This is a genomic window from Georgenia sp. (genome assembly GCF_054605595.1).
Window position 1 is genome coordinate 1 of the sequence record NZ_JBTSDU010000009.1, and the last position, 48,830, is coordinate 48,830.

41 protein-coding genes and 2 pseudogenes are annotated in these 48,830 nt (G+C 70.5%); 18 read left to right on the forward strand and 25 right to left on the reverse strand.

Annotation, left to right across the window (positions count from 1 at the left end; genetic code table 11):
- Nucleotides 1–820 precede the first annotated feature (820 nt).
- Nucleotides 821–2,266 (forward strand): mercury(II) reductase, encoded by a 1,446-nt coding sequence (gene merA / locus ACYC1Z_RS02250; RefSeq protein ID WP_461407934.1) that lies wholly within the window; start codon nucleotides 821–823, stop codon nucleotides 2,264–2,266.
- A 49-nt stretch (nucleotides 2,267–2,315) separates the two neighbouring features.
- On the opposite strand, the gene ACYC1Z_RS02255 is transcribed toward merA, so the two are convergent.
- Complete coding sequence (locus tag ACYC1Z_RS02255; RefSeq protein ID WP_461407935.1) at nucleotides 2,316–3,293, reverse strand: LysR family transcriptional regulator; 978 nt, start codon at nucleotides 3,291–3,293, stop codon at nucleotides 2,316–2,318.
- Between the two features lie 237 nt (nucleotides 3,294–3,530).
- Between ACYC1Z_RS02255 and ACYC1Z_RS02260 the strand changes: the two genes are divergently transcribed.
- The 10 genes and pseudogenes from ACYC1Z_RS02260 (at nucleotide 3,531) to ACYC1Z_RS02305 (ending at nucleotide 17,145) form a co-directional block, all read left to right on the forward strand.
- A complete protein-coding gene (locus ACYC1Z_RS02260; protein ID WP_461407973.1) occupies nucleotides 3,531–4,556 on the forward strand; it encodes a YeiH family protein in 1,026 nt (341 codons plus the stop codon).
- A gap of 82 nt (nucleotides 4,557–4,638) precedes the next feature.
- Nucleotides 4,639–4,998, forward strand: a complete 360-nt coding sequence (gene cmtR, locus ACYC1Z_RS02265) for a Cd(II)/Pb(II)-sensing metalloregulatory transcriptional regulator CmtR (protein ID WP_461407936.1) — start codon at nucleotides 4,639–4,641, stop codon at nucleotides 4,996–4,998.
- Nucleotides 4,995–6,968: a heavy metal translocating P-type ATPase gene (locus ACYC1Z_RS02270; protein ID WP_461407937.1), complete on the forward strand. Its 1,974-nt coding sequence runs from the start codon at nucleotides 4,995–4,997 to the stop codon at nucleotides 6,966–6,968. The genes cmtR and ACYC1Z_RS02270 overlap by 4 nt, the downstream gene beginning before the upstream one ends.
- Nucleotides 6,969–7,142: 174 nt before the next feature.
- A complete protein-coding gene (locus ACYC1Z_RS02275; RefSeq protein WP_461407938.1) occupies nucleotides 7,143–8,147 on the forward strand; it encodes a LacI family DNA-binding transcriptional regulator in 1,005 nt (334 codons plus the stop codon).
- Nucleotides 8,148–8,220: 73 nt separating this feature from the next.
- The gene (gene yicI / locus ACYC1Z_RS02280) at nucleotides 8,221–10,542 is read left to right on the forward strand and encodes an alpha-xylosidase (RefSeq protein WP_461407939.1); all 2,322 of its coding nucleotides are present in this window, start codon (nucleotides 8,221–8,223) and stop codon (nucleotides 10,540–10,542) included.
- Nucleotides 10,543–10,575: 33 nt separating this feature from the next.
- Nucleotides 10,576–11,820, forward strand: coding sequence for a sugar ABC transporter substrate-binding protein (locus ACYC1Z_RS02285; protein WP_461407940.1), 1,245 nt, complete (start codon nucleotides 10,576–10,578; stop codon nucleotides 11,818–11,820).
- 1 nt (nucleotide 11,821) lies between these two features.
- On the forward strand, nucleotides 11,822–12,763 hold the full coding sequence (locus ACYC1Z_RS02290) for a carbohydrate ABC transporter permease (RefSeq protein WP_461407941.1): 942 nt from the start codon (nucleotides 11,822–11,824) through the stop codon (nucleotides 12,761–12,763).
- The gene (locus ACYC1Z_RS02295) at nucleotides 12,760–13,644 is read left to right on the forward strand and encodes a carbohydrate ABC transporter permease (protein ID WP_461407942.1); all 885 of its coding nucleotides are present in this window, start codon (nucleotides 12,760–12,762) and stop codon (nucleotides 13,642–13,644) included. The genes ACYC1Z_RS02290 and ACYC1Z_RS02295 overlap by 4 nt, the downstream gene beginning before the upstream one ends.
- A gap of 909 nt (nucleotides 13,645–14,553) precedes the next feature.
- Nucleotides 14,554–14,664 (forward strand): annotated as a pseudogene (locus tag ACYC1Z_RS02300) (excisionase family DNA-binding protein); the annotation flags it as partial.
- Nucleotides 14,665–15,174: 510 nt separating this feature from the next.
- Entirely contained in the window at nucleotides 15,175–17,145 is a 1,971-nt protein-coding gene (locus ACYC1Z_RS02305) for a right-handed parallel beta-helix repeat-containing protein (RefSeq protein WP_461407943.1), read from the forward strand.
- 259 nt (nucleotides 17,146–17,404) lie between these two features.
- Here ACYC1Z_RS02305 and ACYC1Z_RS02310 read toward each other — a convergent pair whose 3' ends face one another.
- Entirely contained in the window at nucleotides 17,405–18,454 is a 1,050-nt protein-coding gene (locus tag ACYC1Z_RS02310) for a LacI family DNA-binding transcriptional regulator (protein WP_461407944.1), read from the reverse strand.
- Nucleotides 18,455–18,807: 353 nt separating this feature from the next.
- On the opposite strand from ACYC1Z_RS02310, the gene ACYC1Z_RS02315 reads away from it, so the two are divergent.
- From ACYC1Z_RS02315 to ACYC1Z_RS02330, 4 genes are read left to right on the forward strand one after another with little or no spacing between them, the layout of a single operon-like run.
- Nucleotides 18,808–19,986, forward strand: coding sequence for an extracellular solute-binding protein (locus tag ACYC1Z_RS02315; RefSeq protein ID WP_461407945.1), 1,179 nt, complete (start codon nucleotides 18,808–18,810; stop codon nucleotides 19,984–19,986).
- Nucleotides 19,983–20,912, forward strand: a complete 930-nt coding sequence (locus ACYC1Z_RS02320) for a carbohydrate ABC transporter permease (RefSeq protein WP_461407946.1) — start codon at nucleotides 19,983–19,985, stop codon at nucleotides 20,910–20,912. Before ACYC1Z_RS02315 ends, ACYC1Z_RS02320 begins: the two co-directional genes overlap by 4 nt.
- Entirely contained in the window at nucleotides 20,912–21,742 is an 831-nt protein-coding gene (locus tag ACYC1Z_RS02325) for a carbohydrate ABC transporter permease (RefSeq protein WP_461407947.1), read from the forward strand. The genes ACYC1Z_RS02320 and ACYC1Z_RS02325 overlap by 1 nt, the downstream gene beginning before the upstream one ends.
- A gap of 46 nt (nucleotides 21,743–21,788) precedes the next feature.
- The gene (locus ACYC1Z_RS02330) at nucleotides 21,789–22,967 is read left to right on the forward strand and encodes a MalY/PatB family protein (RefSeq protein WP_461407948.1); all 1,179 of its coding nucleotides are present in this window, start codon (nucleotides 21,789–21,791) and stop codon (nucleotides 22,965–22,967) included.
- Between the two features lie 701 nt (nucleotides 22,968–23,668).
- Here the strand turns inward: ACYC1Z_RS02330 and ACYC1Z_RS02335 are convergent.
- The 9 genes and pseudogenes from ACYC1Z_RS02335 to ACYC1Z_RS02375 all read right to left on the reverse strand — a co-directional run.
- A pseudogene (locus ACYC1Z_RS02335) lies at nucleotides 23,669–24,091 on the reverse strand (tyrosine-type recombinase/integrase); the annotation flags it as partial.
- A 230-nt stretch (nucleotides 24,092–24,321) separates the two neighbouring features.
- A complete protein-coding gene (locus ACYC1Z_RS02340; RefSeq protein ID WP_461407949.1) occupies nucleotides 24,322–24,666 on the reverse strand; it encodes a metal-sulfur cluster assembly factor in 345 nt (114 codons plus the stop codon).
- The gene (gene sufU, locus ACYC1Z_RS02345) at nucleotides 24,663–25,157 is read right to left on the reverse strand and encodes a Fe-S cluster assembly sulfur transfer protein SufU (protein WP_461407950.1); all 495 of its coding nucleotides are present in this window, start codon (nucleotides 25,155–25,157) and stop codon (nucleotides 24,663–24,665) included. Before sufU ends, ACYC1Z_RS02340 begins: the two co-directional genes overlap by 4 nt.
- On the reverse strand, nucleotides 25,150–26,490 hold the full coding sequence (locus tag ACYC1Z_RS02350) for a cysteine desulfurase (protein ID WP_461407951.1): 1,341 nt from the start codon (nucleotides 26,488–26,490) through the stop codon (nucleotides 25,150–25,152). The genes sufU and ACYC1Z_RS02350 overlap by 8 nt, the downstream gene beginning before the upstream one ends.
- A gap of 14 nt (nucleotides 26,491–26,504) precedes the next feature.
- Nucleotides 26,505–27,263, reverse strand: coding sequence for a Fe-S cluster assembly ATPase SufC (sufC, locus tag ACYC1Z_RS02355; RefSeq protein WP_461407952.1), 759 nt, complete (start codon nucleotides 27,261–27,263; stop codon nucleotides 26,505–26,507).
- A gap of 42 nt (nucleotides 27,264–27,305) precedes the next feature.
- Entirely contained in the window at nucleotides 27,306–27,653 is a 348-nt protein-coding gene (locus ACYC1Z_RS02360; RefSeq protein WP_461407953.1) for a non-heme iron oxygenase ferredoxin subunit, read from the reverse strand.
- Nucleotides 27,654–27,655: 2 nt separating this feature from the next.
- Nucleotides 27,656–28,855 carry a Fe-S cluster assembly protein SufD gene (gene sufD / locus ACYC1Z_RS02365; RefSeq protein WP_461407954.1) on the reverse strand — a complete coding sequence of 400 codons (1,200 nt, stop codon included), beginning with the start codon at nucleotides 28,853–28,855 and terminating at the stop codon, nucleotides 27,656–27,658.
- Entirely contained in the window at nucleotides 28,855–30,306 is a 1,452-nt protein-coding gene (gene sufB, locus ACYC1Z_RS02370; RefSeq protein ID WP_461407955.1) for a Fe-S cluster assembly protein SufB, read from the reverse strand. The genes sufD and sufB overlap by 1 nt, the downstream gene beginning before the upstream one ends.
- Nucleotides 30,306–31,070 carry a helix-turn-helix transcriptional regulator gene (locus ACYC1Z_RS02375; protein WP_461407956.1) on the reverse strand — a complete coding sequence of 255 codons (765 nt, stop codon included), beginning with the start codon at nucleotides 31,068–31,070 and terminating at the stop codon, nucleotides 30,306–30,308. The genes sufB and ACYC1Z_RS02375 overlap by 1 nt, the downstream gene beginning before the upstream one ends.
- Before the next feature lie 225 nt (nucleotides 31,071–31,295).
- Between ACYC1Z_RS02375 and ACYC1Z_RS02380 the strand changes: the two genes are divergently transcribed.
- Genes ACYC1Z_RS02380 through ACYC1Z_RS02390 form a run of 3 tightly spaced genes read left to right on the forward strand, consistent with a single transcriptional unit; the run spans nucleotide 31,296 to nucleotide 34,052 of the window.
- Nucleotides 31,296–32,240, forward strand: coding sequence for an ABC transporter ATP-binding protein (locus tag ACYC1Z_RS02380; protein WP_461407974.1), 945 nt, complete (start codon nucleotides 31,296–31,298; stop codon nucleotides 32,238–32,240).
- Nucleotides 32,237–33,037, forward strand: a complete 801-nt coding sequence (locus tag ACYC1Z_RS02385) for an ABC transporter permease (RefSeq protein ID WP_461407957.1) — start codon at nucleotides 32,237–32,239, stop codon at nucleotides 33,035–33,037. Before ACYC1Z_RS02380 ends, ACYC1Z_RS02385 begins: the two co-directional genes overlap by 4 nt.
- 16 nt (nucleotides 33,038–33,053) lie before the next feature.
- Nucleotides 33,054–34,052, forward strand: coding sequence for a COX15/CtaA family protein (locus tag ACYC1Z_RS02390; RefSeq protein ID WP_461407958.1), 999 nt, complete (start codon nucleotides 33,054–33,056; stop codon nucleotides 34,050–34,052).
- A gap of 60 nt (nucleotides 34,053–34,112) precedes the next feature.
- Here the strand turns inward: ACYC1Z_RS02390 and ACYC1Z_RS02395 are convergent, their stop codons facing one another.
- The 14 genes from ACYC1Z_RS02395 to ACYC1Z_RS02460 all read right to left on the reverse strand — a co-directional run bounded on the left by ACYC1Z_RS02395 (nucleotide 34,113) and on the right by ACYC1Z_RS02460 (nucleotide 48,385).
- Nucleotides 34,113–34,448, reverse strand: coding sequence for a NifB/NifX family molybdenum-iron cluster-binding protein (locus ACYC1Z_RS02395; protein ID WP_461407959.1), 336 nt, complete (start codon nucleotides 34,446–34,448; stop codon nucleotides 34,113–34,115).
- Entirely contained in the window at nucleotides 34,445–35,086 is a 642-nt protein-coding gene (locus ACYC1Z_RS02400) for an NUDIX domain-containing protein (RefSeq protein ID WP_461407960.1), read from the reverse strand. The genes ACYC1Z_RS02395 and ACYC1Z_RS02400 overlap by 4 nt, the downstream gene beginning before the upstream one ends.
- The gene (locus ACYC1Z_RS02405) at nucleotides 35,083–36,855 is read right to left on the reverse strand and encodes a CTP synthase (RefSeq protein WP_461407961.1); all 1,773 of its coding nucleotides are present in this window, start codon (nucleotides 36,853–36,855) and stop codon (nucleotides 35,083–35,085) included. The genes ACYC1Z_RS02400 and ACYC1Z_RS02405 overlap by 4 nt, the downstream gene beginning before the upstream one ends.
- A 130-nt stretch (nucleotides 36,856–36,985) precedes the next feature.
- Nucleotides 36,986–38,152 (reverse strand): glycosyltransferase family 4 protein, encoded by a 1,167-nt coding sequence (locus ACYC1Z_RS02410; protein ID WP_461407962.1) that lies wholly within the window; start codon nucleotides 38,150–38,152, stop codon nucleotides 36,986–36,988.
- The gene (murJ, locus tag ACYC1Z_RS02415; RefSeq protein WP_461407963.1) at nucleotides 38,136–39,788 is read right to left on the reverse strand and encodes a murein biosynthesis integral membrane protein MurJ; all 1,653 of its coding nucleotides are present in this window, start codon (nucleotides 39,786–39,788) and stop codon (nucleotides 38,136–38,138) included. Before murJ ends, ACYC1Z_RS02410 begins: the two co-directional genes overlap by 17 nt.
- A 2-nt stretch (nucleotides 39,789–39,790) precedes the next feature.
- A complete protein-coding gene (locus tag ACYC1Z_RS02420) occupies nucleotides 39,791–40,702 on the reverse strand; it encodes a hypothetical protein (protein ID WP_461407964.1) in 912 nt (303 codons plus the stop codon).
- Nucleotides 40,699–41,790 (reverse strand): copper transporter, encoded by a 1,092-nt coding sequence (locus tag ACYC1Z_RS02425; RefSeq protein WP_461407965.1) that lies wholly within the window; start codon nucleotides 41,788–41,790, stop codon nucleotides 40,699–40,701. Before ACYC1Z_RS02425 ends, ACYC1Z_RS02420 begins: the two co-directional genes overlap by 4 nt.
- Before the next feature lie 19 nt (nucleotides 41,791–41,809).
- Complete coding sequence (steA, locus tag ACYC1Z_RS02430; protein WP_461407966.1) at nucleotides 41,810–43,012, reverse strand: putative cytokinetic ring protein SteA; 1,203 nt, start codon at nucleotides 43,010–43,012, stop codon at nucleotides 41,810–41,812.
- Nucleotides 43,013–43,016: 4 nt separating this feature from the next.
- Nucleotides 43,017–44,744, reverse strand: coding sequence for a DNA repair protein RecN (gene recN / locus ACYC1Z_RS02435; protein WP_461407967.1), 1,728 nt, complete (start codon nucleotides 44,742–44,744; stop codon nucleotides 43,017–43,019).
- Complete coding sequence (locus tag ACYC1Z_RS02440; RefSeq protein ID WP_461407968.1) at nucleotides 44,741–45,580, reverse strand: NAD kinase; 840 nt, start codon at nucleotides 45,578–45,580, stop codon at nucleotides 44,741–44,743. Before ACYC1Z_RS02440 ends, recN begins: the two co-directional genes overlap by 4 nt.
- Nucleotides 45,577–46,434, reverse strand: coding sequence for a TlyA family RNA methyltransferase (locus ACYC1Z_RS02445; RefSeq protein WP_461407969.1), 858 nt, complete (start codon nucleotides 46,432–46,434; stop codon nucleotides 45,577–45,579). Before ACYC1Z_RS02445 ends, ACYC1Z_RS02440 begins: the two co-directional genes overlap by 4 nt.
- Nucleotide 46,435: 1 nt before the next feature.
- Nucleotides 46,436–46,600: a hypothetical protein gene (locus tag ACYC1Z_RS02450; protein WP_461407970.1), complete on the reverse strand. Its 165-nt coding sequence runs from the start codon at nucleotides 46,598–46,600 to the stop codon at nucleotides 46,436–46,438.
- Between the two features lie 41 nt (nucleotides 46,601–46,641).
- Nucleotides 46,642–47,718 (reverse strand): HAD-IIA family hydrolase, encoded by a 1,077-nt coding sequence (locus ACYC1Z_RS02455; RefSeq protein ID WP_461407971.1) that lies wholly within the window; start codon nucleotides 47,716–47,718, stop codon nucleotides 46,642–46,644.
- A gap of 4 nt (nucleotides 47,719–47,722) precedes the next feature.
- Nucleotides 47,723–48,385 carry a hypothetical protein gene (locus ACYC1Z_RS02460; protein WP_461407972.1) on the reverse strand — a complete coding sequence of 221 codons (663 nt, stop codon included), beginning with the start codon at nucleotides 48,383–48,385 and terminating at the stop codon, nucleotides 47,723–47,725.
- Between the last annotated feature and the right edge of the window lie 445 nt (nucleotides 48,386–48,830).

A 48,830-nucleotide genomic window follows, 5' to 3' on the forward strand; every position in this document is an offset into this window, starting at 1 on the left:
AGTACCAGGCATCGAACTCCTTCGTTCGGTACTTCCTTTAGTCGCAAAGTAACAGCGATTGAGCGCCACAGTCAAGCTCCCCTCGGTACTCGTGCGCGGGAACTATCCCGATGGACGGTGTAGGTGGCTCGAGACACCGACTGACTAGCTGGCAGGGAGGAGTCACTGGTGACCGAAACACTGACGGGCGTATGCCCACGGACACTGAGGTCCTGCTCGACGGGTCGTCCGTGCGGACATTGGCTGCTGCGGGGAGAGCTACGACGGCGGCGAGCGCAGGGAGCAGCCAGGTCCAGCCGGTTATGGGCACGGGGGCGTTCGCGTAGGCCGAGAACGCCCAACTGAGTGCCAGGCCGAGTAGCGTTCCCGCCGCAGTCGAGGGAACGGTGACGCGGGTGCCGCGCGCGAGGAGGACCGCGATGAGCTCGCCCCGCGCCATGCCTGTTGAGGTCCGACTCGAGGCCAGGGGCAGGGCCCGGGTCTTGCCGAGGACGGTGGCGGTCGTCCTCGACCGTGCTCACCGCGGTGCCGCCGCGACCACCTACCTCGTCACCGAATCCATCGCGGTCATGCTCACCGGACGCGGCCGCCAACACCTTCCACGCGCTACACGCACCGAACACATAGGCAACCGCTGCATCGTTTCCTGGAATCCGTCCTGGCACCCTCAGTCAGCTGCCGATGACCACGCCCGGGCGGTATCCGCCCGGCCCGTCCCCTTGACCTTGCCCTGTAGGTCAAGGTGCAGGGTAGGGCTGGACACATGCCACAGGCGGTTCCACGGCTCCGTGGAACCGCTCGTCAGATTGAGGAAGGTCCCATGACTGAAGCAGCAGCGTTCGATTATGATCTGGCCGTCATCGGATCCGGCGGCGGGGCGTTCTCCGCGGCGATCCGGGCGACCAACCTGGGCAAGCGGGTGCTCATGGTGGAACGTTCCACCGTCGGCGGGACGTGCGTGAACACCGGCTGCGTTCCTTCCAAGGCGCTGTTGGCGGCGGCCGAGGCCAGGCATGTTGCCCTGGACGCTTCCGGCCGCTTCCCCGGCATCAGCACCTCGGCCGCTCCGGTGGACATGGGGGCGCTCATCGGCGGGAAGCGTTCCCTGGTGGAGACGATGCGCTCGGAGAAGTACGTGGACCTGATCGCGGATTACGGATGGGATCTGCGCCAGGGCAATGCCGTTTTCGCCGGCACATCGGAAGAACCGGTCCTCGAGGTCACGGCAGCGGACGGCGCCCGCGAAGTCGTCACGGCCGCGCACTACCTGGTGGCCACCGGGTCCGCCCCGTGGGCGCCCCCCATCGACGGCCTCTCGGACACGGAGTATCTGACCTCGACCACGGCCATGGAACTGGAAGCGGTGCCGGAATCCCTGCTGGTGTTCGGCGGCGGTTACGTGGCACTTGAACAGGCTCTGCTCTTCGCCCGGCTCGGCTCGAAGGTGACCATGCTGGTCCGCTCCCGCCTGGCTTCGGCCGAGGAACCGGAGGCTTCCCGCACCCTGATGGGGGTGTTCGCCGACGAGGGCATCCGCGTCGTCCGCCGTGCCACCGTGTCCACCGTGCGGACCGATCCGGCCACCGGCGGGATCGTCGCGACCGCCGCGGTCTCGGGCGGGCAGGAGGAATTCCGGGCCGCAAGACTGCTTGTCGCCATGGGCCGGCGCCCCGTCACCGACGGGCTGAACCTGGACACCGTCGGCGTCAAGACCGGGGACCGGGACGAGATCCTCGTCCAGAAGACCCTGGCCAGCACCAATGACCGGATCTGGGCCGCCGGGGACGTGACCGGACACAGCGAATTCGTCTACGTCGCAGCCTCCCACGGCACCCTGATGGTGGAGAACGCCTTCAACGGCGCCGGCCGCGAGGTCGACTACCGCCACCTGCCCAGGGTGACCTTCACCAGCCCCGCCCTGGCTGCGGTCGGCATGACCGACCGGCAGGCCAACAAGGCCGGTATCCGGTGCGAATGCCGCGTCCTGCCCCTGGAGTACGTCCCCCGCGCCCTGGTGAACCGCGACACGCGCGGCTTCATCAAGATCGTCGCCGCCGCCGACACCCGGCGGATCGTGGGAATCACCGCCGTCGCCAAGGACGCCGGTGACCTGGCCGCGGCCGGGGTCTACATCCTGGAGGCCGGGATGACCGTGGAGCAGGTCGCGAACATGTGGAGCCCCTACCTGACCATGGCCGAGGGGATCAAGATCGCCGCCCAGTCCTACACCACGGACATCTCCAAGCTCTCCTGCTGCGCCTCCTGACGCGACGATTCACCCAGCCATTGGCCGGTGAGTAGGTACGAGGTCGACGTCATAGCCCGTCTGTCGGCGCCGGCGCTGGTCCGCGTGCGGCCTGCCGGGGTTCGGTAGGCTCCCGGGTCGGTGTCGGGCCGGCATTGGGTCGGGCGGTGAGCAAGAAGTGGCTGGCGGCGGCACGCAGTCGGGTTCCGCGCCGCCACACGGCGTCCAGCGACCTGCTCAGGTCGACGTCGCGGAGTGGGACCTCGACGAGCCGGCCGTCGCGCAGCTCGCCGGCGACGGCGAGCTCGCTGATCACCGCCGGGTAGCTGCCCGAACTGACCAGGACCTTGACGGCGGCGTTGGAGTCGAGCTCGACGGCGGGCGCCGCCATGGCCTGCCCGACCGCCACCTGCAGGGTGTCGCGGGTACCAGAGCCGTCCTCCCGGGTGGCCAGCGACATCACGGCCAGTTCGTCGCGGGAGACCGGTTCGTGGCGACGTGCCAGCCGATGGTCGGGTGAGACGACGAGCACGAGGCGGTCGGTGGCGACCTGACGGCTGAGCAGGTCGGTCGGGATGGTCGGCGTCTCGACGAAGCCGAGCTCGATCTCGCGGGACCGCAGTGCCGCGATCACGCCTTGCGAGTTGGCCACCCGGAGCTGGACGGAGGGCTCGCCGCCCCGTCGACGGAACTCTCCGAGCCAGGATGGGGCCAGGTACTCGGCGATCGTCTGACTTGCGCCGATGCTCAGCCGCTCGGCGGCCCGGGCCGACAAAGCCTGGCTGCCGGTCACCAAGGAGTCCGTGGCGTCGACGACGGCGCGGCACCATCCGGTGACCAGGCGGCCGTGGTCGGTGAGCGTCGCGCCGCGGGTGCGCCGGTCGAGGAGCTCCAGCCCCAGCTGGCGCTCAAGGCCCTGGATGCGCTTGCTTGCCGACGGCTGACTGATCTGCTCGGCGCGGGCCGCGGCCGAGATGCTGCCGAGGTCCGCCACCAGGGTGAGCACCCGCAGCGCGTCAAGGTCCAGGCTCGGCCGGTGGGCGACCATCTGCGATCCTTTCCATCGAGGGGACAGCATCACGTCTGCCTTCAGACCCATGAGACACCCGCATGGGTATAGGCATACGTTATGACCTTATCGCGCTTCGGGGGCTACCGGTCCGGGGCATCCAGGACGAGTGTTCTCCTCGTGAGCAACCACCAAGAGGCCCAGGAATCGGCGTCGACCATCCAGGCGGCGCGCAAGGTCGCCGGGAACCCGTCCGTCCACGATCGATGGGCGCGCCTGACCGTGCCGGCGCCCGGCCTTTCGCTCGCAGTCGCGATCGCCGTGGTCGCGACCGTCGTGGGCCGGCAGTTCCCGCTCGTCGGTGGTCCGGTCACCGGCATCGTCATCGGGGTCGTGCTCGCCACGCTGATCGCCCCCGGTGCCCGGCTCCGCCCAGGGATCGCCATCGCCAGCAAGACCGTCCTGCAGGCGTCGGTCGTCGTGCTCGGGTCCCAACTGTCCTTGATGCAGATCGTGCGAGTGGGCGTCGGGTCGCTGCCCGTGATGCTCGGCACGCTCACAGCCGTCCTGGTGTCCGCCTACTGGATCGGACGGTGGCTGGGCGTCACCGGCAACCTCCGCACGCTGATCGGGGTCGGAACCGGGATCTGCGGGGGCTCAGCCATCGCCGCCGTCACACCGGTGATCGGCGCCGTCGGGGCGGAAGTCACCTACGCGATCTCGACGATCTTCCTGTTCAACATCTCGGCAGTCCTCGTTTTCCCCGCCATCGGCCATGTCCTCGGCATGAGCCAGCACGCGTTCGGGCTGTTCGCGGGGACAGCCGTCAACGACATGTCATCGGTCGTGGCCACCGCCACCACCTACGGCCAGGCGGCCACCAACTACGCCGTCGTCGTCAAGCTCACCAGGACCCTGCTGATCATCCCGATCAGTTTCGGGCTCGCCGCGCTGACGGCCCGCCACGAACGCCGCAGCGCGGCGCGGGTCCCTGGACAAGACGATGTCGAGGCCGTCCGCCGTCCGCGCGTGCGGGCCTGGCGACTGGTCCCCCGGTTCCTGATCGGGTTCCTGATCGTGGCCGCCGCGAACTCCCTGGGCCTGATACCCAGCGCGCTGCACCCCGCACTGAGCCAGGTGTCGGTGTTCCTGATCACGGTTGCCCTCTCAGCCGTCGGGCTCTCCACCGATCTTGCCGGGCTGCGGCGAGCCGGCCACCGCCCATTGGTCCTCGGCGCGTCGCTGTGGGTCGTGGTCTCCCTCACCAGCCTCGGCCTCCAACGCCTGACCGGGACGTTCTGAGGCGTGGGCCCGTGAGTTCGTGCGACGACCGACGCGCAGAGCCGGCTTCCGCTCATGACAGTCCTCGCTGTATCGTCAGTGCGTGCTGACTATTGCTTCTCGGTTGGACGTGATGAACCGACTGGGCCGGGCGATGGCGGACCCGACGCGTTCGCGGATTCTGCTGACGCTGCTGGAGGGCCCGAGCTATCCGACGGTGTTGTCCCGGGAGTTGGGGTTGACGCGCTCGAACGTGTCGAACCACCTGACGTGCTTGCGGGGCTGCGGGATCGTGGTGGCTGAGCCCGAGGGCCGGCAGACGCGGTATCAGATCACTGACCCGCATCTGTCCGTGGCGCTGAACGCGCTGGTCGAGGTCACGCTCGCGGTCGACGAGAACGCGCCGTGCGTCGACCCTGCCTGCTCGGTCGCCGGCTGCTGTGAGACGGGAGCGGAGGCATGAGCGCGGTCACCGGATCGCAGGTGGACGAGGTCGACATCGACGATGGCGATCACGATGGGCCGTGGTGGCGGGACCGTGAGGTGCTTGTGCCGGTGTTCTCCGGCATCGCGTTCCTCGCGGGTCTGATCTGGGCGTGGTCCGGCGCGGAGATTCCCGCGCTGGTGCTGTTCTGGGTCGGTCTGCTGCTCGGCGCGACGACGTTCACGCCCGGCGCGATCCGGAAGCTGTTCGAGGGCAGGCTCGGCATCAGCCTGCTGATGACGATCAGCGCGGTCGGCTCGGTGATCCTCGGCTACGTCGAGGAAGCGGCTGCGCTGGCGTTCCTGTACTCCATCGCCGAGGCGTTGGAGGACAAGGCGATGGACCGCGCCCGTGGGGGGCTGCGGGCGTTGCTGAAGCTGGTGCCGGAGACAGCGACCGTGCTCACCGACGGTGCTTCGACGCAGATCGCGGCGCAACACCTGGAGGCGGGCCAGGTGATGCTGGTGCGTCCTGGTGAGCGGATCGCGACCGATGGGGTCGTGCGCTCCGGGCGCAGCAGCCTGGATACGTCCGCGATCACCGGCGAGTCGATCCCGGTCGAGGTCGAACCCGGCGATGCCGTCTCCGCCGGCGCGATCAACACCGCCGGCGTCTTGGAGGTCGAGGCGACCACGGCGGGGACCGACAACTCGCTGACCACGATCGTGGAGCTGGTCGAGCAGGCCCAGGCCGAGAAGGGTGACCGGGCCAGGCTGGCGGATCGGATCGCGCGCCCGCTCGTACCTGGCGTGGTGATCCTCGCTGTCCTGGTCGCACTGATCGGATCGCTGTTCGGGGACCCGGAGCTGTGGATCACGCGCGCCCTGGTGGTGTTGGTGGCCGCCTCGCCGTGTGCGCTGGCGATCTCGGTGCCGATCACGGTCGTCGCCGCGATCGGCGCTGCCAGCAAGTTCGGCGTGATCATCAAGTCCGGCGCGATCTTCGAACGCTTCGGCGGGGTCCGCCACGTCGCCGTCGACAAGACCGGCACCCTGACGCGCAACGAGCCCACCGTCACCGAGGTAGTGACCGCGGATGGCATCGCTGAGGCCGACGTGCGCGGGTGGGCGGCCGCGCTGGAGCGGTACAGCACGCACCCTCTTGCCGCGGCGATCATCGCCGCCGCCCCCGATGCTCCCGCGGCGGCGCAGGTGACCGAGCTGGCTGGGCACGGCATCCAGGGCGTCATCGAGGGCGCCAAGGTCACGGTCGGCAGTCCGCGCTGGATTGATCCTGGCGACCTGACCGCCCAGGTCGCGGACTTGGAGGGCCAGGGCATGACGGTGGTGATCGTGCACCGTGACGGCACGCCGGTCGGCGCGATCGGGGTGCGCGACGAACTGCGGCCCGAGGTACCCGAGGTTGTGCGCACCCTGCGTGGTCAGGGCATCGGGGTGGTCATGCTCACCGGTGACAACGCCCGCACGGCCCACGCACTCGCCGACCAGGCCGGGATCACTGATGTGCGGGCCGAGCTTCGCCCCGAGGGCAAGGCCGCCGCGATCGCCGAGTTCACCCACTCGGCTCCCATCGCGATGATCGGGGACGGCATCAACGACGCTCCCGCGTTGGCAGCCGCGGACATCGGCATCGCGATGGGTGCGACCGGCTCGGATGTGGCGATCGAGTCCGCCGACGTCGCCTTCACCGGCCACGATCTGCGTCTGATCCCACGCGCGTTCGACCACGCCCGCCGCGGACGACGCATCATCAACCAGAACATCATCCTGTCCCTGCTGATCATCGTCGTGTTGCTACCGCTGGCCCTCGTCGGCGTCCTCGGGCTGGCCGCGGTTGTCCTCGTCCATGAGATCGCCGAGGTCATCGTCATCCTCAACGGCCTCCGTGCCGCACGCACCCGCACCACGGCCACCATGTCGGAGTCTGCACGACCCGCGGACCCGGTAGCCTCCGGCGTACCCGTCGCAGGATCGAGGGTGCGGGCGTAGCGCGTGGCGGACTCGGGGCGACATCACGGCTTTCGTCCACGGAGGTTCTTCTCTCGTCGTCATGGAGGTCGGGCGGCGGCGCCGACGTGTCCCGCGCACCCTCTTGACGCACTTTGTATCGGCATGTAACTTTCTCGTCATCGAACCGATTCGATGGCGAGAGGTGGTCAGGTGGTGAACATCGGCGATGTCGCCCGTCACCTTGGCGTCTCCCGGTCGACGGTCTCGTATGCACTGAGCGGCAAGCGTCCGGTCTCCGCCGAGACGCGCGAGCGCGTCGAGCAGGCAGTCCGCGAGCTGGACTTCTGGCCCTCGGCCACCGGCCGCGCGCTGGCTACGTCCCGTTCCGAGACCCTCGCCCTGTTCGCCCCCATGGGGGCGAACGCCAGCCCCGCCGTCGCGCTGCAGTTCGTCGACGGCATCGCCCGCGCCTCCCGTGCGGCCGGTTACGACATACTCCTTGTCACCGGCGAGGAGGCGTTCCGTGGCGTGGAACGCCTGACCCGCAGCAAGCAGGTCGACGGGTTCCTGCTTCTCGACGTCGAGGAGCAGGACCCGCGCGTCGCCGCCCTGCGGCGTTCCGGCCTGCCCGGCGTGCTCATCGGGCTCCCCACTGACGGTGCCGACCTGCATCGAGTCGACCTCGACTGGACGGCCGCCGGCGCCATGCTCGTTGACCAGCTCGCCGTGACGGGGCACACGCATGTGTGCGTCCTCGGCGCCCCGAGCATCGCGCACGAGATGCGCATGACTTACGCCGAGCGTTTCCAGCATGGGATCCGGGAGGCCGCCGAGCGCGCCGGCGTACATGTCCTGGAGCTGCCCGCCGGCAGCGCCGAGGCGACCTTCCGCGGAGTGAGCGCCGTTCTCGCCGACCACCCCGAGACAACTGCCTTCATCGTGCAGCACGAGCCGGCTGTGGCCCCGCTCGTGGCGGCGGTCACGGCGGCCGGCCGGTCCGTCCCGGGCGACCTCTCAGTCACCGGGGTCACGGTCGACGCGCTCGATCCCGGCCTCGTCACCGCTATCTCCGGCGTCGAGAACCCCTCGCGCCTGGTCACCAGGACGGCGGTCGACCTGCTGGTCGAGACCCTCGGCGGCGCCCGCCGCGAACCGGTGACCACGCTGCTCCCGCCGACCTACGTCCACCGCGGGACCGCGGGCCAGGCGCCCGCCTGACCATTTTCAACCCGTCAGGGTCAGGTGGCTCGAAGCCTGATCATCGAACCGATTCGACACTGGAGCGAGAAGCGTGAAGTTCACTGAGGGTTACTGGGTGAAGAAGCCCGGTTTCGTCGTCGAGCACCCCCGGCAGGTGCAGGAGATCGTCGCCACGGAACGCGGCGTCGTGGCGTTCTCCCCCACCCGTGAGGTCCGCAAGCGCGGCGACGAGCTCGACTCCCCCATGCTCACGACGACCGTCGAGGCGGTCGCTCCCGGCGTCGTCCGGGTCCGACAGGCGCACTTCCGGGGCGCCGTCGACCGCGGCCCGCATTTCGCCCTCACCGGCTCCGACGTCACCCCCGAGATCCGCGTCGAGGGCCGTAGCGCCACCGTGCGGGCAGGCGATCTCGAGCTTCGCCTCACCGGCGACGACGGATACCGCCTCGAGTTCCTCGGCGGCGGCCGTCCGCTCACCGCGTCCATCCCGCGCAGCACCGGCATCGTCACCGCCCCCGACGGTGAGCGGTACGTCCACGAGCAGCTCACCCTCGCCGTCGGCGACGTCGTCTACGGGCTGGGCGAGCGGTTTGGGCCCACGGTGCGAAACGGGCAGACCGTGGATGTCTGGAACGACGACGGCGGCACCGCCACCGAGCATGCGTACAAGAACGTGCCGTTCTACCTGACCAACGCCGGTTACGGCGTGCTGGTCAACCACACCGAGCACGTCTCGTTCGAGGTCGGCTCCGAGATCAACACCCGAGTGCAGTTCTCCGTCCCCGGGCAGGCGCTGGAGTACCTGGTCATCTACGGCCCCACACCGAAGGACATCCTGCGTAGGTACACCGCCCTGACCGGCCGCGCCCCCCAGGTGCCGGCGTGGTCCTACGGGCTGTGGCTCTCGACGTCGTTCACGACGGACTACGGCGAGGACACCGTCAACTCCTTCGTCGACCGCATGGAAGCGCTCGAGCTGCCCTTCAGCGTCCTGCACTTCGACTGCTACTGGATGCGCCCCTCCCACTGGTGCGACTTCACCTGGGACCCGGAGAAGTTCCCGGACCCGGCAGGCATGCTCGCCCGGTACCACGAGCGCGGCCTGAAGGTCTGCGTCTGGATCAACCCCTACATCGCCCAGCGCTCCCACCTCTTCGACGAGGGCATGGCCGAGGGCTACCTCCTGCGAGCTACGGACGGCTCGGTTCGCCAGTGGGACCACTGGCAGTCCGGGATGGCCTGGGTCGACTTCACCAACCCCGACGCCGTCGCCTGGTGGAAGGGCGAGCTCAAGAAGCTCCTCGCCCAGGGCGTCGACGCGTTCAAGACGGACTTCGGCGAACGCGTGCCCACCGACGTCGAGTGGTTCGACGGCTCTGACCCGCAGCAGATGCACAACTACTACTCCTACCTGTACAACCGCGCCGCCTACGAGGCGATCGCCGAGGTGCGCGGCGAGGAGGAGGCGATCGTCTTCGCCCGCTCCGCCACCGCCGGTGGGCAGTCCTTCCCGGTGCACTGGGGTGGCGACTCCGAACCCACGTTCGTCTCGATGGCGGAGACGCTGCGCGGCGGGCTGTCCCTCGGGTTGTCGGGTTTCGGCTACTGGAGCCACGACATGGGCGGTTTCGAGGGCACACCGAACAACGACGTGTTCCTCCGGTGGTTCCCGTTCGGGATGCTCTCCTCGCACAGCCGCCTGCACGGCTCCCACTCCTACCGGGTGCCGTGGGACTACGGCGAAACCGCCGTCGAGGTGGCCCGGCGGTTCATCGCGCTGAAGAACCGGCTGATGCCGTACCTCGGCACTCACGCCCGCGCGGTGACCGAGGCCGGTCTGCCGCTACTGCGGCACATGGTGCTGGAGTACCCCGAGGACCGCGGCAGCGTCCACGTCGACACCCAGTACCTGCTCGGGCCTGACCTGCTCGTCGTCCCGGTCTTCACCGAGTCCGGCGACGTCGACGTCTACCTGCCGACGAACGGCTGGACCGATGTCCTGTCCGGCGAGCACGTCGAGGGCGCGGGATGGCACCACCAGGTCCACGACCTGACCACCCTGCCGGTCCTCGTCCCGGACGGCGCCGTGCTGCCGGTCGGAGCGGACGCCACCCGTCCCGACTACGACTGGCTCGACGATCTCGCCCTCTACCTCTACCGGCCGGCCGAGGGCGTCACAAGCGTCCCGGTCACCGCGCCGGATGGCCGCACCGCCACCTTCGTGGTCACCCGCACCGGAACCTCGGTCGAGGTTGCCGCGGACGGCACCGACAGGCCGTGGCGCGTCGTCCTGGTCGGCGACGCACCGGGCGCGGTGCGCACCGGCACCGCCGGCGGTCCCAGCCCCTACCCCGAGCTGGCCGCCGGCACCACCCTCCTCCCGACCGACCACGTGGTCGAGTTCACCCTCTGAGTCCCCAGCAAGAACCTCACGAAGGAGTTAGGCATGAACATCCGGTCCCCCAAAACGGTGCTGGCCGCGGTCACCGCGGCGCTGCTCACCCTCAGCCTGGCCGCGTGTGGCGCCGCCGACAACGGCGGCGCCACCCCCCCCGACTCTGCCGCCGGCGGCGACGTCACCATCGAAGTTTGGGACTACCTCGGTCAGGGCGTCAGCAACACGGCCATGGAGAGCGCTGTCGCGGCGTTCGAGGAGGCCAACCCGGGCATCAACGTCAACCGGACCTCGTTCGCGTTCGCCGACCTGTCGAAGTCGATCGTCCAGGGCGGCGTCGGCGGCCAGGTGCCGGACGTGGCGGTGGTCGACGTCGTCGACACCCAGAACTTCGCGGCCCTCGGGCTGCTCCAGGACGTCACCGACTCCCTCGGGGGCAGCGCGGACGAGTTCTTCGACGGGCCGTGGCAGAGCACCCAGCTCGACGGCAAGACCTGGGCCCGTCCGCTGAACTCCAACAACCTCGCCCTCTACTACAACAAGGCGATGTTCACGGAGGCGGGTGTCGAGGCCCCGACGACGTGGGACGAGCTGCGCACGGTCGCCCAGGCGACCACCAACGACCAGCACACCGGCATCGTCATGAGCGCCGTCAAGAACGAGCAGGGCACCTTCCAGTACTTGCCGTTCTTGTGGCAGACGGGCGGCGACCTCGACTCCTTCGCCACCGACGGCGCTGAGTCGCTCGGGTACCTCAAGTCCCTCGTCGACGACGGCTCCATGTCCTCTGCGGTCGCGAACTACTCGCAGGAAGACGCGCGCACGCAGTTCGTCACCGGTAAGGCCGCAATGATGATCAACGGCCCGTGGGAACTGCAGAACCTCGCCGACGCCGGCGTCGACTTCGGCGTGGCGGCGCTGCCCGCAGGCGCCGAGGCCGCAACCGGTCTCGGCGGAGAGAACGTCGTCACCTTCGCCCAGGCGCAGCAGCCCGAGGCGGCGCAGAAGTTCCTCGAGTTCCTCACCGGGGCCGACGGCGCCAAGATCTACTGCGACGAGTCCGGCCAGCTCTCCAGCCGCGTCGACCTGCAGGGCAAGCTGGCACTCTCGGACGACGCCAACATGCAGGTGTTCGAGAAGCAGCTCGACGTCGCCCACGCCCGCGCGTACGGCGGCGAGTACCCAGAGCTCTCCGCAGCGGTCCAGGAGGCCCTGCAGCAGGTGATCACGGGCGCGCGGACCCCGGACGCCGCGGCCGAGGCCGCCGCCCAGAAGATCGACGAGCTCCTCGGCTGACATGAGCAACCGCCTCGCCACACGACAGGCCGGGCGCGCCACCCGGCGCCGGGTGTCACCGCGTGAAGCGGCCACCCGGCGCCTGGGGCTGGTCCTTGCTGCCCCGGCGCTGGTCTACATCGGCGTCTTCCTGGCCTTCCCGCTGGTCTACAACCTGTACCTGAGCCTGACCAACGCGAGCGGCGCCAACCTCATCGCGGGCAACCTCTCGTTCAACAACTTCGCCAACTACACCTCCGTGCTGGCGGACGCGAACTTCTGGCACTCGGCGCTGCTGAGCGGGATCTTCACGGTCGCGTGCCTCGTCCTGCAATACATCCTCGGGTTCGCGATGGCTCTCTTCTTCCGCAAACCGTTCCCCGGCAACGGGCCCATCCGGGCACTCCTCCTGGTCGGCTGGATCCTGCCGCCGGTAGTCACCGGCACGATCTTCCGGTGGTTGTTCGACAGCGACTACGGGATCATCAACTACGTCCTGCAGGGCCTCGGCCTGATCGCCGAGCCGGTGCAGTGGCTCACGCAGGGCGCCACCGCAATGGTCGCCGTCATCGTGGCCAACCTGTGGATCGGCATCCCGTTCAACATGCTCCTGCTGCTCTCCGGGCTGCACCTCATCGACAACTCGCTGTACGAGGCGGCGTCGGTCGACGGTGCCTCCCCGTGGCGGCAGTTCCGCAGCATCACGTTCCCGCTCATGAAGCCGGTGTCGATCTCCGTGCTACTGCTCGGAGTCATCAACACCTACAAGGTGTTTGACCTCATCTACACGATGACCCGGGGCGGCCCGGTCAACTCGACGACCACCCTGCCTGTCTTCACGTACCTCGAGACCTTCAGCTTCTTCGAGTTCGGCACCGGTGCGGCGGCGTCCGCGCTGACGCTGCTGCTGCCCCTGGCCCTGTCGTACTTCTACGTCAAGAGCCTCAACGAGGAGGAGAAGTGAGCACCTCAACCGCCCTGGATGCCCAAATCGTCGACGGGCGTCGCGGCATGAGCCGCCGCCAGATGGCACGCCGAGCCAAGCCCGTGGTGGCCTGGATCATCGCGGCCGTGTACCTGTTCCCCGTGTACTGGATGATCAACACCTCGCTCAAGACGAGCACAGACATGTTCGCCAGCCCGCCGCAGATGGTCCCGGCCGAGCTCTACACCGGCTCCTACCAGGCGGTGTTCTCCGACCGGTACGGCATCCCGCAGGCGTTCCTCAACAGCGTCATCATCGCCGGGTCGGTCCTCGTCCTCACGCTGCTGATCGCCGTGCCGGCGTCCTACGCCGTCGCCCGGCTCCGCGGCCGGGTGACGACGTCGATGATGATCATGCTGACGGTCGTCCAGCTGCTCCCGGCGATCGCGATCTCGGTGCCGCTGTTCGTGATGTTCCGGCAGGCCGACCTGATCAACACGTACCTGTCCGTCATTCTCGCCGACGTCTCGGTCACGCTGCCGTTCGCGGTCATCCTGCTGCGGCCCTATTTCAAGCTCTTCCCGTACGAGGTGGAGGAGGCGGCCCGGCTCGACGGGCTCACGGCGATCGGCACCATCGTGCGGATCATCGTCCCGACGATCCGCCCGGGGCTCATCATGATCGGCTCCTTCGCCTTCCTCATGGCGTGGGGCGAGTTCACGTTCGCCCTGACGCTGACGACCGAGCAGCAGATCCAGCCCCTCACCATCGCGCTGAACCGCATCATCGGGCAGTACGGCACGAACTGGAACGACCTCATGGCCGTGGCCACCGTCATCGCCGCGCCGGTGCTGATCCTGTTCGTCGTTCTCCAGCGCTACATCGTCGCGGGCCTCGCGGGCGGCGCGACCAAGGGCTGACCACTCCGACGACGGGCCCGCCCCGGGTGCCGTGTTCGTCGACCGCCTCGGCGCCCTCAGCATCGGCGACGGCACCAGCCTCGACCAGGGCGGGGTCGACCAGGGTGTGGGAACATCGGGGCCGCGAGTCTGTGGTGAAACCCTGCACCTGCCAGAACGTCTCAACGTCCGGCTCTGTGACTCCGGCGGTCTCCAACACGAAGGCAACGCGATGTCCGCGCACCTGTCCGCTGACGGTGTAGGACACCGGGAACCAACGTCGACAGTCCGCCGTTCGACGCCTTGGGACCTTCTATCGCAGCTCGATGAGTCGGTTCCCCGTTCCCACCATCGAGACGATCTGATCAAGGAGCGGCTCGAACCACTCCAGCTGCTCAGCGAGCAACCGCGCCAGCGCTGGCGGGAGCTGAGCATCGACGAGGAATCGCACCCGCTAACCAGCGCGCAGAATGGCGTGGTCAGCCTGCAGCGCCGCATACTCCAGGCACGCCCGAATTGTCATCCGCGCTCAGGTACGGGTAGTCCTCAAGGAGTGGCCCCAGCAGGCGGCTGTGGTCGTGGGCCACGTTGCCGTTGGACCACACCTGTTCGTCGAAGCGGTAACGGTGTCGTCGCAGGTTGGACGTTGAACTGTCCAAACCCGCCCTGACCTGCAGGTTCACCGTGAGCCGGGAGGCTGTGGGGGAACCATGGGGGAATCGGGCCGGGTGCGCACTCCCCGCCGAGACGGAGGTGGCGAGACCCTGACGGTAACGTCGTGATCTCGGGTGGGCAGCGCACCCACCATCGGCCATCCTACCGAGCCCGAGTACCGCAGCCAGGCCGTCTGTTTGGATCTGGACGTCGGCGCCAGCGGGTTCCTTTACTGGGCCAGCCCGGCAACCGCGTCGAAGCCCCGGGTGTAGCAAGGATGACCTCGTCCCCGGAGCCGTTCGCCGCAAGCTGCGCCTGGCTGATGTGCTGGCCTACCGCGAGGAGCACCAGGAACGCCGCAGCCGGTTCATCACCGAGAGGTCGGGGTAGCACGACGACGCGGATGGCGACGAGGTCGCCGTGGCCCGACGCCAGAAGTGACGTCCGCCGTTCTCAGACTCGCCTCGTGTACCGCGCCATCCTCGACACTTGTGCTCTCGTCCGCAAGATGCTGCGCCACAGAGTCATCACCGCCATCATCCCGCAGCCGGCGAACCACATCGCTGGACGCAAGCCACGAGGCTCCAGGGGCGGGTGACCGCCAGACTTCGACGCCGAGCGGTACACGCAGCGCAACACCGTCGAACGGACCATCAACAAGCTCCGCGAGCACCGAGCCGTGACCACCTGCACCGACAAGCGTGACTTCGTCTACCGCGCCACCATCGGCGTCACCAGCATCAGAATCTGGCTCCGTCACCCGGTGTCGACCCATGTACGGGACACGCTCTAACCTGACACCGCTACCGAGTGGAGAATTTCGGTGAGCAGCATCAACGTAACCCACGCAGCCCCCGAAAACACATCTACCTGCGATCGACAAGAAGGCTCCCGCACATGAACCAGCTCCACGTGGCGACCAGTGGCTCCGACACCTCTCGCGGCTCCGAGAGCGATCCGTTCCGCACCATTAACAAGGCCGCGCAGGTGGCCAGGCCCGGGGACACCGTCGTCGTGCACGAGGGCGTCTACCGCGAGTGGGTGACCCCGCGGCGAGGTGGCCTGTCCGACCAGCGGCGCATCACCTACCGTGCCGCCGAGGGCGAGCATGTCGTCATCAAGGGGTCGGAGCAGGTCACGGGCTGGCAGCAGGTCCGCGGAACTGTGTGGACGGTGTCGGTGCCGACCACGCTGTTCGGAAACTGGAACCCATTCGAGCTCGAGGTCGACGGTGACTGGATCGTGCGTCCGTCGCCCGACGCGCCGAGGAAGCACCTCGGTGACGTGTACCTCAACGGGACGAGCTTCTACGAGGCGAACGCCCTGGCAGACGTGTCGGACCCACCCCTGCGCACCGAGGCGATCGACAACTGGACCGGTACGGTCGACATGCTCCGCAACCCGGAGCAGACACGGTATGTCTGGTACGCCGAAGTAGGCGAGGACGAGACCACGATCTGGGCGAACTTCCAGGGTGCGGACCCCAACGGCGAGCTCGTCGAGATCAACGTGCGCCGCTCGGTGTTCGCTCCGCTGGAGCACCACCTGGACTACATCACCGTCCGTGGCTTCGAGTTGGCCCAGGCCGCATCGCCGTGGACCCCGCCGACCGCCGACCAGCCCGGCCTCATCGGTCCGAACTGGGCCAAGGGCTGGATCATCGAGGACAACGTCATCCACGATGCGAAATGTTCGGCGATCTCGCTGGGCAAGGAGGCGTCCACAGGCCACAATTACGCGTCCGAGCGGTGCGACAAGCCCGGTTATCAGTACCAGCTGGAGTCGGTGTTCTCCGCGCGTCAGATCGGCTGGGACGCCGAGCACATCGGCTCCCACGTGGTGCGGCGCAACACGATCTTCGACTGCGGGCAGAATGGGATCGTCGGCCACCTCGGCTGTGTGTTCTCGACCATCGAGGACAACCACATCTACAATATCGCGATCAAGCGCGAATTCTACGGCTACGAGATCGCCGGCATCAAACTTCATGCCGCGATCGACGTCGTCATCCGGCGTAACCGCATCCACGACTGCTCGCTCGGCATGTGGCTTGACTGGCAGGCGCAAGGCACCCGGGTCACCCGCAACCTCTACTACGCCAACAACCGCGACCTGTTCATCGAGGTGAGCCACGGTCCGTACCTCGTCGAGCATAACGTCCTCGCGTCACGGGCGTCGCTGGAGCTGTTCAGCCAGGGCGGTGCGTTCGTCAACAACCTCGTCTGCGGGACGGTGTCGATCGAGGCGGTGGTCGACCGACCCACCCCGTACCACATCCCACACAGCACGGTGGTCGCGGGGTATGCGGCGATCCTCAGCGGCGACGACCGCTACGTCGGCAACATCTTCCTCGGCGGCGACGTGAGCCTCGCATACGGTCCGACCAAGCGAGCCGTCCAGGCGGTCGGGTACGGCACCGCCGCCTACGACGGGCACCCGGCCTCACTGTCCGAGTACGTCGCCCGCACCGGCGACCCGACTCGTGGTGACCTCGAGCGCTTCGCAGGGACGAAGCAGCCGGTCTACGTCCGCAGCAACGTCTACGCCCAGGACGCAGAGCCCTACGAGGCCGAGGGCGGCGCACTCATACTGCCGTCACCCACCAGCGTGACCATCGTCGACGAGGGCGACCGGGTCTTCCTGGATGCACAGCTGCCCGACGAGTTCGAGAAGATGCGGGTCGGGCTTGTGACCGGCCATGACCTCGAGCGGGTCCGGTTCGTCGATGCCGACTTCGAGGAGCGGGACGGCACACCCGTCGTCGCCGACACGGACCTCGTCGGAACCGTCAAGAAGCACGGCCACGAGTACGCCGCAGGACCGATCGCCGCGCTCGGGGCCGGCTGTTCTCGGACGCGCGTCTGGTGACCCACGAATGCGATCGGAGCGGCGGCTCGGACAAGACCCCCTCGCTCCCTTCTTCCCAGCCCCAGGGGTCCGATTCTCAGGGGTGTTGGTCTGGCAGTGCTACATCGCCGTAGCAACGGTGCTGGTCGAGTGGGGGTTGCTAGTGGGACGCACGATGTTGACGGCGACGGATCGGGCGGAGATCTCTACGGGGCCGGTGTGACGGCGGATCTCACGGTTCAGGTGCTCGCCCTGCGCCCGTCTCCGCTCTCTCACTTTCTCAGCGCGAGTCTCGGGGTGGCGCGGTCGACTCGCGCGTGACGAGCCTGGTCGAGAGCCGCACGTCACGCGAGGGGGGAGGCTGGCCGTGTGCCATCTCCACCAACATCCGGAGCGCGACCCGGCCGAACAAGGCAATCGGTTGCCGAACGGTGGTCAGCGGCGGTGCACTGGACAGTGCTGCAGAAGTGTCGTCGAACCCGACTACGGACACATCCGCCGGAATAGCGACGCCCAGCCGCCTGGCCGCCTGGTAGATGCCGAGGGCGCTCGCGTCGGAGCCCGCGACGATACCCGTCGGCGGGTCGTTCCGGCCCAGCAGTGCCAGGCCCATTGCCAGGCCACCGCCATAGGTGAACGCACCATGGATGACAAGGTTGGTATCCATGGTCAGCCCAGCTGTGTCGAGCGCACTGCAGTACCCGTTGAACCGCTCAGACGCCGCAAGCGACTCCCGCGGCCCACCGGCGAACGCAATCCGTCGGTGGCCGAGGTCGAGCAGGTGCGTCGTTGCCTGGACCCCGCCGGCGAAGTTGGTTGACGCGACACTGGGGGCATTCTGATGACCCGTGTTGAGGGGGCCGATCGTTACGATGTGTAGGTCCGCCTCTCGGAAGAGATCGACCTGGGCCGCTGTGGGTTCGGCAGTCACCACGAGCACACCTAGCCGGTTCTTGCTCGCGATCGCCCGTATCCACTCGGGAGACAACGGTTCGCCCTCGGACGATGCGCCGCCGAGCCCGAGCACGTCCACCACCACCTCGAGCTTGGCGTCACGCGCCGCTGTCAGGATGCCGTTGAGCACCTCGCCCGCGTACACGTCCATCATGGTGTTGAACACGACGTTGACGACCGTCGGGCTTGCCGACGACCTCGGCCCGGTACTCGGCTCGTACCCGAGGTCTCGCAACGCCTCTTTGACCCGGACCCGCGTCCTTACCGCGACGCCGGGTCGATCGTTGAGGACCTTCGAGACCGTCGCCTTCGACACCCCTGCGGCCCGGGCGACGGTCTCGAGGGTTGCACGGGTGGGCCGTTGATCAAAGTCCATGCGGTCACCCTAGCAAGAGCGAAAGAGTTTCGTATCGAGCCTCCGGGGATTGCTCGGGCGATGACCTCACGCCCACAATCTACATGAGCACACGCGAGATGGCACGGTCTTGACACTCCAACCCCAGGCCGAGGTATCGTTCTGAACGACGGCGAAATGACGAAACAGTTTCGTTGTTAGACACCCTCAACGAAGAGAGACACAAGATGAGACTCAGCAGGACTAAGCGGGGCCTTGCGCTGGCAGCGGCCGGGATCATGACCGTCGCCCTGGCCGCGTGCGGTAGCGCGACCCCAGGCAGCTCTGAGGGAACAGGCGGGGGGGCCGCAGCAGACGGTACGGCCAGTGCGTGGATGCTCACAGGCGGTGCCGAGCCAGCGTTCCGTGCCCAGGTCGAGCAATGGAACGCAGACCAGCCGGACAAGCAGCTCAATGTCGAGTGGTTCGCCAATGACGCGTACAAGGAGAAGATCCGCACTGCCGTCGGTGCCGGCAACTCGCCGACCCTGATCTACTCGTGGGCCGGTGGCACGCTAGTGGACTACGTCGCCAATGACGAAGTTGTGGACATCACCGCCGGTACGCAGGACTTGCTGGCCCGGACACTTCCATCGATCGCGGCCAACGGTCAGATCGACGGCAAGACTTATGCAGTGGCGTTCAACCCGAGCCAGCCCGTTGTCCTCTACTACAACCAGGACGTGCTGGACGCGGCAGGAGTCACCGTGCCCACCACCTACGGTGATCTGCTCGCTGCGGTCGCCACGCTCAAGGAACAGGGCATCATCCCGATCGCACTGGCTGGTCAGAGCAAGTGGCCGGAGCTCATGTACATCCAGTACCTGACCGACAGGATCGGTGGACCCGAGGTGTTCCAGTCCGTCCTGGACGGCGTGGCTGGCTCCTGGTCCGACCCGGCGATTATCGAAGCATTGACCAAGATTCAGCAGTTGGCTGACGCCGGTGCCTTCGGTGAGGGGTTCGGCTCAGTCACAGCGGACGCGGACGCGGATGTCGCGCTGGTCTACACCGGCAAGGCAGCGATGCTCCTGCAGGGCGGCTGGGCGTATCCCACGTTCGTGGCCAACGCGCCGGAGATGATCACCTCTGGGGCGTTGGGCTTCGCGCCCTTCCCGTCCGTCGAGGGTGGCAAGGGCGACCCTGCCAACATTGTGGGCAACCCGTCGAACTTCTGGTCGGTGTCTGCCGATGCACCCGCAGCGGCGCAAGCGACTGCGACCGAGTTCCTCAACACGATGGTTTTCAGCGACAGCGCTGTCGACGAGTTGCTCAGCATCGGTGGCGTGCCGCCGGTGGCCGGTCTGGAAGGCAAGATCGCCAAAGCCGACAACGCAGACTTCATGTCGTTCGCGTATGGCATGCTCCGGGACGCTCCGCACTTCCAGCTGTCGTGGGATCAGGCGCTGCCACCGGCTCAAGCTCAGGCACTGCTGGACAATCTGAGCCAGGTGTTCCTGGGCCAGATCACGCCGAAGCAGTTTGGCGAAACCATGAACGCAACGCTGAAGTGACCACCACCGCCCCCCGACCTGTCGCCAGAGCACTCTCGGTCGGGGGGCGGCGCACCGCCCGCGACGGTGCGCCGCCCCTGATGACGCTCCCCGCACTCGCCATCTTCGGCACCTTCGCTCTAGTGCCTCTCGTCGGAGTCGCGGTGCTATCGCTGACCTCCTGGGACGGGCTCGGCAGTCCAGCCTTCGTCGGCCTGGACAACTGGCAGCGAGTGCTGTCCGACCCGGTGAGCCAGCATGCGTTCGTGCTGTCCATGGAGGTCACGATCTTGAGCTGGCTCGTTCAGGCCCCGATCTCGCTGCTGCTCGGGGTATTCATGGCCGGCCGCCAAAGGTACCGCGCACTGTTGTCCGTCCTGTTCTTCCTGCCATTGCTGTTCTCTGCGGCCGCGACTGCGATTGCCTTCAAGGCGCTCCTCGACCCGAACTTCGGAGTTGCGCAGGCCCTGAGACTACCGTTTCTGGCCCAGGACTGGCTCGGCCAGCCCGACCTAGCTCTGTGGGTGGTACTGATCGTCATCGCATGGTCGTTCATCCCGTTCCATTCCCTGCTCTACCAAGGTGGAGTCCGGCAAATCCCAGCGAGCCTGTACGAGGCCGCGACGCTGGACGGCGCTGGTCGGGTGGCCCAGTTCAGGCACATCACACTGCCGCAGCTGAAGTACACAATCGTCACCTCGTCGACGTTGATGATCGTCGGTTCGCTCACCTATTTCGACCTGATCTTTGTGCTCACCGGTGGCGGACCAGGCAACGCGACGCGGATCCTGCCGCTTGACATGTACCTGAACGGATTCCGCAGTTACGACATGGGTGGCGCGTCGGTGATCGGAGTGATCCTCGTCGTGATCGGTCTGCTCGTCGCGTTCGGGCTCAACCGACTCTCCGGCGCAAACGACATGGATAGCCAGATGGAGGGGTTGTGATGTCTATCCGCGGATCCGAACGTCCGAACCTCCTGGCCGGTCTCGCCGGCTGGGCGTGGTTGGCACTCATCATCGTGCCCATCTACTACATCGTAGTGACGAGCCTGCGACCACAGCGGGACTACTTCGGCGAGAACCCGCTGTCACTGCCGAGCCATCCGACACTTGACGCATACCGCCAGGTGCTCGCGAACGACTTCCTGAGGTACTTCGCAAACTCGACGATCGTGGTCATCGTGTCAGTGACGGCGATCCTCGCCGTCTCACTGCTGGCCTCCTACGCCGTGGTGCGCTCCACCAGCCGCTGGGCCAATATCGTGTTCTCGGTGTTCTTACTCGGCATTGCAATCCCGATCCAGGCAACGATCGTGCCTGTGTACTATCTCATGGTGCGACTGGGATTGTACGACACCCTGTGGGCTCTGATCCTACCTTCGATCGCTTTCGCCATACCGTTGTCCGTCTTGATCCTCACAAACTTCCTGCGGGATGTTCCCAAAGAGTTGTTCGAGGCTATGAAGGTCGATGGGGCCAGTGAGTGGCGCACGCTGTGGAGTTTGGCGCTGCCGTTGACCCGGCCGGCGATCGTCACCGTCGGCGTGTACAACGGGCTGACTGTGTGGAACGGATTCCTCTTTCCGCTGGTCCTCACCCAGAGCGCGGCCTCCCGGGTACTGCCGCTGTCGCTGTGGTCATACCAGGGGGAGTTCACCGTCAACGTCCCCGCAGTCCTGGCGGCTGTCGTCCTGTCAGTCCTACCGATCCTCGCCGCCTACATCATCGGTCGTCGCCAGCTTGTGGCCGGTTTGACCGCGGGCTTCGGCAAATGATGCAAAGTCGGGGGGGCAGGGCGTGCTACATGTCATCCGCCATTCGATGAACTACGCCCCGGACTTCGACCCCGTGCTGGACCGCAGGGGTACGAACTCCCCCAAGTGGGACGCGCCGAACGGGTTCGGGGTCAGCGATGTCATCTCGCTCTCGGTTGCCGACATGGACTTCCGCGCCCCCGCGCCGATCCGGGCCGCGGTCCAGGAACGGGCGGCCCTAGGCATCTTCGGGTACACGGACCTGGCCGCAGACCACGGCGAGGTCGTGCAGCGGTTCCTCGCCGAGGAGCACATGTGGGAGGTCGGCGCCGACGACGTCATCTACTGCCGGGGGGTGGCGCGGTCCGTCGCGCTGATGCTGCGCGCGTGGACGACCACGGGGGCAGCGGTGCTCATACATGCCCCGTACTACACCCCACTCGCCGAGACGATCCTGCGGAACGGGCGCCAACTGATCGCTCAACCGCTCATTCTCGAGAACGGTCGCTACCACATGGACTTCGAAGCGATGGCCGACGCGTTTGGCGCTGGCGTCCAGGCAATGGTCCTGGTCAATCCACACAACCCCACCGGCAGAGTCTGGACTCGCGCCGAACTCACCAGGCTGGCCGAACTGTGCCTCGACCACAATGTGCTGCTGATCTCGGACGACGTACATGCCGACTTCACGCAGCCTGGGCACGACCACCTGTTCGCAGCCGGCCTCGCCAAAGAGATCTCGCAAAACACGGTGACCTTCACGTCGCTCGGTAAGACATTTAACGTACCCGGTCTGGAAATCAGCCACCTGATAATCACTGATCCGACGCGACGGGAGCAGTTTCGACAGGCGATGCGCGCCGCGAGCATCCACAATCCGAGCTTCTTCGCCTCCGCCGTCACACGCGCCGCCTACCGAGACAGCCTCGGATGGCTCGTCGAGCTCCGCGCCTACCTCGCAGGCAATCTCGCATTGCTGCGCCGTCGATTGGCCAGCGAGATGCCACGCCTGAAGCTCGTCGAACCAGAAGGGACATACCTCGGCTGGATCGACGCACGCCACTGGGGAAGCGCCACCGAGTTAGCAAACCTGATGACCCGGGCTCGGATCAATGTCGGCGTAGGCGCATCGTTCGGCCCCGTGTACGAGCAGTTCTTCAGGCTCAACTACGCGACCCCCCAATCCCAACTCATCGAAGCACTCGACCGGCTGCACGACGCCTACAGAACTGCACCGACACCTTGACGGCCAGCGCGCCGTCGAGCACGCGATGGTCGGCCGAGAGGGTCCCCGTCATCATCGTGGCGATCGTGACCCCGCCGTCGACGACCACGGGTCACTGCTCCGCCCCCCGACCGCGAGGATCCCGGAATGCGGGGGGGTGCTCGAACGCCTCCTAACCGACAGCGTTGCCACGACGGCTTGACACCGCCCTGCACCATTGGCGACAACCCTTGACGGTGTCGTCTCACCCTGCTGCCAAACATGCAGGCCAGGATCGCGACGTCACGCCTGGACGCCTTCGTCTTCGGTTCTCCGGTCTCGTTGTACCTGCCGCTGACCCTGTTGTTCGCAGCAGTGCCCCGCACATGCACAAAGGCGCGTGCCGCGTCCTCCAGGTCCAGGTGGCGGCGCTGCAGCGCCCGCAACTCGCCGTGACGTAGCCCGGTCGTCGCCGCCAGCGGCACCATCGCCGCCAGGTAGTCCGGCATCAGCTCGTGCAACGTCCACATCTGCTCCGGCGTCAGCACCACGGGCTCGTGCAAGGCGTCGTATCTCAGCGCCCCCTTGACGCGGGCCGGCGACGTTTCGAGGAGTTCGTGGTCGACGGCATCATTCAGCACCGCGGACAGCACCTGGTAAGCAGAGAACGCCGCGCCCCGGCCATCGCCCTTGCGGTTTGCGGCCTTGGCCTCGGCAGCGAGCTGCGCCCGCATCTTCGTGTACCAGTTGGTGACGTCCAACCTCGTGGGGTCCCGCAAGGGGATGTGGCCGAGATCGGGCAGCACACGCTTGCGGAGTGTTCGCTCATACCGGTAGATCGTCGACGGGCGCAACTGCTTGCCGGTGATCGACCGCTCCGCCCACTCGGCGAACGTGATCTCGCGCTGCGCTTCCAAGCGCGCTTGCCGCTCGCGCTCCCGCGGAGGGGTCCACTGGTCGCGGTCGATCAGGAGACGCTCGGCGTTGAGCCAGGCCTCGGCGGCCATCTTGTCGCCAAAACTACGTGAATGTCGCTTCAGGTCGCGCCCGGTGTAGCGGGCCCGCCAACCAGTCACCGCGCCAGTCTCACGATTCCTGTGCGCCTCGAGCTCCCCGAAGGTCCGCTTTCGTGCGTTCTTCTGTGCCATGGGTGTGCCTCCACCCATCAGGTGTCTCGCCGGGACCTCCTCTGGTGGGGGAATCGCACACGCCGCACAGCCGCCGATCTGGGCTCCGACCTGCGCCGACGAACCGAAATCCTTGGGGGAACTGTGGGGGAATGAGGTGCCTCAAGAGGCCTTCTCAGTCCATCTGGGTCCTTGACCAAGAATGGTGCCGTCGCAGGTCAGGCCGCATGTCCCCTGATCAGGCGATCAGCGGAGATGCCGCCAAGTACTCAGACGTTGAAGCCCAGTGCGCGGAGCTGCTCACGGCCGATGGGGGTGATCTTCTCCGGACCCCACGGCGGCATCCAGATCCAGTTGATGCGCATACCGTTCACGAGGCCCTCCAGGGCCATGGAGGTCTGGTCCTCGATGACGTCCGTCAGCGGGCACGCCGCCGACGTCAACGTCATGTCGATGACGGCCTCGTTGTTCTGGTCGATGGCGACGCCGTAGACGAGGCCGAGGTCGACGACGTTGATGCCGAGCTCGGGGTCGATCACGTCACGCATGGCCTCCTCGACGTCGGCGGCCGTCGTCGGCGAGGGGCCCGTGGCCCGCTCGGTGGTCTCACTCATGAGTTCTCCTTCTGGGACGGGTCCGGCGAGTCGGTGGTCAGTGCGTGAGCGAGCGCGTCGCGCAGGGCCATCCAGCCCAGCAGCGCGCACTTGATGCGGGCCGGGAACTTCGCCACGCCCACGAAGGCGGTGGCGTCCTCCAGCTCGTCCTGCTTGTCGTCGGCGAGCTCCAGGCCGCGGTTGTGCATCAGCTCGCGGAACACCTCGTTGAGGTGGTCCACCGTGGCGATGTCCTGGCCGACGACCAGGTCGTGCATGACGGAGAGCGAGGCCTGAGAGATCGAGCATCCCTGTCCCACCCAGCCGACCCCGGCGATGCGCGGCGCCGCGGCCGAGTCGTCGAGGTGGACACGCAACGTGACCTGGTCCCCGCAGGTGGGGTTGACCTGGAAGGACTCCCCGTCGAACGGGTCGAGCTCTCCCGCGCCGTGCCGCTCCCGGGCGTGGTCCAGGATCACCTGCTGGTACAGCTGCTCCATCGCGTCAGCCATCGTGCACCCCGAAGAAGTGCCGGACGTGGCCGAGCTTCTCCACGAAGAACTCGATCTCCTCCGCCGTGGTGTACAGCCCGGCGGAGGCGCGCGCGGAGGCGTGTGCCCCGAGGCGGCGGTGGACGGGCTGGGCGCAGTGGTGCCCCACCCGCACCGCGATGCCGTCGTTGTCGAGCACCTGGCCGACGTCGTGCGGGTGCACGCCCGCCACGTCGAAGGCGACGACGGCGAGCCGGTCGCGGGGGTCGGTCGGGCCGAGGATCCGCACCCCGGGAACCGAGGCGACGCCGTCGAGCAGGAGCCGGGTGAGTTCCGCCTCGTGCGCCGCGACGGTGTCCATCCCGACCTCGGTGAGGTAGTCCACCGCCGCGTTCAGGCCCACGCTCTGCGCGATCATCTGCGTACCGGCCTCGAACCGGGTGGGTGCCTCCGCATAGGTGGTCGACTCCATGGTCACGACCTGGACCATGGACCCGCCGGTGAGGAATGGCGGCATGGCCGCCAGCAGTTCCGCCTTGCCGTACAGCGCCCCGATACCGGTGGGGCCGAGCATCTTGTGGCCGGAGAAGACGGCGAAGTCGACGTCCAGCGCCTTGAGGTCGAGCGGCAGGTGCGGCGCCGACTGGCACGCGTCCAGCAGCACCAGCGCACCCACCTGCCGGGCGCGGGCGACCAGGTCCGCCACCGGGCTGATCGCCCCGGTCACGTTGGACGCGTGCGTGAACGCCACGACCTTGGTCCGCTCACCGATGACGTCGAACGTCGCCGGGTCCAGGCGACCGTGGTCGTCGACCCCGATCCAGCGGAGCGTGGCGCCGGTGCGGGCACTCAGCTCCTGCCAGGTCACCAGGTTCGCGTGGTGCTCGGCCTCGGTGACGACGATCTCGTCCCCCGGGCCGACGCCGAACAGCTCCCGCGCACGGTCGCCACCGCGGCCCAGCGCGGCGTTCGACATGGCGTACGTGACCAGGTTGATGCCCTCGGTCGCGTTCTTGACCCAGACGATCTCCCCGGTGTCGACACCGACGAACCGCGCGACGGCCGCCCGGGCCTTCTCGTACAGCTCGGTCGCCTCCTCCGCGAGCGCGTGGGCGCCGCGGTGCACGGCGGCGTTGGAGCGCTCGTAGAACTCGGACTCGGCGTCGATCACGCAGCTCGGCTTCTGCGAGGTGGCGGCCGTGTCGAGATAGACGAGCGGGCGGCCCCCCCGCACGGTCCGGGTCAGGATCGAGAAGTCCGCCCGGATCGACGCCAGCTCGGCCGCGCTGAGCGAAGGGCCGGTGCGGTCCTCGACGGCCAGGTTCGTCGCGTGCGACGTACCGGCAGCGTTCATGTGATCAGGACCTCTCAGACCGCGGCTGTCGTGTACTTGTCGTAGCCCTCGGCCTCGAGCTGGTCGGCGAGCTCCGGGCCGCCCTGCTGGACGACGCGGCCGTCGACGAACACGTGCACGAAGTCGGGCTTGATGTACTGCAGGATGCGCGTGTAGTGGGTGATGAGCATGACGCCCAGGCCGGATGTGTCGTGGACGCGGTTGACGCCCTCGGAGACGATGCGCAGCGCGTCGACGTCCAGGCCGGAGTCGGTCTCGTCCAGGACGGCGAACTTCGGCTGCAGCAGCTCCATCTGGAGGATCTCGTGGCGCTTCTTCTCGCCGCCGGAGAACCCGTGGTTGACATCACGCTGGGCGAACTCGGGATCCATGCGCAGCTTGGTCATGGCGTCCTTGACGTCGCCGACCCACTTCCGCAGCGCGGGGGCCTCGCCGGTGATGGCGGTCTTCGCGGTGCGCAGGAAGTTCGAGACGGTCACGCCGGCGACCTCGACCGGGTACTGCATGGCGAGGAAGATGCCCGCGCGGGCACGCTCGTCGACCTTCATCTTGAGCACGTCCTCGCCGTCGAGGAGGACCTCGCCCTCGGTGACGGTGTACTTGGGGTGCCCGGCGATCGAGTACGCCAGGGTGGACTTGCCGGAGCCGTTGGGGCCCATGATGGCGTGGATCTCGCCGGAGCCGATCGTCAGGTCGACGCCGCGCAGGATCGGCTTCGGGCCGTCGTTCGTCTCGACCGAGACGTGGAGGTTCTTGATCTCAAGGGTGGACATTCGCGCTCTTCTCTTCCTGGGGGCTGTTCGGTGACGGGGGCGTCAGCTCATGACGTCGACGGTGGCGTCGACGTCGACGAGGACGCGCTCCCCGTCCAGGGTCACGAGGTAGACGGGGACGGGCTTGGTGGCCGGCAGGCTGAGCGGCTTGCCGGTGTCCAGGTCGAAGATCGACCCGTGGAGCCAGCACTCGATGGTGGTGCCCTCGACCTCGCCGTCCGAGAGGTTCACCTGCCCGTGCGAGCAGATGTCGGAGATGGCGTGGTACTCCCCCGCGTCGTCGCGCACGACGGCGACGGGCACGGACGAGCCGTCCGGCGCCTCGAGGTCGACGCGCCTGACCTCGCCGGGCTCGAGGTCGGAGGTGTCCAGGACGTGCTGGGTGCTCATCGTCAGGCTGCCTCCATCGTCCGGTCGAGCTCGGCCTCGATGGCGGCGAGCAGACGCTCCTGCACCAGCGGGACCCCGATCTGGTTGATGAGCTCGGCGAAGAAGCCGCGCACCACCAGACGGCGGGCCTCGGCCTCCGGGATGCCGCGCGAGCGCAGGTAGAACAGCTGCTCGTCGTCGAACCGGCCGGTGGCGGAGGCGTGGCCCGCGCCCTCGATCTCGCCGGTCTCGATCTCCAGGTTCGGCACCGAGTCGGCCCGGGCCCCCTCGGTCAGGACCAGGTTGCGGTTGAGCTCGTAGGTGTCCGTGCCCTCGGCCGCCGTGCGGATGAGGACGTCGCCGACCCACACCGAGTGCGCGCCGTCGCCCTGCAGGGCGCCCTTGTAGGTGGCGCGGGACTTGCACTTCGGCACGGCGTGGTCGACGAAGAGGCGGTGCTCCTGGTGCTGGCCGGCGTCGGTGAAGTACAGGCCGAGCAGCTCGACATCGCCGCCGGGGGCGGTGAACGCGGCGTCCGGGGTGATCCGGACGACGTCGCCGCCGAGGGTGACGACGATGTGCCTGAGCTTGGCGTCGCGGCCCACCCGGGCCCGGTGGGAGGACGCGTGCACGGCCCCGGCGGCCCAGTCCTGGACGGAGACCACGGTCAGGTGCGCGCCGTCGGCCACGTCGATCTCGACCGTCTGGGCGAGCTCGACGACGCCCCGGTGGTCGAGGACCACGACGGACTCGCTGTGCTGCTCGGCGACGACGAGGACGTGCTGCGCGGCCGGGGTGGCGCCGGTGCCGTCGATGCGGATCATCACGGGACGCTCGGCTACGTGGTTCTTCGGGATCGTGAGGACGTGCGCCTGCGGGAAGGACTCCCACGCGGCGGCCGCGATGCGGTCGCCCGGGGCGCCGACCTGACCCAGGCGGGCGTCGTCGCGAGGCGTCTGCTCGAAGCGGACGGCGTCCTCCGCCTCGATGGTGACGGCGGGACCGGTGCCGGTGAGGCCCCCGGCGAACAGGCGCTGCAGGCGGTCGACGGGCGAGAAGCGCCAGTCCTCCTCGCGCCCGGTGGGCACCGGGAAGTCGGCCAGGGCGAAGGACGTGCCCCGGTCGGCGCGGGAGTCCTCGGGAACCGTGCCACCCCCGTGGCTGTGTGCCTCGTCCGCCGTCGCGCGGGTGTGGTCGGTGGACATGTCGGTGCTGGCGGTCATCAGCCGACGGCCCCTTCCATCTGCAGCTCGATGAGTCGGTTGAGCTCGAGGGCGTACTCCATCGGCAGCTCACGCGCGATGGGCTCGACGAAGCCGCGGACGATCATGGCCATGGCCTCGGTCTCCGCCATGCCTCGCGACATGAGGTAGAACAGCTGGTCCTCGCTCACCTTGGAGACGGTGGCCTCGTGGCCCATCTCGACGTCGTCGACGCGGACGTCGACGTACGGGTAGGTGTCGGAGCGTGAGATCTGGTCCACCAGCAGCGCGTCGCACAGCACGTTCGACTTGGAGTGCGTCGCCCCCTCGAACACCTGGACGAGGCCGCGGTAGGAGGCGCGGCCGCCGGCACGGGCCACGGACTTCGAGACGATCGAGGAGGACGTGTTCGGCGCCATGTGCACCATCTTCGAGCCGGTGTCCTGGTGCTGGCCCTCGCCGGCGAAGGCGATCGAGAGGGTCTCGCCGCGGGCGTGCTCACCCATGAGGTACACCGCGGGGTACTTCATGGTCACCTTGGAGCCGATGTTGCCGTCGACCCACTCCATGGTGCCTCCGGCCTCGACCGTCGTGCGCTTCGTCACCAGGTTGTAGACGTTGTTCGACCAGTTCTGGATCGTCGTGTAGCGCACGCGCGCGTCCTTCTTCACCACGATCTCCACGACCGCGGAGTGCAGCGAGTCGGACTTGTAGATCGGCGCGGTACAGCCCTCGACGTAGTGCACGTAGGAGCCCTCGTCGGCGATGATCAGCGTCCGCTCGAACTGGCCCATGTTCTCGGTGTTGATGCGGAAGTAGGCCTGGAGCGGGATCTCCACGTGCACGCCCTTGGGGACGTAGACGAAGGACCCGCCGGACCACACCGCGGTGTTGAGCGAGGCGAACTTGTTGTCGCCGGCCGGGATCACGGAGCCGAAGTACTCCTGGAAGATCTCGGGGTGCTCGCGCAGACCGGTGTCGGTGTCGAGGAAGATGACGCCCTGGGCCTCGAGGTCCTCACGGATCTGGTGGTAGACGACCTCGGACTCGTACTGGGCGGCGACGCCGGCGACGAGACGCTGCTTCTCGGCCTCCGGGATGCCGAGCCGGTCATAGGTGTTCTTGATGTCGTCGGGCAGCTCCTCCCAGCTGGTGGCCTGCTTCTCGGTGGACCGGACGAAGTACTTGATGTTGTCGAAGTCGATGCCGCTCAGGTCCGCGCCCCAGTGGGGCATGGGCTTCTTGTCGAACAGCCGCAGCGCCTTGAGCCGTCGCTTGAGCATCCACTCCGGCTCGTTCTTCAGGGCCGAGATGTTCCGTACCACCGAATCGTCGAGTCCGCGATGGGCGTTCAACCCGGCGTCGTCGGTGTCGTGCCAACCGAACTTGTAGTTCCCGATCGACGCGATCGTCTCGTCCTGGGTCATCGGCGCGTCCGGCGTCTTGACCCTCTGCTGGGTGGGAGTTGTCATCAGTTTCCTTCCGTGACGCCGCGGGTGGGCGACGTGAGGGTCTGGGAACGGCTGGGACGGTCACGCACCTGGGTGGTGCGTTGCGGCGGGGCGGGGGCGAGCGGCACGTGCGTGGTGCACACGTGCTCGCCCTGGGCGAGCGTGGCGAGCCGCTGGACGTGGACGCCGAGCAGCCGTGAGAACGCGGCGGTCTCCGCCTCGCACAGCTGCGGGAACGCCTCCGCGACGTCCTGGACCGGGCAGTGGCCCTGGCACACCTGGAGCGCGAGACCAGCGGCGCCGACGGTCCGGGTGGTGGCAGCGTAGCCGTCCGTGGTGAGGGCGTCCGCGAGGGCCCGGGCCCGCTCGCCCGGCGCGGTTCCGGCCCGCTCCAGGAGCGGGGCGTAGCGCCGCTCGAGCTCGCCGACCCGGGCCGCGGCGAACGCGTCCAGGGCCTGCTCGCCGGCCACCTCGACGAGGAAGCCCAGGGCACGGGTGGCCAGGTCCGAGTAGGCGTCGGAGAGCTCGGACCGGCCGGCGTCGGTGGCGACGTAGTGGCGGGCAGGGCGCCCGCGACGGCGCACCCCCGCGCCCGCCGGCTCGTGCACGACGATCTGGCCGTGCTCCTCGAGGTGGGCCAGGTGGCGGCGCACCGCGGCGGAGGTGAGGTCGAGTTCGCGCGCCATGGTGGCGGCACTGACCGGACCGCGTTCGACGATGAGACCGAGCACCCGGTCGCGGGTGGTGCTCTCGATCTCGTGGGTGGGTTCCACGGACGTGCTCAAGGCCGCGCACCTCCCTGCCGACAAGGCCTGCTGTTCCTGGTGAGCGGGACCGTCGTGACCCCGCCGACCGTGGGCGCCAGGGCCCCGGCCATTAGCGAACATTGTCCTTTCCAAAAGGGCCCGATGCAAGGAAGGGCACCCTCACCTGCGTGTGACGCGCGGCACGCCGCCTACACTCGCGGGGTGCCCCACCAACCGTCGGCGACCTCCGATGCCCCGGCCCTGATGGTGCGCGGGCTCCGCCGCTCCTACGGCCGCCGCGACGTGGTCCGCGGCCTGTCCCTCACCGCCGGGCGCGGCGAGCTGACGGCCGTCCTCGGCCCCAACGGTGCCGGGAAGACCACCACCATCGAGTGCTGCGAGGGTCTGCGCCGCCCCGACGCCGGCACGATCGAGGTCCTCGGGGTCGACCGGGCCGGCCGCTGGGCCGACGCCTACCTGCGCGAGCGCGTGGGCGTGATGCTGCAGGACGGCGGACTGCCGATGGCACCGCGCGCCGGCACCGTGCTCACGCACCTGAGCCGGCTGCACGCCCACCCGCTCGACCCCGGGGCGCTGCTGGAGCGGCTCGGCCTGACCGACGTCGCCCGCACCCCGGTGCGCCGCCTCTCCGGCGGGCAGCGCCAACGCCTGGCGCTCGCCGCGGCGGTGGTGGGCCGGCCCGACCTGGTCTTCCTCGACGAGCCCTCGGCGGGCCTCGACCCGCAGTCGCGGCTGGCGGTGTGGGACCTGCTCCGGGAACTGCGTGCGCGGGGCACGTCGCTGGTGCTGACCACGCACCTGATGACCGAGGCGGAGGAGCTCGCCGACCATGTGGTCATCATCGACGCCGGGCAGATCGTGGCCGAGGGGGCACCGGCGGACCTCGTCGGCGGCCGGCGCGTCCGGGTGGCGGCGGGCGACGCGGCCGAGGCGCTGGTCCCGATGCTGCGCGCCGGCCTCGCCCAGGCCGGTCGCGACGACCTGACGGTGACGACGGCGCACGGCGTCGTCGAGGTGCACGGCCCGGACGGAGCGGCGGTGGACGCCGGCACGCTCGCCACGATCTCGACGTTGCTCGCGGACGCCGGCCACGGCCGGCGGGAGATCTCCCTCGCCAGCGGCACGCTGGAGGACACCTTCCTGGCGCTGACCGGGCGCTCGCTGCGGACCGCGGAGGACGCTCGATGACGAAGGACACCGGAACCCCGACGATCGCCGGTCCGGCCAGCCCCGAGGCGGCACACTGGCGGCTCACCACCCGGCGCACGCTCGCCCAGACCAGGTTCGAGACGCTGGCCGTGCTGCGCAACGGCGAGCAGCTCCTCCTGACGTTCCTGCTTCCTGCCATCGTCCTCGTGGTGCTGGTGCGCACCGACGTCGTCCCGCTGCCCGGGGACCGCGCCGCTGCCGCGCTCGCGGGGACGCTGGCGCTGGCCGTGGCCTCCACCGCCTTCACCTCCCAGGCCATCGCGGTGGCCTTCGACCGCCGGTGGGGCGTGCTGCGCCTGCTCGCGACGACGCCGCTCGGCCCCCGCGGGCTGCTCGCCGGCAAGCTCGGCGCCGTCGTCTGCGTCCTGCTGGCGCAGGTGGTGGTGCTGGGTGTGGTGGCAGCCCTGCTCGGCTGGCGCGGCGCGGGGCTCTCCCCCGCGGCGGTGCTCGCCGCCGCGGTGCTGATGCTGCTGGGCGCCGCCGCGTTCGTCTCCCTGGCGATGCTGCTGGGCGGCACGCTGCGGCCGGAGGCGGTGCTCGCGGTCGCGAACCTGCTGTGGGTGCTCATGGCGGCCGGCGGCGCGCTCGTGGTGCCGGCCGCCACGCTGCCGGAGCCGCTCGCCGCGCTCGTCCGGCTGCTGCCTTCCGGCGCGCTCGGCGAGGGGATGCGGACGCTGGCGACCACCGGGACGCTCGACCTCGCCGCGGTGGCCGTGCTCAGCGCCTGGACGGCGGCCGCAGCGTGGTTCGCGGCGCGCCTGTTCCGCTGGGACTGACCCGTACGCTGGCGGGGTGAGCACCGCGACCGAGCCGAGCCGCCCCGACGACACCGCACGGCCCGACGGCCCCGCGGGCGGCGGGGGCCCCCCGCGCGCCCCCCTGGACCCGCTCACCTGGGGCCTGGCCGTGGCGAACCTGGTGGCCCAGATCGGCATCATCGTCACCGGCGGTGCGGTGCGCCTGACCGGCTCGGGGCTGGGCTGCTCGAGCTGGCCGATGTGCGAGCCCGGATCCTTCACCCCGCAGTTCCGCGCGGCCACGTCCGTCCACCCCTACATCGAGTTCGGCAACCGCACCCTCACCGGTGTGCTCGCGGTCATCGCCGTCGCCCTGCTCTGGGCGGTGTACCGGCGCGAGCCGACGGCGTCGCGGTCCGCGGGCCTGCGGCGCCTCGCCTGGTGGCCGCTGGTGGGTATCGCGCTGCAGGCCGTGATCGGTGGCGTGACCGTGTGGGTGGACCTGCACCCGGCCATCGTCGGCTCGCACATGCTCATCTCGCTGGCGCTGGTCGCGGTGTCCGCCTACCTCCTGGTCCGCCTGCGCTCGGCGGACGCCCCGGCGCGGCCGCTCACGCCACCGCGGCTGCGGGCGCTGCCCTGGGTCCTGGCCCCCGTCGGAGCCGCGGTGGTGGTGCTCGGCACGATCGTCACCGGCACCGGTCCGCACTCCGGGGATGCCGACGAGCCGTTCCGCTACGCGCTGGACCCGCTGCTGATCACCCGCGCCCACTCCGCGTCGGTGTGGCTGCTCGTCGCGCTCGTCGCGGCCGGCGCCGCCTGGCTCGTGCGACGCCGCGACGACGACGCCCTGGCCGGGGCCCGCCGGGCCTGGTCGTGGCTCGTCGTCGTCACGCTCACCGAGGGCGCCATCGGCTACACCCAGTACTTCACCGGGCTGCCGGAGATCCTCGTCGGGGTGCACATGCTCGGCGCCGCACTCGTGGTCGTCGCGCTCACGTACGCCTGCAGCGCGTTCTACACCCGGGCGCCGGGCCTGGTCCCGGCCGGCTGACGCGTCCGTCCACGGCGACCGCGGCTCTCCGGTCGCCGGGCCCCTGCCGCTGCGGACCGTTCAGTCCCCGGCGACCGCCGCGAGGACGGCCGCACGGGCGTCCGCCCCCGCCGCCACGGGCCGGACCGTGATCTCCATGGTGGCGAGCATGCGCTGCATTCCCGGGCCCATGTGGTGCGCCAGCACCGTGTCGACGTCGTGGTCCTTCAGGAAGCGGGCGATGCGGGCGTGGTGGGAGCCCTCGGTCCCCTCGTCGTGGGAGGCGTCCCAGCGCACGTCCGTCTCCTGCCAGGCAGTGATGGTGCCCGCGCTGACGGTGGCGACGGCGACGCGGGGGGCCTTGCCCCAGCTGTGGCCCGTGCGGCCCTCGGTGGTGACGGGAACGATGACGGTCATCGGTGCTCCTCTCGGTTCAGCCACGACGCACTCACCGGCCGCAGCGGTGCCCAGCCCTGGGCCCGGGCGCTCGCCGTGGCGAGGACGCCGACGACGGCGCTCGGGTTGTGGATCCGCCCGGCGTGGACCGCGCGGACGGCCTCGTCCAGGCTCACCCACACGGTGGGCATGTCCTTCTCCTCGTCGACGCGAGCGTACCGTTCGGCCTCCGCGACCTCGCTGACCTGGCGCGCGAGGTAGATGCGCAGCGACTCGTCCGAGCCGCCGGGCGTGGTGAAGTAGTCCACGAGGACGTCCCAGCGCCCGGCACGCAGGTCCGCCTCCTCGTACAGCTCGCGTGCGGCGGCCGCGGCGTGGTCCTCACCGTCGACGTCGAGCAGCCCGGCCGGGATCTCCCACAGCAGGGCCCGGACGGGGTGGCGGTACTGGCGGATGAGGAGGATCTCCTCCCCCGCCGGCCCCTCCCGCAGCGCCACGACGGCGACCGCCCCGGGATGCGCGAGGTACTCCCGCACCACCGGCTGATCGCCCGGGGTGAGGCGGACGTCGTCGGCGACGAGGTCGAAGACGCGGCCCTGGTGGATCCGCCGGTGCGTCAGGACCTCCCGGGAGGTGTCCCGCTCGTCCGCCGGGTTCATGCGGGGTCGGTCCCGGCGTCGGCCACGGCCCCGACCGGCTCCTCGTGCTCGAGGCCGACCGTCTCGGGGGCCTCGACCTCGAGGAGGCGGGTGGCGCGCTGGCGCTCGAGCGCCGCCCCGACCAGTCCCGCGAACAGCGGGTGGGCGCGGGTGGGCCGGGACTTGAACTCCGGGTGCGCCTGGGTGGCGATGAAGTACGGGTGGAGGGATCGGTCGAGCTCGACGTGCTCCACGAGGGAGGAGTCGGGCGACCGGCCGGAGATCTTCAGCCCCACGCTCTCCAGGGCGTCGCGGTAGGCGTTGTTGACCTCGTAGCGGTGCCGGTGGCGCTCGCTCACGCGCTCGGCGCCGTACACCTCGGCCGCGAGCGAGCCCGGCTCGAGCACCGCCTCGTAGCGGCCGAGCCGCATGGTGCCGCCGAGGTCGCCCTCGCCGCCGACGATGGCGAGCTGCTCCGCCATGGTGGCCACGACCGGGTCGGGGGTGTCGGGGTGGAACTCGGTGGAGCTGGCCTGGGCCAGGCCGAGGACGTTGCGGGCGACCTCGATGACCATCGCCTGCAGGCCGAGGCAGATCCCGAGCGTGGGGATCTCGTTGACGCGGGCGTGGCGCAGCGCACCGACCTTGCCGTCGATGCCGCGCACGCCGAAGCCGCCGGGCACGAGCACGGCGTCGACGCCGTCGAGGGCCTTGCGGGCACCCTCCTCGGTCTCGCACGTGTCGGCCGCGACCCAGCGGATCTGCACCTTGGCGCGGTGGTGGAACCCGCCGGCGCGCAGGGCCTCGGTGACGGAGAGGTAGGCGTCGGGCAGGTCGATGTACTTGCCCACGAGGGCGATCTCGACGTGCTCCTTGGGGTGGCGCACGCGCTCGAGGAGGCGGTCCCAGACCGTCCAGTCCACGTCGCGGAAGCTCATGCCCAGCCGGCGCACGACGTAGGCGTCGAGGCCCTCGGCGTGCAGCACGGCGGGGATCTCGTAGATGCTCGGGGCGTCCTGGCACTGCACGACGGCCTCACGGTCGACGTCGCACATGGCCGCGATCTTCGTCTTGACGCCCTCGGGGAGGTCGCGGTCCGAGCGGCACACGATGGCGTCGGGCTGGATGCCGATGGCGCGCAGCGCGGCGACGGAGTGCTGGGTGGGCTTGGTCTTGAGCTCGCCGCTGGCGGCGAGGTAGGGCACGAGCGAGACGTGGAGGAAGAACACGTTGTCGCGGCCGATGTCCTGGCGCACCTGGCGGGCCGCCTCGAGGAACGGCTGGGACTCGATGTCGCCGACCGTGCCGCCGATCTCGGTGATGATGACGTCCGGCGGCTCCTGGCCGTCGGACGGCTCCGCCTGGGCGCGCATGCGTGCCTTGATCTCGTCGGTGATGTGCGGGATGACCTGGACGGTGTCCCCCAGGTACTCCCCGCGACGCTCCTTGGCGATGACCGTGGAGTAGACCTGCCCGGTGGTGGCGTTGGCCTTGCCGGAGAGCTCGACGTCGAGGAAACGTTCGTAGTGGCCGATGTCCAGGTCGGTCTCGGTGCCGTCGTCGGTGACGAAGACCTCACCGTGCTGGAACGGGTTCATCGTGCCGGGGTCGACGTTGATGTACGGATCGAGCTTCTGCATCACCACCCGCAGCCCTCGGGCGCGGAGGAGGTGGCCGAGGCTGGAGGCCGTCAACCCCTTCCCCAGCGAACTCGCGACCCCGCCGGTGACGAAGATCTGGCGGGGGATGCTGGCCTGGTTCCCGGGTAGCCGGGCGGAATGGTTGACCACGGACTTCGACCCTAGCAGCGACGGGCGTGGGGCGCTTGCACACGCGCCCGGATGGACTGTGCGATCACCCACGCTCGAGTGCCGTGCCCCGCCGTGGACCGCGCGAATGCCCGTGCGGCGCGCCGACCCGTCACGCCTGGTACACCGACCACAGCTGGGCGAGCACGTCCTCGGGGCCGGGCAGGGCCCGGGCCCGGGCGCGGGAGGCGGCGCGCAGCGCGTCGCGGCGGGTGTCGGCGGCGAGGACCTGCGCGACGGCGGCAGCGAGGGCGGCGGCGTCCCCGCCGGGCACGAGCACGGCGGCGTCCCCGGTCACCTCGCGCGTGCCGCCCACGTCCGTGGCGACCACGGCGGCGCCGGCGCGCAACGCCTCCTGCACGGCGAGGGGCTGGCCCTCCCATGTGGCGGTGGAGACGACGACGTCCGCGGCGGCGAGGAGGTCCGGGACGTCGTCGCGCCTGCCCAGGAGGTGGACGGGCAGGTGCTCCCGCTCGGCACGGGCGGCGAGGGTCTCGCGCAGGGGTCCGTCGCCGACGACGACCCACCGCCACGTCCCCGACGACGTCGCGTGGCGCCTGGGCCGGTCCCCGCCCTCGAGGATCGCGGCGGTGTCCGCGAGCAGGTCGAGGCCCTTCTGCGGGGCCAGGCGCGCGACCGTGAGGACGAGCCGTTCGCCGTCGGCCATCCCGAGCGCGCGACGCACACGGGCCGGGTCGGTGGTCGGTGCGGGCCGCGCCGGGGCGGGGACGAGCGCCCGCACCGTGGCGCGTGCCCCCATCGCGCCCATCCGGTCCACCAGGTCGCCGCTGACCCCGAGCACGACGTCGGCGCCCGCTGCGACGACGCGTTCGAGGACGCCGGCGACGGCCCGCACGCACCGGCCCCCCACGGGGAGGTTGTGCAGCGTGACCACGAGGCGGGGGCCGCCGGGCCCGGCCAGCGCGAGGACGGCCAGCGCCCCGGCGCGCAGGCCGTGCGCATGCACGACGTCGGCCCCGCGGGCGAGGCCGCGGATCCGGGCGACGGTGGCGACGTCGCCGAGGCGCGGCCGGTCGGTGATGTCGACGACGGCGGCCCGCACCCGGTCGCTGCCACGCCCGCTCCGGCGCAGGGGGGCCAGGACGTCGGCCGGTCCGGCGAGGACCACGATGTCGCCGTGCTCTCCCGGGCGGGGCAGGGCGCCCAGCGGCCGGCTGCCGGTCGCCAGCAGGGCGCTGATCTCGCGCACGTGGCGGCCCACCCCGCCGGCACTCGATCCGGTCAGCTGCAGCACCCGCATGTCAGTCCTCTCCCTCATCGGTCAGTATTGCGCGGGTCCAGCCCGGCTCCGGGTCGCTCGACCAGGCGCGCACCCGCCAGGTGTCGCGGTCGAGCACGAGCCCGGCCAGCGTGGTGGGCAGCAGGGCGAGGACGGCCCCTGCCGTCCCCGCGAGCACGGCGCCCACCGCTCCGGTCCCCGCGGCGCCCAGCACCACCTCGGTGACCAGCCGACCGGCCACGGCCCCGACGAGGGCGCCACCGCCGGCGACGAGGAGCGTGCGAGCCAGGCCGCGGACGCTCCCGGGGCCGCCCACCCGGCGCACGGCCACCAGCAGCAGCACACCGGCCGTGGTCATGCCGAGCGAGGAGGCGGCGGCGAGCGCGGTGAGCGTCGCAGTCGCGTCGGTCCCGGCGACGAGGGCTCGGACGAGGAGCCACGAGCCGACGCTGACCACACCCCACCCCGCCGCCGTCGCCAGGACGGCGGCGCGGCCCTGGTCGACGGCGTACAGGGCCCGGCTGAGGTGGAAGACCAGGGCGTAGCCGAGGATGCCCGGGGCGAACCAGGCGATCGTGGCGGTCATGCCGCTCATGTCGTCACGCAGCGAGAAGATCGCGCTGGCGGCGGGGGCGACGGCGAGCAACAGGGCGGCACCGGCCAGGGCGACGCCGGTGACGAGACGGGTCGAGCCGGCCGTCATCGCCGCGAAGCCGCGGGTGTCCCCGGCGCCGGCCCGTTCGGACAGGCGCGGGAAGACCGCGGTGGAGAGCGGGACGGCGAGGACGGCGTAGGGCAGGAGGTACACCGCCTGGGCGTAGCGGTAGATGTTGATGGTGCCGACACCGCCGTAGGTGTTGGCCAGGTAGAGCACCACGACGACGCTCAGCTGCTGGGCGAGGAGCGCCCCCAGCCCCGCGGCGGCGAGCCGCCCCGCCCGGCGCGCCACACCGGGCGGGAAGCGCCACGACGGGCGGGCGCGGACCCCGGCGCGAAGGACGGCGGGCAGCTGGCACAGGCTCATGGCCGCGACGCCGGCGGTGGTGCCCCACGCGAGCCAGGCCACGGCGTCGGCGGTGAGCGCGGCGGGGTCGTCCTGGCGGCCGGCGGCCAGCACGCCGAAGGCGAGGTAGGAGGCGATGACGACGATGGAGGACAGCAGCGGGGCGAACGCCGGCCAGAAGAACTTCCGCTGTGCCTGGAGCACCCCCGAGAGGACGACGCCGACCCCGTAGAAGGGGATCTGCAGCGCGAAGACGCGCAAGAACGTGGTGGTGAGCTCGCGGGTCGCGTCGTCGGTGCCGGCGGCGAGCAGCCCGGCGAGCGGGTCGGCGAGGGCGAGCACGAGCACCGTCAGGGGTGCCAGGACGCTCAGGGTCCAGCTGAGCAGGGCGGCGACGGTGCGGTCGACGTCGGTGCGCAGGTGCTGCGCGAGCGGGGCCGCGAGCAGGGGGACGACGACCCCGGCGAGGGCACCGCCGGCGGCGACCTCGAAGAGCACGTTCGGGACGGTGTTGGCGGTCTCGTACGCGGTGGCCGTGGCGGAGGAGCCGAGGGTCCAGGACTGCACGAGCCACCGCACGAAGCCGACGGCGCGGGAGAGCAGGGTGATGGCCGCGATGAGGCCCGCGGCGCCGAGGAGGCCGCCGAGCATGCCCCGCAGCCGGCCGGCCACCATCAGCGGGTGCGGCGCCCCAGCGCGTCCAGCCTGGCCAGCGCGGGGGTGGAGTCGATGACGCGGGAGAAGCTGACCCTCTCGCTGAGCAGCGTGAGGGTGACGACGGTGGTGAGTGCCGCCGTCCGCAGCGCGCGCGAGGGGTGGGCGGCGAGGGCCACGCCGACCAGGGCGCCGACGGCATTGGAACCGGTGTCGCCCAGCATGCTCCGTTCGGCGAGGTCGTCCGGCAGCGCGGCACCGGCGACGCCGAGGGCGGTGGCGGCGACCGTGCCGTGGGCGGTCCCTGCCCCGCCGAGCGCGAGGGGTGCGGCGACGGCGGTGGCGACCTTGAGCGCCCGCCCGGGTCGCAGGTCGAAGAGGTTGTGCAGGTTCGCCGTGCCCGCGACCAGCGCGGCCCCCGTGGCGGTGTCGAGCGCCCGGAGGAGCGGGCGGCCCTGGCGTGGGGTCAGCACGGCCGCGGCGAGGAGTGCACCGGCACCGATGCCGGCGATCTTCAGCGCACCGGTGGTCAGCCGACCCTGGCGCAGGGCGCCGAGGTGGCCGCGCAGCCCCTTGGTGCTGCGCTGCTCGGGGTCGTCGTCGAGATCGTCGACCAGGCCGGCGAGGGCCGCCGCCCCGGCCGCCAGGGCCGCGGCGGCGGCGGCGCGCCCCGGCGTCGCGGCGCCTGGGCGCGGCGGGTGCCCCGTGGCGCCTGCCGAGGGCCACCGCGTGCCGGCGAGGCAGAGAGGGGCGAGCGCCGAGGCGGCGCCGACGGCGGCCCCCCCGAGCAGACTCACCGGGCGGCCGGTGTAGTTGCTGCGGTCCCATCGCACCCGCCCGCCGGGGGGCCGGTCCTCCAGCGCGGCGCCCGCCACCGTGGTCGCGGCGGCACCGAGGACCGCCGGGAGGGTGAGGTCGAGCGCGCGGCTCATGCGGTGCCGTCGGCGGGGGGCGTGGTCCCGTCCGTGGGAGTCGCGGTGCCGTCGGGCGGGGCATCGGCGCCGCCCACGGGCGGCTCCTGCGACACCGGGGTGAGGTCGACGCGCGGCGGCATCGGGTCCTCGGCGCCCGACTGGAAGCCGTAGTGGCCGCGGGCTCCGGAGATCGACACGGCGACGGCGAGCGGGGTGGAGATCGTGGCGGTCACCTCGCCGACGGAGTCCACCGTGGTCACGGTGGCGGACGCGGCGTCGTCGGCCCGCACGGCCTCGACCAGGTCCAGGTCGGTCACGGCGGCCCCCACCGTCACGGCCGGTGCGACCTCCCCGAGGGCTGCGGCGAGGCGCACGTGGGCGGCGAGGACCTCGCGCAGGGCGTCGACCTCCTCCGCCGGCGTGGTCTCGGCCGGGGCCTCGGCGGGGCGCGGTCCGACGAGCACCGTGGCATCGGCCGGGCCGGTCAGCTCGCTCGTCACGGTCACCAGGGGCACGTTCGCGGAGGTGAGGAGGTCGAGGAGGGTCACGGCGTCGGTGCTGAGGGTGTCCCCGGCCGGCTCCTGGCCGGGCTCGGCGACGGCGGCGTCCGTGAGCGCATGCCCGAGCGCCAGCCCGAAGATGGTCTCGACGTCGACGTCCTGCGCCGGCTGCGGGTCGAGGTAGCCGAGCAGCTGCCCGGCGAAGCTCTGACGGAACGCCCGGGAGTCCGGGTCGGTCCACGCCTCGGTGACGGCGACCTCACCGGTGAGCCGCGCGCCGGCCGTCGCGAGGTCGTTGCGCACGCTCTCGACGTCCCCGGGGTCGGCCCCCGGCAGCGTCACGACCATCACGCCGCGGTCGGTGAGGCGGTCCGCCAGCAGGACGGGTGCGGCCGACTCGATGTACGTGGTGCGCTCGGTGACGTCGGCGACGGCGCCCTCGAGATCGCCCCGCAGGCGCTCCCGGTCCGCACGCAGGTCGTCCACCTGCCCGGTGAGGCTGTCGCCGATGGTGCTGTTCAGCGGCCCGGCGCCCAGCACGATCCCGACGGCCAGCGCGAGGAACACCGCGATCAGCGAGACGATGTGGTAACGAAAATCGATCACGTGAGGACTTCTCTCCTGCTCAGGTCGTGGACGTCGAGGGCACGAAGCCCAGCAGTATGCGGACCTGGTTCACCAGGTCGTCGAACCAGGCACCGCCCAGGCCGAAGAGGGTCTGCCCGACGTTCGTGGCGGCGAGGGCCACCACGAGGGCCACCAGGCCGGCCAGGGCGAGCAGCACGAGCTGCCATGTCCCGATGCGGTTGCGGTAGAGCTGGGAGACACCCTTGGCGTCGATGAGCTTGCTGCCGATGCGGAGCCGGGTGAGGAACGTCGAGGCCATGCCGGAGCGCCCCTTGTCGAGGAACTCGATCATCGTGTCATGGGTTCCCACGGCGACGATCAGCTTCGCGCCGAGGTCGTCGGCGAGCAGCATCGCGATGTCCTCGCTGGTGCCGGTGGCCGGGAAGACGACGTGCTCGACGCCGAGGTCGGCGACGCGGCGTGCCCCCGGGGCGCGGCCGTCGCGGTAGGCGTGCACGACGATCTCGGCGCCGGACCTCAGGGCCTTGTCGGAGACGGAGTCCATGTCGCCGACGATCATGTCCGGGGTGTGGCCCGCCTCGATGAGCGCGTCGGCGCCCCCGTCCACGCCGACCAGGACCGGCCGGTACTCCCTGATGTAGGACCGCAGCATGGCCAGGTCCTCCTTGTAGTGGTAGCCGCGGACGACGACCAGGACGTGGCGGTCGGCCACCTTCGTGTGCACCTTCGGCACGCCCACGCCGTGGACGAGCAGGTCACGCTCGCGGCTGACGTAGTCCATCGTGTTGGCGGCGAACGCCTCGAGCTGGACGGACAGGCCCTCGCGCGCCTCGGCCATGGCGGCCTCGACGCTGGCGGCGTCCTGCACGGCACCCTCGGCGAGGAGCTTGTCGCCGGTGCGGACCTCGCCGCCGTCGACGGTGACGTCCTGGCCGTCGCGCAGGGCCATGACGGCGGGCCCGAGGTCGTCGACGAGGGGGATGCCCGCCTCGACCAGGATGCCCGGGCCGAGGTTGGGATAGCGCCCCGAGGTCGAGCGGGCGGCATTGAGGACGGCGGCCGGCCGGCAGGCGACGAGGGCCTCCGCCGAGACGCGGTCGATGTCCTGGTGGTCGATGACCGCCACGTCGCCAGGGCGCAGCCGCTTCGTGAGGTCCTTCGTGCGCGGGTCGACGCGGGCCGGACCACGCGTGCCGCCGTCGAGAGCGGGCTCTCGGCGGCGACGGAAGTGAGCAATCACCCGCTCATGGTCGCACGGACGACTGCTCGAGCAGCTCAGCGGCATGCCGGAGAGCGGCGCTGGAGTCCTCCTGGCCGGAGAGCATCCGGGCCAGCTCGCGGACCCGGTCGGGCCCGTCGACGACGGTGACGTCGGTGGCGGTGACGGCCCCGTCCGCGTCGGTGGCGTCCTTGCGGACCACGAGGTGCCGGTCGGCGAACGCGGCGACCTGGGCGAGGTGCGTGACGACGATCACCTGGGCGCCCCGGGCGAGCCGGGCGAGCCGGTGGCCCACCTCGATCGCGGCCTTGCCGCCGACGCCGGCGTCGACCTCGTCGAAGACGAAGGTGCGCGGTGCGCCGTCCGGGCCGTCGGGGCTCGCACCGTCGGTGGCGAGCGCGACCTCGATGGCGAGCATGACCCGCGACAGCTCGCCGCCCGAGGCGCCCTGGCCCAGCGGGCGTGCCGGGGCACCAGGGTGGGCGGCCAGGAGCAGCTCGACGTCCTCACCGCCGTGCGGGCCGGGTTCGGGCAGCGGGGCGAGGCGGGCGCTCAGGTGGGCGCCGCGCATGGCGAGTCCGGCGAGCTCGGCGTCGACCGCCGCGGCGAGCCGGTCCCCCACGGTGCGGCGGGAGGCGGTGAGGGCGGTGGCCGCCGCGGTCAGCGCCTCGGTGGCGCGGGCGAGCCGGTCGCGGAGTACCTGGCCGGTGTCCTCCGGGCCGTCGAGGTAGGCGAGCCGGGCCCGGGCGCGCTCCGCCCAGGCGAGGGCGGCGTCGACGTCGGGCCCGTGGGTGCGGGTGAGCTCGGTCAGGGCGGCGCGCCGCTCGTGGACGGCGGCCAGGCGCGCCGGGTCGGCGTCGAGGTCGGCGAGGTACCCGGCGAGCTCGGTGCCGACGTCGGAGAGGAGGTAGGCGACCTCGGCGAGGCGCTGGGACCACTCACCCAGGGCGGCGTCGTCGTCGGCGGCCTGGTCGAGGCTGCGACGGGCGGACTCCACGAGCGTGCTGGCGTCGATCTCGTCGGGGCCGTCGGCGCCGCCGGTGAGCGCCTGGTGCGCGTGCCCGGCGGCTGCGCGCAGTTCCTCGACGTTGCCCAGGCGCTGGGCCTCCTCCTTGAGCGCCCGGTCCTCCCCCGGCAGGGGCTCGAGCGCGTCGATCTGGTCGAGCCCGGCCCGCAGGAGCGCGATCTCCTGCTCGCGCGCCCCGGCCGCCTCCGCCCACTCGCCGAGCTCGGTGCGGGCCGCGACGAGATCTGCGTAGGCCGCGCGGTACGCGGCGTACCGCGCGGCGTGCGTCGCTCCGCCGAACGCGTCGAGCGCCGCCCGCTGCTGGGCGGGGGCGCGGAGCCGGAGCTGCTGGGACTGGCCGTGGACGGTGACCATCTGCTCGCCGATCTCGGCGAGGACGGCGGTCGGCACCGTCCGGCCACCGAGGTAGGCCCGGGAACGGCCCTTCGCCGGGACGGTGCGCACGGCGAGCAGCTCGCCGTCCTCCACGGCGGCGCCCGCCTCGGCGGCGCGCTCGGCGGCGGCGCTGCCCTCGGCCACGGAGAACGCCCCCTCCACGAAGGCCTGCTCGGCACCGCGGCGCACGAGCGCCGGGTCGGCCCGGCCGCCGAGGAGGAGGTCGAGGCTGGTGAGCACCATGGTCTTGCCGGCGCCGGTCTCACCCGTGATGACCGTGAAGGTGGGGGCGAGGTCGAGCTGGGCCGCGGCGATCACGCCGAGGTTCTCGATGCGGACCTGCTCGATCACGCGGGGCTCCGGGGCGTGCGCCAGCCGGTGACCGGGAGGTTGAACTTCGCCACGAGCCGGCCCGAGAAGGGTGCGGGAAACAGGCGCGCGAGCCGCACGGGCTGCGTGCCACGTCGGACCTGGATCCGGGTGCCCGGCGGGGCCAAGAGGGTGCGGCGCCCGTCGCACCAGATGACGCCGCCGGTCTGGTCGTATGCCAGCACCTCGACCTCGAGCACGGAGTTCGGACCGACGACCATCGGGCGGGTGAAGAGCGCGTGCGCCGCGATGGGCACCACGAGCAGCGCCTCGACGTCGGGCCACACGACGGGGCCGCCGCCGGAGAACGCGTACGCGGTGGAGCCGGTCGGGGTGGCGAGCACGATCCCGTCGCACCCGAGGGTGGAGACCTCCCGCCCGTCGACGCCGAGGGTCACCTCGACCATGCGGGCGCGGGTGCTCTTCTCCACCGCGACCTCGTTGATGGCCCAGTCGCGCTGCTCGTCCCCGTCCGGGGTGCGGGCGACGACGTCGATCGTCATCCGCTCCTCGACGGTGTAGTCGCGGGCGACGACCCGGGCGACGACGTCGGGCAGGGCCTCGGGCTCGGCCTCGGCGAGGAACCCGACGTGACCCAGGTTCACCCCCAGCAGAGGGACGTCGAAGGTGCGGGCCAGCTCGGCGGCCCGCAGGAGCGTGCCGTCCCCCCCGAGGACCATCACGAGCTCGGCGTCCTCCGCGGTGCCGTCGCGGATGACCTCGATACCCTGCGCCCGCAGGTCCTGGCTGACGCGGTCCGCCGCGACGACGGCCTCGTCCCGGCCCTCGTGGCTGACCACGAGGATGCGGCGGCTCATGTGTTCTCCTCGTGGTTGTCGAAGCTGTGGGTACTCCCTGCCGGGCCGGTGCGGATGGCCGCGTCGATGGCCCCGGTGAGCGCGTCATCGTGCAGGGCGCCCGGGTGCTCGCGGCGCAGCGCGATGAAGTACTCCACATTCCCGGACGGCCCGGGCAGCGGGCTCGGGACGACGGCCCACGTGTCGAGCCCCAGTTCGGCGGCGGCGGCCGAGACGGTACGGACGGACTCCGCGTGGAGCGCCGTCTCACGGACGACGCCGCCGCTGCCGAGGCGTGCCCGGCCGACCTCGAACTGCGGCTTGACCATGAGGAGGAGGTCGGCGTCCGGCGCGGCCGCCCGGGCGAGCGCCGGCAGGACCAGGGTGAGCGAGATGAAGGACATGTCCCCCACGACCAGCCCGGGTGCCGGGGCCACCTGCGCCGGCTCGAGCGTGCGGACGTTGGTGCGGTCGAGGACGGTCACGCGGGGGTCTGCCTGCAGCCGCCAGGCGAGCTGACCGTACCCGACGTCGACGGCGACGACGTGCCCCGCGCCGCGCCGGAGCAGGACGTCGGTGAATCCCCCGGTGGAGGCACCGGCGTCGAGGCAGCGGCGGCCCGCGACCGTGGGTGCGGCATCGCCGAGGGCGTCGAGCGCGCCCGCGAGCTTGTGCGCGCCGCGCGAGACGTAGTCGTCCTCCTCGGCGGTGTCGACCAGCAGCGCCTGGGCGGGGTTCACCTGGCGCGCAGGCTTGGTGACCACCTGACCGTCGAGGAGCACATGCCCCGCGGTGAGCAGCTCGCCGGCGTGCTGGCGCGAGCGGGCCAGCCCCCTGCGGACCAGCTCGGCGTCGATGCGGATCAGGCGGGCCACGTCAGCTCTCGGCGCCCGTCAGCCGCGCCGACAGGTGCGAGTGGATGGCCTCGAAGACGGCGACCTGCTCCGCGAGCGGGGTGCCGTCGAGCTCGTCGAGCTGCTCGAGGGGGTCCTGCTCGTTCCGGCGCGGTCGGAGGTCGGCAGGGGTGGGGGGCTGCGTCACAGTCGTCTCCTTCCGGACCGGTCGGGTGGGTCGAGTAGAGGTTATCGCGGCGCGACGACCTCGAGCAGCGGCACGTGAGCGGCCGTGAGCACGGCGCCGGCGTCCACCGAGGCCCAGGCGGCGGCGGTGATCGCCCGCCACGCGTCGAGCGACACGACGGCGGGCTCGTGGGCGTCGAGCGTGATCGACGCGGTTCTGCCCCGCAGTTCCACGTGGGGCTCGGGCCCGGCGACCCGGGCGGCTGCCACCCCACAGGTCCACCAGCCGTCGGCGCCGAGCGCCGGGGCCGGGTGGGTCTCGGCGAGGCTGCGCAGGTCCACGGCGAGGTAGCTCGGCCGCTCCTGGGGTGCGGCGAGGACGACGTCGCGCGCATCGCTGACGCCGGTGAGCACGTGCAGGCCGGGGATCCCGGCGGCCTGCGCGCCGGCGAGGTCGGTGTTGAGCCGGTCCCCGACGGCGAGGGCGCGTCCGCCGCCGCCCTTGACCACGGCCTGGTGGAAGATCTCCGGCTGAGGCTTGCCGGCCGAGACGGGCACGACGCCGGTGGCGTTGACCACCGCGGCGACGAGCGACCCGTTGCCTACCGCCATCCCCCGCTCGGTGGGGAGGGTCGCGTCGAGGTTGGTCGCGACGTAGCGCGCCCCGGCAGCGATGGCGTAGACCGCCTCGCTGAGGTCGCGCCAGCCGATCTCCGGGGAGTAGCCCTGGACCACGGCGACCGGACCGTCCGCCGCGGTGTCCGCCAGCCGGAAGCCCGCCTCGGTCAAGGCGCTGCGCAGCCCGGCGCCGCCGACAGGGAGGACGACCGAACCGGCCGCGAGCTCCTCGGCGAGGATGGCGGCCGCCGCCTGCGAGGACGTCATGACCTCTTGCTCTGCGGTCGGTATGCCCAGCGACGTGAGCTGGTCGGCAACGGTCCGGGGCTCACGCGCGGCGTTGTTCGTCACGAACATCATCCGCATGCCGTGCGCACGGGCCGCGGCGACCCCCTCGTCCGCGTGCTCGACAGGCTCCGCCCCCCGGTAGCAGACCCCGTCGAGGTCCATGAGGGCGAGGTCGTAGGCGGCCGCGAGCGGGACGTCGCTCCCCAACAGGGAGGTGGGCGTGGTGGCGGTCAAGCGGTCACTCCTTCTCGCGGGGTTCCTCGGGCAGTCCGAGCTGCAGCTCGGACTGCGCGAACGCCCCATCCTCGTCCACCGGCTCCGACTCATCCACCGGCTCCGACTCATCCACCGGCTCATCGATGCCATCGGCGAGATCGACCACGATGATCTCATCCTCGACGACGGGCTCCGGGCCGGCGGCGTGACGCAGCGCGTCGGCCTCGTCCGTACGCCCGAGCTCCTCGAGACGATCGGCGCGCACCAGCGAGATACGCCGGAGCAACTCCGGGTCCCGCACGGCGTCGAGCAGCGGAGACTCGAGAACCAGCAGTCCTGCCTCGCTCTCGTCGAGGTCCGCACGGGCGCCACTCGCCACGAGCGCCAGCTCGACCCGGTCACTCTCCGACAGCGTCTTCATGTCAGTCTCTGTCACGATGGCGAGTGCACGCTCAGGCCGGCCCAGACCACGCTCACAGTCCGCCTCCATCGGGCGGTGCGCATCGATGCCCGAGAGCCTACGGACGGTGCGGAGTTCGCGAAGGGCCTCCGCGAATCGGTCGGTTGCGTATGCGGTGATTGCGAGTGACTCCCGCACGACGTCGACCCGACCCGCGCGTCTCATCGCGGCCTGGGCGTGCTCATAAGCAAGCTCTGGCTCGGTGTCGATGAGCCGCCCCGCCATCACGAGGTGGCGAGCGACGAGATCTGCGTTGTTCTTGCTCAGCGTGCGAAGCGGTCCGCGTGCGGCCCGGTCGAGCATCTGCGGCTCGACGTCATCCGGAAGTTCCGGCTCGTCCGGGCGTGCGTCCCTGACATCCTGCGGCGGCCGCGACGTGCGGCTCGGCCCCGCCTGGTAGCCGCCCTCACGACGAGGGCCGGAGTCACCGTCGCGACGCGGACCGGACTGGTAGCCGCCCTCGCGGCGGGGACCGGACTGGTAGCCCCCCTCGCGGCGGGGACCAGACTGGTAGCCGCCCTCGCGGCGGGGACCAGAGTCACCGTCACGACGAGGACCGGACTGGTAGCCGCCCTCGCGGCGGGGACCAGACTGGTAGCCGCCCTCGCGGCGGGGACCAGAGTCACCGTCACGACGAGGACCGGACTGGTAGACCCCCACGCGACGAGGA

Coding starts and splice junctions, on each gene's coding strand:
- merA (WP_461407934.1), top strand. CDS start 821: ATGACTGAAGCAGCAGCGTTCGATTATGATCTGGCCGTCATCGGATCC.
- ACYC1Z_RS02255 (WP_461407935.1), bottom strand. CDS start 3,293: ATGGTCGCCCACCGGCCGAGCCTGGACCTTGACGCGCTGCGGGTGCTC.
- ACYC1Z_RS02270 (WP_461407937.1), top strand. CDS start 4,995: ATGAGCGCGGTCACCGGATCGCAGGTGGACGAGGTCGACATCGACGAT.
- ACYC1Z_RS02285 (WP_461407940.1), top strand. CDS start 10,576: ATGAACATCCGGTCCCCCAAAACGGTGCTGGCCGCGGTCACCGCGGCG.
- ACYC1Z_RS02290 (WP_461407941.1), top strand. CDS start 11,822: ATGAGCAACCGCCTCGCCACACGACAGGCCGGGCGCGCCACCCGGCGC.
- ACYC1Z_RS02305 (WP_461407943.1), top strand. CDS start 15,175: ATGAACCAGCTCCACGTGGCGACCAGTGGCTCCGACACCTCTCGCGGC.
- ACYC1Z_RS02310 (WP_461407944.1), bottom strand. CDS start 18,454: ATGGACTTTGATCAACGGCCCACCCGTGCAACCCTCGAGACCGTCGCC.
- ACYC1Z_RS02315 (WP_461407945.1), top strand. CDS start 18,808: ATGCTCACAGGCGGTGCCGAGCCAGCGTTCCGTGCCCAGGTCGAGCAA.
- ACYC1Z_RS02325 (WP_461407947.1), top strand. CDS start 20,912: ATGTCTATCCGCGGATCCGAACGTCCGAACCTCCTGGCCGGTCTCGCC.
- ACYC1Z_RS02330 (WP_461407948.1), top strand. CDS start 21,789: ATGAACTACGCCCCGGACTTCGACCCCGTGCTGGACCGCAGGGGTACG.
- ACYC1Z_RS02340 (WP_461407949.1), bottom strand. CDS start 24,666: ATGAGTGAGACCACCGAGCGGGCCACGGGCCCCTCGCCGACGACGGCC.
- sufU (WP_461407950.1), bottom strand. CDS start 25,157: ATGGCTGACGCGATGGAGCAGCTGTACCAGCAGGTGATCCTGGACCAC.
- ACYC1Z_RS02350 (WP_461407951.1), bottom strand. CDS start 26,490: ATGAACGCTGCCGGTACGTCGCACGCGACGAACCTGGCCGTCGAGGAC.
- sufC (WP_461407952.1), bottom strand. CDS start 27,263: ATGTCCACCCTTGAGATCAAGAACCTCCACGTCTCGGTCGAGACGAAC.
- ACYC1Z_RS02360 (WP_461407953.1), bottom strand. CDS start 27,653: ATGAGCACCCAGCACGTCCTGGACACCTCCGACCTCGAGCCCGGCGAG.
- sufD (WP_461407954.1), bottom strand. CDS start 28,855: ATGACCGCCAGCACCGACATGTCCACCGACCACACCCGCGCGACGGCG.
- sufB (WP_461407955.1), bottom strand. CDS start 30,306: ATGACAACTCCCACCCAGCAGAGGGTCAAGACGCCGGACGCGCCGATG.
- ACYC1Z_RS02380 (WP_461407974.1), top strand. CDS start 31,296: ATGGTGCGCGGGCTCCGCCGCTCCTACGGCCGCCGCGACGTGGTCCGC.
- ACYC1Z_RS02385 (WP_461407957.1), top strand. CDS start 32,237: ATGACGAAGGACACCGGAACCCCGACGATCGCCGGTCCGGCCAGCCCC.
- ACYC1Z_RS02395 (WP_461407959.1), bottom strand. CDS start 34,448: ATGACCGTCATCGTTCCCGTCACCACCGAGGGCCGCACGGGCCACAGC.
- ACYC1Z_RS02400 (WP_461407960.1), bottom strand. CDS start 35,086: ATGAACCCGGCGGACGAGCGGGACACCTCCCGGGAGGTCCTGACGCAC.
- ACYC1Z_RS02410 (WP_461407962.1), bottom strand. CDS start 38,152: ATGAGGGAGAGGACTGACATGCGGGTGCTGCAGCTGACCGGATCGAGT.
- ACYC1Z_RS02420 (WP_461407964.1), bottom strand. CDS start 40,702: ATGAGCCGCGCGCTCGACCTCACCCTCCCGGCGGTCCTCGGTGCCGCC.
- ACYC1Z_RS02440 (WP_461407968.1), bottom strand. CDS start 45,580: ATGAGCCGCCGCATCCTCGTGGTCAGCCACGAGGGCCGGGACGAGGCC.
- ACYC1Z_RS02460 (WP_461407972.1), bottom strand. CDS start 48,385: ATGGCGGGGCGGCTCATCGACACCGAGCCAGAGCTTGCTTATGAGCAC.